Annotated in this window: 55 protein-coding genes, 1 tRNA gene and 1 pseudogene (2 of these 57 running past the window's edge); 30 read left to right on the top strand and 27 right to left on the bottom strand. The window is 60.8% G+C overall.

Features of this window, described 5'->3' with window-relative positions; genetic code table 11:
* From AC13QY_RS27485 to AC13QY_RS27455, 7 genes are all read right to left on the bottom strand, one after another.
* Positions 1–351, bottom strand: partial view of a 2,3-bisphosphoglycerate-dependent phosphoglycerate mutase gene (locus AC13QY_RS27485; protein WP_112341831.1) — the 5' portion only. Its footprint begins 285 nt before the window's first position; 351 of the gene's 636 nt are visible here — the first part of the coding sequence; the start codon lies at positions 349–351; its stop codon lies beyond the left edge, outside the window.
* 121 nt (positions 352–472) lie between these two features.
* The gene (dapB, locus tag AC13QY_RS27480) at positions 473–1,297 is read right to left on the bottom strand and encodes a 4-hydroxy-tetrahydrodipicolinate reductase (protein WP_488494304.1); all 825 of its coding nucleotides are present in this window, start codon (positions 1,295–1,297) and stop codon (positions 473–475) included.
* A 14-nt stretch (positions 1,298–1,311) separates the two neighbouring features.
* Positions 1,312–3,051 carry an ABC transporter ATP-binding protein gene (locus AC13QY_RS27475; RefSeq protein WP_488494337.1) on the bottom strand — a complete coding sequence of 580 codons (1,740 nt, stop codon included), beginning with the start codon at positions 3,049–3,051 and terminating at the stop codon, positions 1,312–1,314.
* Between the two features lie 264 nt (positions 3,052–3,315).
* Complete coding sequence (locus AC13QY_RS27470; RefSeq protein WP_488494303.1) at positions 3,316–4,338, bottom strand: glucokinase; 1,023 nt, start codon at positions 4,336–4,338, stop codon at positions 3,316–3,318.
* A gap of 34 nt (positions 4,339–4,372) precedes the next feature.
* Positions 4,373–4,753 carry a methylglyoxal synthase gene (locus tag AC13QY_RS27465; protein ID WP_113330590.1) on the bottom strand — a complete coding sequence of 127 codons (381 nt, stop codon included), beginning with the start codon at positions 4,751–4,753 and terminating at the stop codon, positions 4,373–4,375.
* A gap of 99 nt (positions 4,754–4,852) precedes the next feature.
* Positions 4,853–5,887, bottom strand: a complete 1,035-nt coding sequence (gene mepA, locus AC13QY_RS27460) for a penicillin-insensitive murein endopeptidase (RefSeq protein WP_488494302.1) — start codon at positions 5,885–5,887, stop codon at positions 4,853–4,855.
* Between the two features lie 143 nt (positions 5,888–6,030).
* Complete coding sequence (locus AC13QY_RS27455; protein ID WP_488494301.1) at positions 6,031–6,600, bottom strand: isochorismatase family protein; 570 nt, start codon at positions 6,598–6,600, stop codon at positions 6,031–6,033.
* A gap of 52 nt (positions 6,601–6,652) precedes the next feature.
* Here AC13QY_RS27455 and AC13QY_RS27450 point away from each other — a divergent pair, with 52 nt between their 5' ends.
* The 7 genes from AC13QY_RS27450 to pncB all read left to right on the top strand — a co-directional run bounded on the left by AC13QY_RS27450 (position 6,653) and on the right by pncB (position 15,752).
* The gene (locus AC13QY_RS27450) at positions 6,653–7,273 is read left to right on the top strand and encodes a TetR/AcrR family transcriptional regulator (protein ID WP_269245684.1); all 621 of its coding nucleotides are present in this window, start codon (positions 6,653–6,655) and stop codon (positions 7,271–7,273) included.
* Between the two features lie 109 nt (positions 7,274–7,382).
* A complete protein-coding gene (locus AC13QY_RS27445; protein WP_488494300.1) occupies positions 7,383–9,221 on the top strand; it encodes an extracellular solute-binding protein in 1,839 nt (612 codons plus the stop codon).
* A 171-nt stretch (positions 9,222–9,392) separates the two neighbouring features.
* Positions 9,393–10,484, top strand: coding sequence for a microcin C ABC transporter permease YejB (locus AC13QY_RS27440; RefSeq protein WP_269245682.1), 1,092 nt, complete (start codon positions 9,393–9,395; stop codon positions 10,482–10,484).
* Positions 10,484–11,638, top strand: coding sequence for an ABC transporter permease (locus AC13QY_RS27435; RefSeq protein WP_113395902.1), 1,155 nt, complete (start codon positions 10,484–10,486; stop codon positions 11,636–11,638). Before AC13QY_RS27440 ends, AC13QY_RS27435 begins: the two co-directional genes overlap by 1 nt.
* Positions 11,635–13,272, top strand: coding sequence for an ABC transporter ATP-binding protein (locus tag AC13QY_RS27430; protein WP_488494299.1), 1,638 nt, complete (start codon positions 11,635–11,637; stop codon positions 13,270–13,272). The genes AC13QY_RS27435 and AC13QY_RS27430 overlap by 4 nt, the downstream gene beginning before the upstream one ends.
* Before the next feature lie 11 nt (positions 13,273–13,283).
* Entirely contained in the window at positions 13,284–14,243 is a 960-nt protein-coding gene (locus AC13QY_RS27425; protein WP_269245680.1) for a 2-hydroxyacid dehydrogenase, read from the top strand.
* Positions 14,244–14,447: 204 nt separating this feature from the next.
* On the top strand, positions 14,448–15,752 hold the full coding sequence (gene pncB / locus AC13QY_RS27420) for a nicotinate phosphoribosyltransferase (RefSeq protein WP_113330599.1): 1,305 nt from the start codon (positions 14,448–14,450) through the stop codon (positions 15,750–15,752).
* A 30-nt stretch (positions 15,753–15,782) separates the two neighbouring features.
* On the opposite strand, the gene AC13QY_RS27415 is transcribed toward pncB, so the two are convergent.
* A complete protein-coding gene (locus tag AC13QY_RS27415) occupies positions 15,783–16,754 on the bottom strand; it encodes a DUF1444 domain-containing protein (RefSeq protein WP_246661904.1) in 972 nt (323 codons plus the stop codon).
* A gap of 166 nt (positions 16,755–16,920) precedes the next feature.
* Here AC13QY_RS27415 and AC13QY_RS27410 point away from each other — a divergent pair, with 166 nt between their 5' ends.
* Positions 16,921–19,107: a mechanosensitive ion channel family protein gene (locus AC13QY_RS27410; protein WP_113330600.1), complete on the top strand. Its 2,187-nt coding sequence runs from the start codon at positions 16,921–16,923 to the stop codon at positions 19,105–19,107.
* Positions 19,108–19,205: 98 nt separating this feature from the next.
* On the opposite strand, the gene AC13QY_RS27405 is transcribed toward AC13QY_RS27410, so the two are convergent.
* Positions 19,206–20,273 carry a LacI family DNA-binding transcriptional regulator gene (locus AC13QY_RS27405; RefSeq protein WP_269245678.1) on the bottom strand — a complete coding sequence of 356 codons (1,068 nt, stop codon included), beginning with the start codon at positions 20,271–20,273 and terminating at the stop codon, positions 19,206–19,208.
* Between the two features lie 153 nt (positions 20,274–20,426).
* On the opposite strand from AC13QY_RS27405, the gene AC13QY_RS27400 reads away from it, so the two are divergent.
* The gene (locus AC13QY_RS27400; RefSeq protein ID WP_269245677.1) at positions 20,427–20,714 is read left to right on the top strand and encodes a hypothetical protein; all 288 of its coding nucleotides are present in this window, start codon (positions 20,427–20,429) and stop codon (positions 20,712–20,714) included.
* Between the two features lie 31 nt (positions 20,715–20,745).
* Here the strand turns inward: AC13QY_RS27400 and AC13QY_RS27395 are convergent, their stop codons facing one another.
* The 4 genes from AC13QY_RS27395 to AC13QY_RS27380 form a co-directional block, all read right to left on the bottom strand.
* Positions 20,746–21,474, bottom strand: a complete 729-nt coding sequence (locus AC13QY_RS27395; protein WP_269245676.1) for an SDR family NAD(P)-dependent oxidoreductase — start codon at positions 21,472–21,474, stop codon at positions 20,746–20,748.
* A complete protein-coding gene (locus tag AC13QY_RS27390) occupies positions 21,471–22,592 on the bottom strand; it encodes an alkene reductase (protein WP_269245675.1) in 1,122 nt (373 codons plus the stop codon). The genes AC13QY_RS27395 and AC13QY_RS27390 overlap by 4 nt, the downstream gene beginning before the upstream one ends.
* 135 nt (positions 22,593–22,727) lie before the next feature.
* Positions 22,728–23,534 carry an alpha/beta fold hydrolase gene (locus AC13QY_RS27385; RefSeq protein ID WP_488494298.1) on the bottom strand — a complete coding sequence of 269 codons (807 nt, stop codon included), beginning with the start codon at positions 23,532–23,534 and terminating at the stop codon, positions 22,728–22,730.
* A gap of 84 nt (positions 23,535–23,618) precedes the next feature.
* Complete coding sequence (locus AC13QY_RS27380) at positions 23,619–24,500, bottom strand: LysR family transcriptional regulator (RefSeq protein ID WP_145633859.1); 882 nt, start codon at positions 24,498–24,500, stop codon at positions 23,619–23,621.
* A 98-nt stretch (positions 24,501–24,598) separates the two neighbouring features.
* Between AC13QY_RS27380 and AC13QY_RS27375 the strand changes: the two genes are divergently transcribed.
* The 4 genes from AC13QY_RS27375 (at position 24,599) to AC13QY_RS27360 (ending at position 27,408) form a co-directional block, all read left to right on the top strand.
* Complete coding sequence (locus AC13QY_RS27375) at positions 24,599–25,348, top strand: sulfite exporter TauE/SafE family protein (protein ID WP_488494297.1); 750 nt, start codon at positions 24,599–24,601, stop codon at positions 25,346–25,348.
* A gap of 79 nt (positions 25,349–25,427) precedes the next feature.
* The gene (locus AC13QY_RS27370) at positions 25,428–26,012 is read left to right on the top strand and encodes an isochorismatase family protein (protein WP_488494296.1); all 585 of its coding nucleotides are present in this window, start codon (positions 25,428–25,430) and stop codon (positions 26,010–26,012) included.
* 68 nt (positions 26,013–26,080) lie between these two features.
* The gene (locus AC13QY_RS27365) at positions 26,081–26,530 is read left to right on the top strand and encodes an RrF2 family transcriptional regulator (RefSeq protein ID WP_113330608.1); all 450 of its coding nucleotides are present in this window, start codon (positions 26,081–26,083) and stop codon (positions 26,528–26,530) included.
* Complete coding sequence (locus AC13QY_RS27360) at positions 26,527–27,408, top strand: NAD(P)/FAD-dependent oxidoreductase (RefSeq protein WP_488494336.1); 882 nt, start codon at positions 26,527–26,529, stop codon at positions 27,406–27,408. Before AC13QY_RS27365 ends, AC13QY_RS27360 begins: the two co-directional genes overlap by 4 nt.
* 48 nt (positions 27,409–27,456) lie before the next feature.
* Here the strand turns inward: AC13QY_RS27360 and AC13QY_RS27355 are convergent, their stop codons facing one another.
* Positions 27,457–27,909, bottom strand: a complete 453-nt coding sequence (locus AC13QY_RS27355) for a winged helix-turn-helix transcriptional regulator (protein WP_145323320.1) — start codon at positions 27,907–27,909, stop codon at positions 27,457–27,459.
* A 109-nt stretch (positions 27,910–28,018) separates the two neighbouring features.
* On the opposite strand from AC13QY_RS27355, the gene AC13QY_RS27350 reads away from it, so the two are divergent.
* A complete protein-coding gene (locus AC13QY_RS27350; RefSeq protein ID WP_488494295.1) occupies positions 28,019–29,317 on the top strand; it encodes an MFS transporter in 1,299 nt (432 codons plus the stop codon).
* Positions 29,318–29,328: 11 nt separating this feature from the next.
* On the opposite strand, the gene AC13QY_RS27345 is transcribed toward AC13QY_RS27350, so the two are convergent.
* Positions 29,329–30,231, bottom strand: a complete 903-nt coding sequence (locus AC13QY_RS27345; protein ID WP_488494294.1) for a LysR family transcriptional regulator — start codon at positions 30,229–30,231, stop codon at positions 29,329–29,331.
* Positions 30,232–30,353: 122 nt separating this feature from the next.
* On the opposite strand from AC13QY_RS27345, the gene attM reads away from it, so the two are divergent.
* A complete protein-coding gene (gene attM / locus AC13QY_RS27340; RefSeq protein ID WP_488494293.1) occupies positions 30,354–31,145 on the top strand; it encodes an AttM family quorum-quenching N-acyl homoserine lactonase in 792 nt (263 codons plus the stop codon).
* A 16-nt stretch (positions 31,146–31,161) separates the two neighbouring features.
* Here attM and AC13QY_RS27335 read toward each other — a convergent pair whose 3' ends face one another.
* On the bottom strand, positions 31,162–32,103 hold the full coding sequence (locus AC13QY_RS27335) for an SDR family oxidoreductase (protein WP_488494292.1): 942 nt from the start codon (positions 32,101–32,103) through the stop codon (positions 31,162–31,164).
* Between the two features lie 256 nt (positions 32,104–32,359).
* On the bottom strand, positions 32,360–33,193 hold the full coding sequence (locus AC13QY_RS27330) for a helix-turn-helix transcriptional regulator (protein ID WP_113391007.1): 834 nt from the start codon (positions 33,191–33,193) through the stop codon (positions 32,360–32,362).
* Positions 33,194–33,286: 93 nt separating this feature from the next.
* Here AC13QY_RS27330 and AC13QY_RS27325 point away from each other — a divergent pair, with 93 nt between their 5' ends.
* Positions 33,287–34,183, top strand: coding sequence for an SDR family oxidoreductase (locus AC13QY_RS27325; RefSeq protein ID WP_269245665.1), 897 nt, complete (start codon positions 33,287–33,289; stop codon positions 34,181–34,183).
* A gap of 123 nt (positions 34,184–34,306) precedes the next feature.
* Here AC13QY_RS27325 and AC13QY_RS27320 read toward each other — a convergent pair whose 3' ends face one another.
* Complete coding sequence (locus tag AC13QY_RS27320) at positions 34,307–34,894, bottom strand: TetR/AcrR family transcriptional regulator (protein ID WP_488494291.1); 588 nt, start codon at positions 34,892–34,894, stop codon at positions 34,307–34,309.
* A gap of 258 nt (positions 34,895–35,152) precedes the next feature.
* Here AC13QY_RS27320 and AC13QY_RS27315 point away from each other — a divergent pair, with 258 nt between their 5' ends.
* Together AC13QY_RS27315 and AC13QY_RS27310 are read left to right on the top strand one after the other, a co-directional pair.
* Positions 35,153–36,697, top strand: coding sequence for an FAD-dependent monooxygenase (locus tag AC13QY_RS27315; protein ID WP_488494290.1), 1,545 nt, complete (start codon positions 35,153–35,155; stop codon positions 36,695–36,697).
* A gap of 54 nt (positions 36,698–36,751) precedes the next feature.
* Positions 36,752–37,984 (top strand): hypothetical protein, encoded by a 1,233-nt coding sequence (locus AC13QY_RS27310; protein WP_488494289.1) that lies wholly within the window; start codon positions 36,752–36,754, stop codon positions 37,982–37,984.
* 328 nt (positions 37,985–38,312) lie between these two features.
* Here AC13QY_RS27310 and AC13QY_RS27305 read toward each other — a convergent pair whose 3' ends face one another.
* Positions 38,313–38,930: an FMN-dependent NADH-azoreductase gene (locus AC13QY_RS27305; protein WP_113330617.1), complete on the bottom strand. Its 618-nt coding sequence runs from the start codon at positions 38,928–38,930 to the stop codon at positions 38,313–38,315.
* 118 nt (positions 38,931–39,048) lie between these two features.
* Here AC13QY_RS27305 and AC13QY_RS27300 point away from each other — a divergent pair, with 118 nt between their 5' ends.
* Together AC13QY_RS27300 and AC13QY_RS27295 are read left to right on the top strand one after the other, a co-directional pair.
* Positions 39,049–39,948 (top strand): LysR family transcriptional regulator, encoded by a 900-nt coding sequence (locus tag AC13QY_RS27300; RefSeq protein ID WP_488494288.1) that lies wholly within the window; start codon positions 39,049–39,051, stop codon positions 39,946–39,948.
* A gap of 317 nt (positions 39,949–40,265) precedes the next feature.
* Positions 40,266–40,412: pseudogene (locus AC13QY_RS27295) on the top strand (IS5/IS1182 family transposase); the annotation flags it as partial.
* A gap of 314 nt (positions 40,413–40,726) precedes the next feature.
* Here AC13QY_RS27295 and AC13QY_RS27290 read toward each other — a convergent pair.
* Positions 40,727–41,467, bottom strand: coding sequence for an SDR family oxidoreductase (locus AC13QY_RS27290; RefSeq protein ID WP_113330620.1), 741 nt, complete (start codon positions 41,465–41,467; stop codon positions 40,727–40,729).
* Between the two features lie 81 nt (positions 41,468–41,548).
* Here AC13QY_RS27290 and AC13QY_RS27285 point away from each other — a divergent pair, with 81 nt between their 5' ends.
* The gene (locus tag AC13QY_RS27285; RefSeq protein WP_113330621.1) at positions 41,549–42,208 is read left to right on the top strand and encodes a TetR/AcrR family transcriptional regulator; all 660 of its coding nucleotides are present in this window, start codon (positions 41,549–41,551) and stop codon (positions 42,206–42,208) included.
* A 30-nt stretch (positions 42,209–42,238) separates the two neighbouring features.
* On the opposite strand, the gene AC13QY_RS27280 is transcribed toward AC13QY_RS27285, so the two are convergent.
* A tRNA-Ser gene (locus AC13QY_RS27280) sits at positions 42,239–42,328 on the bottom strand.
* Positions 42,329–42,561: 233 nt separating this feature from the next.
* Between AC13QY_RS27280 and AC13QY_RS27275 the strand changes: the two genes are divergently transcribed.
* The 9 genes from AC13QY_RS27275 to deoA all read left to right on the top strand — a co-directional run bounded on the left by AC13QY_RS27275 (position 42,562) and on the right by deoA (position 51,211).
* Positions 42,562–42,879 carry a hypothetical protein gene (locus AC13QY_RS27275; RefSeq protein WP_069610959.1) on the top strand — a complete coding sequence of 106 codons (318 nt, stop codon included), beginning with the start codon at positions 42,562–42,564 and terminating at the stop codon, positions 42,877–42,879.
* A 370-nt stretch (positions 42,880–43,249) separates the two neighbouring features.
* Complete coding sequence (locus AC13QY_RS27270; RefSeq protein ID WP_092714625.1) at positions 43,250–44,245, top strand: BMP family lipoprotein; 996 nt, start codon at positions 43,250–43,252, stop codon at positions 44,243–44,245.
* A gap of 80 nt (positions 44,246–44,325) precedes the next feature.
* The gene (locus tag AC13QY_RS27265) at positions 44,326–45,837 is read left to right on the top strand and encodes an ABC transporter ATP-binding protein (RefSeq protein ID WP_113391014.1); all 1,512 of its coding nucleotides are present in this window, start codon (positions 44,326–44,328) and stop codon (positions 45,835–45,837) included.
* 7 nt (positions 45,838–45,844) lie between these two features.
* Positions 45,845–46,948, top strand: a complete 1,104-nt coding sequence (locus AC13QY_RS27260; RefSeq protein WP_113330623.1) for an ABC transporter permease — start codon at positions 45,845–45,847, stop codon at positions 46,946–46,948.
* A 10-nt stretch (positions 46,949–46,958) separates the two neighbouring features.
* Positions 46,959–47,930, top strand: coding sequence for an ABC transporter permease (locus tag AC13QY_RS27255; protein WP_113330647.1), 972 nt, complete (start codon positions 46,959–46,961; stop codon positions 47,928–47,930).
* Positions 47,931–47,934: 4 nt separating this feature from the next.
* Complete coding sequence (locus AC13QY_RS27250; protein ID WP_069610963.1) at positions 47,935–48,327, top strand: cytidine deaminase; 393 nt, start codon at positions 47,935–47,937, stop codon at positions 48,325–48,327.
* Complete coding sequence (locus AC13QY_RS27245) at positions 48,324–49,130, top strand: purine-nucleoside phosphorylase (RefSeq protein ID WP_488494287.1); 807 nt, start codon at positions 48,324–48,326, stop codon at positions 49,128–49,130. The genes AC13QY_RS27250 and AC13QY_RS27245 overlap by 4 nt, the downstream gene beginning before the upstream one ends.
* Positions 49,127–49,900 carry a deoxyribose-phosphate aldolase gene (gene deoC, locus AC13QY_RS27240; RefSeq protein WP_488494286.1) on the top strand — a complete coding sequence of 258 codons (774 nt, stop codon included), beginning with the start codon at positions 49,127–49,129 and terminating at the stop codon, positions 49,898–49,900. Before AC13QY_RS27245 ends, deoC begins: the two co-directional genes overlap by 4 nt.
* A 3-nt stretch (positions 49,901–49,903) precedes the next feature.
* A complete protein-coding gene (deoA, locus tag AC13QY_RS27235; protein WP_269245659.1) occupies positions 49,904–51,211 on the top strand; it encodes a thymidine phosphorylase in 1,308 nt (435 codons plus the stop codon).
* Positions 51,212–51,258: 47 nt separating this feature from the next.
* Here the strand turns inward: deoA and AC13QY_RS27230 are convergent, their stop codons facing one another.
* The 6 genes from AC13QY_RS27230 to AC13QY_RS27205 form a co-directional block, all read right to left on the bottom strand.
* Positions 51,259–51,783, bottom strand: a complete 525-nt coding sequence (locus AC13QY_RS27230) for a TIGR02281 family clan AA aspartic protease (RefSeq protein WP_113351456.1) — start codon at positions 51,781–51,783, stop codon at positions 51,259–51,261.
* Positions 51,784–51,909: 126 nt separating this feature from the next.
* Positions 51,910–52,539 carry a uracil phosphoribosyltransferase gene (gene upp, locus AC13QY_RS27225; RefSeq protein ID WP_015338410.1) on the bottom strand — a complete coding sequence of 210 codons (630 nt, stop codon included), beginning with the start codon at positions 52,537–52,539 and terminating at the stop codon, positions 51,910–51,912.
* A 102-nt stretch (positions 52,540–52,641) separates the two neighbouring features.
* Complete coding sequence (locus AC13QY_RS27220) at positions 52,642–52,947, bottom strand: HigA family addiction module antitoxin (RefSeq protein ID WP_113330628.1); 306 nt, start codon at positions 52,945–52,947, stop codon at positions 52,642–52,644.
* 9 nt (positions 52,948–52,956) lie between these two features.
* The gene (locus tag AC13QY_RS27215) at positions 52,957–53,253 is read right to left on the bottom strand and encodes a type II toxin-antitoxin system RelE/ParE family toxin (protein ID WP_113330629.1); all 297 of its coding nucleotides are present in this window, start codon (positions 53,251–53,253) and stop codon (positions 52,957–52,959) included.
* A 62-nt stretch (positions 53,254–53,315) separates the two neighbouring features.
* Entirely contained in the window at positions 53,316–54,287 is a 972-nt protein-coding gene (locus AC13QY_RS27210) for an adenosine deaminase (protein WP_183812503.1), read from the bottom strand.
* On the bottom strand, positions 54,284–55,007 hold the 3' portion of the coding sequence (locus AC13QY_RS27205) for a phosphopentomutase (RefSeq protein ID WP_113391021.1). Its footprint extends 497 nt past the window's final position; 724 of the gene's 1,221 nt are visible here — the last part of the coding sequence; its start codon lies beyond the right edge, outside the window — the gene reads right to left on this strand; the stop codon is at positions 54,284–54,286. Before AC13QY_RS27205 ends, AC13QY_RS27210 begins: the two co-directional genes overlap by 4 nt.

The following is a 55,007-nucleotide window of genomic DNA, read 5'->3' as shown; positions in this document are numbered from 1 at the left end:
GGAGCGGCGCCAGATGTGGACCTGCTCTTCGCCCCACTTGGCGCGGGCGTCATCCTTGTTGAGGCCGGAGAGATCGCCGTAGTCGCGCTCGTTCAGCGCCTGATCCTTGATCGTTTCAAGGCCGGGCTGGCCGATTTCATCGAGGATGATCTTCAACGTGTGCTGAGCGCGCGTCAGCGCCGAGGTGAAGGCGATATCGTACTTGATACCGTAATCGGCCAGAGCCTTGCCACCGGTCTTGGCCTCTTCGATGCCGAGCGCCGTCAGATCAGGATCCTTCCAGCCGGTAAAGAGATTCTTCAAATTCCAGTCGCTCTGCCCGTGGCGAACGAGAACGAGAGTGCCGCTCATAAATTTCTCCTTAATGAAGCAATTCCAGGAAAAGTGTGTAGCGGTTTTCCGTCCGGAATTGCGAGACAACAAAAGGCTGGAGCGGATCGGCAGTTCCAGGCCGATCCGCTCCAGGATCGGATCAACGTGTAGAAAGCCCGAGAACATCGAGCATGGAATAGAAGCCGGGTTTCTTGTCGCGCGCCCAGAGCGCCGCCTGCAGCGCGCCGCGGGCAAACAACGACCGGTCGCCGGCATTGTGCGACAGCGTCAGCCGCTCGCTTTCGCTGGCGAAGATCACCGAATGATCGCCGACCACGCCGCCGCCGCGCAGGGTCGCAAAGCCGATCGTGCCTGCCGGGCGCGGGCCGGTATGGCCGTCGCGCACGCGCACGGAATTGTCATTAAGATCTATGCCGCGGCCCTTCGCCGCCGCCTGGCCGAGCAGGAGTGCCGTGCCCGACGGCGCATCGACCTTGTGCCGATGATGCATCTCCAGCACCTCGATGTCCCAGTCGTTCGAAGGCAATGCCCGCGCCGCCTGTTCGACGAGCACGCTCAAAAGATTGATGCCAAGGCCCATATTGCCCGATTTGACGACACGGGCATGGCGTGCGGCAGCCTTGAACTTCGCCTCGTCCTCGTCCGAACATCCGGTCGTGCCGATGATATGGACGATGCGCGCCTGGGCGGCGAGACCGGCGAAGGTGACGCTGGTTGCCGGCGTCGTAAAATCGATGACGCCTTCGGCATGCAGGAAAGCGGCAAGCGGATCGTCGGTGACGGGAACGCCGATCGGCCCCAGTCCGGCGATCTCGCCGGCATCCTTGCCGATGAAGGCGGAGCCGGGGCGGGCGACGGCTGCATGCAGGGTTACGCCGTCGGTGGCGTGAATGATGCGGACGAGAGCCTGTCCCATGCGGCCCGCCGCGCCCACCACCACCAGCTTCATCGCATCGTCGCTCATGTCGTCTCTATCGTCTATTTGCGGGAATTGCTTGAAATCGCCGGTAGCTGCAGGTTGTTGAGCCGAGCGTAGAGGCCATTGTCCGATGTCGCAAGCGTCTCGTGGTTGCCTTCTTCGACAACGCGGCCGTTCTGCATGACGACGATCTTTTCGGCGCGGACAACCGTCGACAGGCGGTGCGCGATGACGACGACCGTGCGTCCGCTCATCGCTTCTTCCAGCGCCTTCTGCACGGCCGCTTCGGATTCCGTGTCGAGCGCCGAGGTCGCCTCGTCCAGAAGCAGGATTGGCGCGTTGCGCACCAGCGCGCGGGCGATCGACAGGCGCTGGCGCTGGCCGCCGGACAGCGTCACGCCGTTTTCGCCGACCGGTGTATCGTAGCCCATCGGCTGCGCCTCGATGAAATCATGGGCATAGGCAAGGCGCGCCGCATCCTCGATCTCGGCATCCGTCGCGTTCGGACGGCCGTAGCGGATATTGTCGCGGATCGTGCCTTCAAAGAGATAGGGCTGCTGCGAAACATAGGCGAGCTGTTCCCGCAGCGACTGTTTCGTCACATGCGCGATGTCCTGCCCGTCGATGAAGATGCTGCCAGCCTTGGGATCGTAGAAGCGTGGGATGAGATTGATGACAGTGGACTTGCCGGCGCCCGAAGGGCCGACGAGTGCGGTCGTCTGGCCACCCTCGGCCGTGAAGTTGACGCCGCACAGGACGGCCTCGTCGCCATAGGCGAAATGGACGTCCCGGAATTCGATGCGGGCGTCGGTTACGACGAGCGGTTTGGCATCGGGAAGATCCCGCTGGCGCGGCTCCATGTCGAGCAGCTCGTAGATCATCCGCGCGTTGACGACGGCGCGCTCCAGCTGCACCTGCAGCTTGGCGAGGCGGCGGGCCGGATCGTAGGCGAGCAGCAGCGAAGTGGCGAAGGAGAAGAACACGCCCGGCGAAACATTGTCGTAGATCGACCGGTAGGCGGCATAGGCAAAGAGGCTGGCGATCGCAAAACCGGCGACGGTTTCGATCAGCGGACCGTTGCGCTCCGAAAGGCGGGCGATGCGGTTCTGCCGGTGCTCGGCAGCGGTGATCAGCTTGTTGATCTTGCGTTCGAGCTCCTCCTCCATCGTGAAGGCTTTGACGATGGAGACGCCCTGAATTGTTTCCTGCATCGCGCCCAGCACGTGGCTGTTGAGCACGACCGCATCGCGCGTGGCGGCGCGTAGGCGCTTGGAAATATAACGCAGCGTGAGGAAAAGCGGCGGCGCGATGACGACGAATGCGATGCTGAGCACCGGGTCCTGGAAGACCATGACGCAGAGCAGCGAGATGAATGTCAGAAGGTCGCGCGCCGTCGACGTGATCGTCAGGTTCATGACATCGCGGATGCCCGAGACATTCTGGCTGATGCGGGCGGCGAGCTGCGCGGAGCGCGCTTCGTTGAAGAAGCCGACCGATAGCGTCATCAGGTGCGAATAGAGCCGGCGCTGATAACGTGCGATAATGTTGTTGCCAATCTTCGACAGGATGACCGATTGAAAATATCCAGCAAAACCGCGCACCACGAAAACGAGGAAGATGCTGAAGCAGATTTTCCAGGCATCGACGATATCGCGGGCGATAAAGGCGCTGTCGATGACCGATTTGACGATGTAGCCGATATAAGCAGTCGAAAGCGCGACAAGGATCAGGCAGGTAATCGCGATGGCGTAGCCGCGAATATGATCGCGGCCGTTCTCGGCGATAATACGCTTCAGCATGCCGGTGATGGCTTCGCTGTCGACGCTTTTGCTTTTCGGGTCAGGCAATTTCAATAATCGGCTTCCTGTCTTGAACCAAGCGAGCCGCGTCTGGCACGTGCTTGCGCGGCTCTATTAAAGAGTTAGCACGGCTTTGGCTAGACATGCCTTGCCGCGCTGGTTAAGGCCGATCGCGGAGCCGAGCCCATTATAGAGGAAGGTGGCCCCTGTAAAAAGACATGGCGCATCGGTGTTTCGGCGCGCCATGAGCTGTTTGACAAGCGGTCAACGCCGCCAGCGACGGCCTTCTGTCGCAAGACCGAAGTTTGTCGGCTTGCGGGCATAGGTCGCAAGGCCGGAAAGCGCTGCCAGCGGATTGACGACAACATGGGTCGGGATCGTCTTCATCAGTTCCGTGTGCGGCGCCTTGTCCTCGAAGGCGGCGCGGAATTCCGGCTTCTGCAGCGCCGGCAGGATCTTCTGCGGAATGCCGCCGGAAAGATAGACGCCGCCGCGCGCCATGAAGATCATGGCGATATCGCCGGCGACACGGCCGAGATAGGTGACGAACAGCGTCAGCGTCTCCTCGGCCTGCCTGTTGGTGCCGGCAAGCGCGTGGTTGGTGATGTCAGCCGGCTCCTTCAGGCTCGGTTCGATGCCGTCAGCTGCGCAGATCGCATGATAAATATTCTGGAGGCCGCGGCCGCAGATCACCTGTTCGGCGGAGATGCGGCCTTCGATGGGTTCCAGATGCGGCCAGATCTGCAGGTCGCGTTCCGTGCGCGGCCCGAGATCGATATGGCCGCCTTCGCCTGGCACCGGCACCCACTGATGCTGGGTATGGACAAGACCGCCGACGCCAAGACCGGTGCCCGGCCCGAGTACGGCACGCGATGCAACCGCGTTACCGGATGCTTTGCCGATAGTCTGGCGATGCTCGTCGGAAATCTCGGCGATCGCGAGCGCCTGCGCCTCGAAGTCGTTGATGACGAGCACGTCCTCGATGCCGAGATTGGCGATCATCGTCTTCGGACGGATCACCCAATCGCAATTGGTCAACGGAATCTCGTCACCCTGCACGGGACCTGCCATGGCAAGAATTGCCGAGCGGGGCCGAACCTTGCTGTTTTCGAGGGCGAGCTTGATCGCATCGTCGATCGTGGCGAAATTCGCCGTCTGCACGACCGGAAAATGCTCCTGTTCGGAGTCCGCATCGACGAGGATGGAGAAACGCGCATTGGTGCCGCCGATATCGCCGATCAGGATTGGGAAAGGCAAGGGGGCATCGCTGTGATTGAGCTCGGGCATGGCCAGGTCCGTGGTCTGCCGCCGGCAAGGCGGATTAATGGTTCAGGGTTTTGATCAGCCGCTCGGCAGTGGATTCGTTGAGCGCCATCGGAATGTCGTAGAGAACGGCAAGCCGCGTCAATGCCTTCACGTCGACGTCGTGCGGCATGGGGGTGAGGGGATCGATGAAGAAGACGAGCATATCGATCTCGCCGGTGGCGATGAGCGCGCCGATCTGCTGGTCGCCACCGAGCGGGCCGCTTTTCAGCCGGGTGACCTTGAGGTCCGGGCAGGCATCCAGCACGCGGCCGCCTGTCGTGCCCGTGGCGACGATGTTCCAATCGGCAAGGGCGGCTTCGTTACGCCGCGCAAATTCTGCCATCGCATCTTTTTTCTGATCATGCGCGATCAATGCGATGCATTTGCTGCCGGCCATGAAATCCTTGCTCCGCTCGATGTTTTCAATCGATTTACCCGCCTTCTATACCAAGGGGGCGCGTTTTGAAAGACGCCTCCGGCAAGGACGGTGCAGGACCTATTGCTGCGGAATCTGACCGGGCAGCATATCGCCCGAAACCGGCATTGTGTCCGTCTCCACTGAAACGTCGGCAGCTTTCGCGCCGGAGGCGGCGGGGCGTGCGGAAGCAATCGAAGGTGCCGCCAATACGGCCTGGCAGGCCTTGGGCAGATCGGCAACCATGACTTCGCGCGGCTTTTGGGGCGGCTTGTCGCTGGGCTTCGGCTTGGCCCAAGGCTCAGGCCCGAACCACCAGGCGAGCGACTTGTCGCAGCCATCGCCGGAGGCGACCGGCGCCTGCCCTGTGCAGCCGACGGAGCCTGCGGGGCAGCGGAGACGGATATGGAAATGCGAGTCGTGCCCGTATTCCGGGCGCAGCTTGCCGAGGTTGGTGCGATCACCTGTCCATGTCTCGCACATCTTCTTCTTGATCGCCGGGTTGACGAAGATGCGCTCGACCTCCGGATAGCTCGCCGCGCGCATCAAGAGGCGGGCATGCGCCGGGGTCCAGACCTTGTCGTTGATCGTCAGGAACTTGTCCTTGGCGAGCATCGTGGTGAAAGGCAGGGCTTCGCGCTCTTCCGCCGTCATCTTCCGTCGCGGCATCGGCGTCAGCCAGACGTCGGCGTCGAGGCCGATCTGATGCGAGGCATGGCCGTTGATCATTGGGCCGCCGCGCGGCTGCGAGATATCGCCGACGAGCAGACCCGGCCAGCCGTCATTCCTGGCTGCATCGCGCGATAGGCGCTCGAGCAGGCCGATCGTCTCCGGTCGTCCCCAACGACGATTGCGCGACAGGCGCATCGCCTGCCATGTCGGGCCGTCCGCGGGCAGGGCGACCGCGCCCGCGAGGCAGCCCTTGGCATAGAAGCCGATCGATTGCGGCGGTCCCTGCGTCGGCAGCGTCACGGCGCCGAAAACAGCCTTGGCGCTGCCGGGGGAAGGGGTGGCCTGCTGCGCCAGCGCATCGCCGGCGACAAGGCCCATCCCGATCGAGGTGGCGAGAGAGAATTTGCCGATCGTTCGAAAGGCGCGAGCCAGAAGTGAAGCCATGCATATCCTTGAAAGGCGGTCGGCATTAGCCGAAGTGATTTGCCGTGAGACTATCCTGAAACAGGATGGAAGTGAATCCGCGCCAATCACGGATGGCCACCGGTCGGCCGCCTTTGCTTGCATAGACCTTTGCTTCGGATGGATCAGTTCGCCAGGATTTCCGCCGTCTTGCGGATACGCGACAGCCGCGGCAAGACCTTCGTGCAGGCGAAATCCTGCATGTCCTGCGAGAAGGTCGTCACCGCATCTTCGGCAACAATGACGGCGTAGTTTGCCGCGAAGGCATCGCGCACGGTTGCTTCGACACCGAAATTGGTGGCGACTCCGGTCAGGATCAGCGTCCTGACGCCGCGACGGCGAAGCTGCAGGTCCAGTTCCGTGCCGTAAAAGGCGCTCCACTGGCGCTTGACGATGGCGACATTGGGCGTCAGCGCTGCCATCTCGGCCGGAGCCTCGAGCGCGGCCGGCGGTAAACCTCCTGGGGGAAGCGCAAAGCTTTCGTCTGTCGGCTGATTGACAGCATCGGCATAGTCTGCGGAAAATCCAACCGTCACGAAAACGGTGGTTCCGCCATCGGCCTTCAGTTTGTTTGCGATGGCGACCGTATTGGTGACGATCTGCTGGGCGGAGTAGGGCGCGAGCGGGCGGCTGAGGACGAGGCCTTGCAGGTCGATAGAAACGAGAGCGGTAGTTTTGGGGTCGTAAAGTGACATCGGGCGGTAGCTCCATAAAATATGAGGATATCCTCACAATGGAAATATGAGGATGGCCTCACAAAAATCAAGTGAAGAATTGAAGACGCGCACGCCGAAGCGGCAGCGCGGCCATGATCGTGTCGTCATACTGCTGGAGGCGGCCGCAAAGGTTTTCGCGCGCAAGGGCTATGAGGCGGCAACGATGACGGAGATTGCGGCCGAGGCAAATTCCTCTATCGGCTCGCTCTATCAGTTCTTCCCGACCAAGCCCCTGCTTGCCGAAGCACTGCATATCGAACGCCTGGAGCGATTGAAGGCCGGGCTTCGAGGTATAGCCGAGCGGAGCACCGGCCTTTCCGCTGCCGATAGCGGCGAGGCGATCTTCCATGCGCTCGGTGCTTTCATGGAGGAATATCCGGAGTTTTCGGTACTGGCCAGTCGCCGTGATATTCCCAGGGAGCGCAAGGCGCGCTCACGGGCAGAGCTGAAGGAGCTGATCGCCGGCATCCTGCAGCAGGCGCAGCCGCCGATATCGGACGATATCGCGCTGATGTCGGGTATCGTGCTCGAACTGCTTCGCATCGTCGTCGCCGTCGCCGCCGAGCCCGATGCTGCCGAGGATCGCCGCGTCGCCGGCGAATTGCGGCTGATGTTGCGCAAACGTCTTGAAGAAGCTGCGGCAAAGGGTTGATTCCCGGAGACAGTCTTCGGCCTCTTTACAAAGAGGTGCGTTATTGAGTCCTGTTTTTTGCCCTCATTTGCCTTATGCTGATTCTCCAGAAATCATCGGGAGATCATGAATGGCGTTGTCGCGGTTGAAAGCAGGCTTGGTCGTTTCTCTTTTTTGCCTGCTGGCAATGCCTCTAGCCACGAAAGCCGAAGAGCCGCAATTCCGCATCGGCACAGCCATTCTCGGCGACTTGAAATATCAGCCCGGCTTCAAGCATTTCGATTATGTCAATCCGGATGCGCCGAAAGGCGGGGAGCTTAAACTTTCGGACGAGGGCACGTTCGACACGCTCAATCCGGTGCTGTTTAAGGGCAACCCCGTTAGCGGATTGTCAATGGTTTTCGATACGCTGATGAAGTCGTCCAATGACGAGGTTGCCATCTCCTATGGCTTGCTTGCCGAGGGTGTCTCCTATCCCGATGACATATCGAGCGCGACCTTCCGCTTGCGCGCCGAGGCGAAATGGGCCGACGGCACACCAGTAACTCCCGATGATGTGGTTTTCAGTTTCGATCGCACCAAGGAGCTCAATCCTCTCGCGACCAGTATCTATTCCCACGTGACGCGAGCCGAAAAGACGGGTGACAGGGACGTCACCTTCTACTTCAATGAAAAGAACAATCGCGAACTTCCTTTTATTGCCGGCCAGCTGCTGATCGTGCCGAAACATTGGTGGGAGAGCGCCGGCGCCGATGGAAAGCCGCGCGATATCTCCCGCACAACACTCGAGCCAGTCATGGGATCCGGACCGTATAAGATCGTCTCCGTGCAGCCAGGATCGTCAATCCGATATGAACTGCGAGATGACTATTGGGGCAAGAACCTGCCAGTCAATATCGGCCAGAATAACTTCGGGACGGTTTCCTACACCTACTACGCCGATAAGGATGTGGAATTCGAAGCCTTTCGCGGCGGGAATACGGATTTCTGGCGGGACCAGTCGGCAAGCCACTGGGTGACCGCGTACGACTTTCCCGCCGCCAAGGACGGCCGCATCAAGCGCGATGAACTGCCCAACTCGCTGCGTTCGGTCGGCATCATGCAGGCGATGGTGCTCAATCTCCGGCGCGATCAGTTCAAGGATCAGCGTGTACGTGAGGCGCTGAACTACGCCTATGACTTCGAGGAGATGAACAGGGCGCTTGCCTTTGGCCAGCTGAGCCGCGTCAACTCTTTCTTTTTCGGCACCGAGCTTGCCTCTTCAGGGCTGCCCACGGGCGAGGAATTGAATATCCTCAACAGCGTCAAGGATAAGGTGCCGCCTGAAGTCTTCACCACCCCCTACACCAATCCGGTAGGCGGCGACGCGCAGAAGGCGCGCGACAATCTGCGCAAGGCGATCGCGCTTTTCAAGGAGGCCGGTTATGTGTTGAAGGGCAATCGCATGGTCAACGAAAAGACCGGCCAGCCCTTCACGATGGAAATCCTGCTCGGCAGTCCTTCGCTGGAAAGATCAAACCTGCCCTACGTTCAGAACCTGCGCCGCATTGGCATCGATGCGACCCTCAGAACGGTCGATTCATCGCAATACATCAATCGCATTCGCAGCTTCGACTATGATGCGACCTGGAACGTGTGGGGCACGGCGCTGCCGCCCGGCAGCGAACAGATCGATTACTGGGGTTCGGCATCGGCAAACCGCCAAGGCTCTCGCAACTACGCCGGCATTTCCGATCCGGGTGTCGATATATTGATCGGTAAGCTTGTCTCTGCCGCGACCCTCGAAGAAAAGACTGCTGCCGCCAAGGCGCTTGATCGCGTACTCCTCGCCCACCACTACGTTGTCCCGTTGTTTTATGGGACGACGAACAAGATCGCCTATTGGGACAAATTCGAGCATCTGCCCGAGCTGCCCTATTACTCGATCGGCTTTCCCGATGTCTGGTGGTCGAAAAGCGCCGGAAAGTGAGCCTCTCTTGCAATGAGGGGCTCGCTGGCTCCAAATGCTCGAGGCTGATTCGGATGGTTTCAAGCTGAAATTATTGCGCCGGTCTCGATCCGGCGGAAGGGACTATGATTTGATCGACGGACGGATTGAGACGAGGCGGAACATACCCCTCTTCGAGGGAGCGGCGGGCTAATGGGCGCTTATATCCTGCGACGTCTCCTGCTGATGATCCCGACCATTGTCGGGATCATGGCGATTTCCTTCACCATCGTGCAGTTTGCGCCAGGCGGTCCAGTCGAGCAGGTCATCGCGCAGTTGACCGGGCAGGGCGACAATGCCAACGGTCGCCTTTCCGGCGGCACCGACACGCTGGCCCAGCAATCCCTAGATGACAGCAGCTCGAAATATCGTGGCGCGCAGGGGCTCGATCCGGAGCTGATCGCCAAGCTCGACAAGCAGTTTGGCTTCGACAAGCCGCCGCTCGAGCGCTTCGGCCAGATGATGTGGAACTATATCCGCTTCGATTTCGGCGAGAGCTTTTTCCGCAATACCACCGTTATCGACCTCATCGCCCAGAAGCTGCCGGTGTCGATCTCGCTCGGCATCTGGATCCTGATCTTCTCCTATGCCATTTCCATTCCGCTCGGCATCCGCAAGGCGGTGCAGGACGGATCGACCTTCGATGTCTGGACGTCGGGCATCATCATCGTCGGCTATGCCGTCCCGAGCTTCCTGTTCGGCATCATGCTGATCGTGCTCTTTGCCGGCGGCTCCTTCTTCGACTGGTTTCCGCTGCGCGGCCTCGTCTCGGATAATTTCGCCGATCTCAGCTGGTGGCAGAAGATCCTCGATTATCTCTGGCATCTGGTGCTGCCGCTGATTTCGCTGTCGCTCGCCGCCTTCGCCACCACGACGCTGCTCACGAAGAATTCCTTCATCGAAGAGATCAAGAAGCAATATGTCATCACCGCCCGCGCCAAGGGTCTTTCCGAACGGCGCGTGCTCTATGGCCATGTCTTCCGCAATGCCATGCTCATTGTCATTGCCGGCTTTCCCGGCGCCTTCATCTCCGCCTTCTTCACCGGTTCGCTGCTGATCGAGAATATCTTCTCGCTCGATGGCCTGGGGCGCCTGAGCTATCTCTCTGTCGTCCAGCGCGACTATCCCGTTGTGTTTGCCACGCTTTTCATCTTCTCGCTGCTCGGCCTCGTCGTCAGCCTCGTCTCCGACCTCATCTACACTTGGATCGATCCGCGCATCGACTTCGAACGGAGGGACGTGTGATGGATGCAGCCAATCAGCAGACGCTATCGACCACGGTGAAGCCGCCGCGCAAGGGACTGTTCTCGCCGACCAATGTGCGCCGCTGGGAGAACTTCAAGGCAAACCGCCGCGGCTACTGGTCGCTCTGGATCTTCCTGGTCCTGTTCGTCGTCAGCCTCGGCGCGGAGTTCATCGTCAACGACCGGCCGATCCTCGTCTCCTATAAGGGCGAGATCCTGGCGCCGGTCTTCGTCGATTATCCGGAAGAGAAGTTCGGCGGCTTCCTGGCGCAGACGGATTATCGCGCCCCGGATATCCAGGATGAGATCAATGCCCATGGCTGGATGATCTGGCCGCCGATCCATTATTCCTATCAGACCGCCAATTCCAACCTTCCCACAGGAATGTCGGCGCCGACGCCGCCTTTCTGGGCGATGAGCAAGGAGACACGCTGCTCGGGCTATCCTGGCGGTATCGCCGATCCGAATTGCAACTGGAGCAATTTTAATTGGCTCGGCACCGACGATCAGGCGCGAGACGTGCTCGCACGCCTGATCTACGGCTTCCGCATCTCTGTACTGTTCGGCCTGGCGCTCACCATCTGCTCGGCAGTCGTCGGCGTCTGCGCCGGTGCGATTCAGGGCTATTTCGGTGGCTGGACCGATCTTCTGATGCAGCGTTTCATCGAAATCTGGTCGTCCATGCCGGTGCTCTATATCCTGCTGATCATCGCCTCGGTGCTGCCGCCGGGCTTCTTCATCCTGCTCGGCATATTGCTGCTGTTTTCCTGGGTCGGTCTCGTCGGCGTGGTGCGCGCTGAATTCCTGCGGGCGCGTAATTTCGAATATGTGCGCGCCGCCCGCGCGCTCGGCGTCAACAACCGCACCATCATGTATCGACACCTGCTGCCGAATGCGATGGTCGCGACGCTGACCTTCGTTCCCTTCATCCTGTCGGGTTCGATCACCACCCTGACCTCGCTGGATTTCCTGGGCTTCGGCATGCCGCCCGGCTCGCCGTCGCTGGGTGAAATGATCGCCCAGGGCAAATCCAATCTGCAGGCTCCCTGGCTGGGGCTCTCGGCCTTCTTCACCATGTCGATCATGCTGTCGCTGCTGATTTTCATCGGCGAGGCCGTGCGCGACGCCTTCGATCCGAGGAAGACGTTCCGATGAGCGAAAATTCCACTCCGCTGCTGTCAGTCCGCAATCTCTCCGTCGCCTTTCATCAGGGCGGGCAGACCTCGATCGCCGTCGATGGCGTCTCCTTCGATATCCGCATGGGCGAGGTCGTGGCGCTGGTCGGCGAATCCGGCTCCGGCAAGTCGGTTTCGGCCAATTCGATCCTGAAGCTCTTGCCCTATCCGGCCGCAAGCCACCCTTCCGGCGAGATCCTGTTCAAGGGCAAGGACCTCTTGAAGGCATCGGACAACGAGCTGCGCGCCGTGCGCGGCAACGATATCACGATGATCTTCCAGGAGCCGATGACCTCGCTCAATCCGCTCCACACCATCGAGCGGCAGATCAGCGAAATCCTGGCGTTGCATCAGGGCATGGTGGGTGAGGTCGCTCGCAACCGCACGCTGGAACTTTTGAATCAGGTCGGCATCCGCGAGCCGGAAAAGCGGCTCAAGGCCTATCCGCATGAACTGTCCGGCGGCCAGCGCCAGCGCGTGATGATCGCCATGGCGCTTGCCAACCGCCCCGAACTCCTGATCGCCGACGAGCCGACGACGGCGCTCGACGTGACCGTGCAGGCACAGATCCTCGAACTCCTGCGCGAGCTCAAGGGTGCGCATGGCATGTCGATGCTGTTCATCACCCACGATCTCGGCATCGTCCGCAAATTCGCCGACCGCGTCTGCGTGATGACCAAGGGCAAGATCGTGGAGACCGGCACGGTGGAGGATGTCTTCACGCGGCCGCAGCATGATTATACCCGCCATCTGCTGGCGGCAGAGCCGCGTGGTGAACCGCCGGCGAGCGATACGAACAAGCCCGTGGTCATGGAAGGCAGCGACATTCGCGTCTGGTTCCCGATCAAGGCCGGCTTCATGCGTAAGGTCGTCGACCATGTGAAGGCGGTCGATGGCATCGATCTGAAGCTGCGCGCTGGCCAGACGCTCGGCGTCGTCGGCGAATCCGGCTCAGGCAAGACCACGCTCGGCCTCGCGCTCGCCCGGCTTATTTCCTCCAAGGGCCGTATCGCCTTCGTCGGCAAGGATATAGCCGGCTATTCGTTTCGCGAAATGCGGCCGCTGCGCAATCAGCTGCAGGTGGTCTTCCAGGATCCTTATGGATCGCTCAGCCCGCGCATGTCGGTCGGCGAGATCATTGCCGAGGGGCTCAAGGTACATGAGCGGTCGCTTTCGGCCGATGAGCGCGACAAGCGCGTCTGCTGGGCGCTGGAGGAGGTCGGCCTCGACCCCTCCACGCGCTGGCGCTTCCCGCATGAATTCTCCGGCGGCCAGCGTCAGCGCATCGCCATCGCCCGGGCCATGGTCTTGAAGCCGCGCTTCGTCATGCTCGACGAGCCCACCTCGGCGCTCGACATGAGCGTGCAGGCGCAGGTGGTCGATTTGCTGCGTGACCTGCAGCAGAAGCACGATCTAGCCTATCTCTTCATCAGCCACGACCTGAAGGTGGTGAAGGCGCTCGCCAACGAGCTGATCGTCATGCGCTTCGGCAAGGTCGTAGAGCAGGGCGCATCCGCCGATATTTTCCGGGCGCCGAAAGAGGATTACACCAGGGCGCTTCTCGCTGCCGCCTTTAACATCGAGGCGGTGCCAACCTCCGCCATCCAGCAATAGAGACCACCATCATGCCGGCCAAAAGCCCCGTTCTCGTCGACCTCAAATTCAACCCCGAGACCGTCGCCAGGGCACTCGAAACTGCTTTTGCCGATCGCGGCAGCATCAATCTCGCTGACCCCGCCAGCAAGGGGCTGGATCTGAGGCATGTCGACTACGCGCTGCTGTGGAAGCCGGGTGCCGATCTTTTCGAGCGCGCGCCCAATCTCAAGGTCATCTTCTCGGGCGGCGCCGGCGTCGATTCCATGATGTCGATTGCTGGCCTGCCCGATATTCCGATGGTCCGTTTCGTGGATCGCAGTCTCACGACGCGGATGAGCGAATGGGTGGTGATGCAGTGCCTGATGCATCTGCGCGACGTGCAGGGGCATTTCAGGAATCAGCGACAGCACGTCTGGGCGCCGCAGCATGGTCCGGAAGCTGCCGACGTCACCGTCGGCGTCATGGGCCTCGGTGTTCTCGGCTGCGATGCAGCCGCGAAATTGAAAGTTATGGGCTTCAACGTCATCGGCTGGTCCCGCAGCAAGAAAGAGATCGACGGTATGGAAACCTTCGATGCCGCCGGGCTGGATGCGTTTCTGGCACGTACCGACATTCTCGTCGGCCTGCTGCCGCTGACGGCAGAGACGACGGGAATTTACAACGCTTCGCTCTTTTCCAAGCTGCATCGCAACGGCCCGCTCGGCAAGCCGATCTTCATCAATGCCGGCCGCGGCAAGAGCCAGGTTGCGGCCGATATCGCTTCGGCTGTTCGCACCGGCGTCCTCGGCGGCGCCTCGCTCGATGTCTTCGCCGTCGAGCCTCTGGCTGCGGACGATCCGCTTTGGGACCTGGAAAATGTCATCATTACGCCGCATGATTCCGCCGTGTCTGACGAAAAGGCACTGATGCGCTACGTCGAGGAGCAGATCGCCTGCTTCGAACGCGGCGAACCGCTGCAGCATCTGGTAGATCGCGGTCGGGGTTACTAAGTCTATCTTCGGATGGCGGTGGTCGGGGCCTTATGCCTCGGCTGGCGCCGGCAAAATGCGACCCATTTGCCCTGGTATCAATTTTCTTTCAGCGACTGGACTTTCGCTCAACATTTTTTGATAACAGGGCGCTACAACCGCATGCCGGCACGCCGCTGGCGAAAAGCATGACGTCCGCAGGGCAGGAGACGGGGCAGGAACGACATGACCAAGACGGATATCGCCACCCGCGTCTATAACCATACTTGGAAGCTTGATCCGATCATCCGCAGCCTGATCGACACGGATTTCTACAAGCTCCTCATGCTGCAGATGATCTGGAAGCTCTATCCGGATGTCGATGCCACCTTCTCGCTTATCAATCGCACCAAGAGCGTCCGCCTCGCAGAAGTGATCGACGAAAAGGAATTGCGTGAGCAGCTCGACCATGCCCGCACGCTCCGCCTCTCCAAGAAGGAGATGATCTGGCTGGCGGGTAACAGTTTCTACGGCCGCGCCCAGATCTTCGAACCGGAATTCCTCGCCTGGCTGTCGAATTTCCAGCTGCCGGAATACGAGCTATCGAAGCGCGACGGCCAGTATATTCTCGATTTCCACGGCTCGTGGAAGGAGACGACGATGTGGGAGATCCCCGCGCTCGCCATCATCAACGAGCTTCGTTCGCGTACGGCGTTGAAGGCGCTTGGCCCCTTCACGCTCGATGTGCTGTATGCCCGCGCCAAGGCCAAGATGTGGGAGAAGGTGGAGCGGCTGCGCGAGCTGCCGGGCCTGCGCATTTCCGATTTCGGCACCCGCCGGCGCCATAGCTTCCTCTGGCAGCGTTGGTGCGTGGAGGCGCTGAAGGAAGGAGTGGGCAACGCCTTCACCGGCACGAGCAACGTGCTGCTCGCCATGGATTCCGATCTCGAAGCCGTCGGCACCAATGCGCATGAGCTGCCGATGGTCGCCGCAGCACTTGCGAAAAATGACGAAGAGCTCGGCAAGGCGCCCTACAAGGTGCTGCGTGACTGGAACCGCCTCTATGGCGGCAATCTGCTCGTCGTGCTGCCCGATGCCTTCGGCACGGCTTCCTTCCTGCGCAACGCACCGGAATGGGTGGCCGACTGGACCGGCTTCCGCCCCGACAGCGCCCCGCCGATCGAAGGCGGCGAGAAGATCATCGAATGGTGGAAGAAGATGGGCCGCGATCCCCGCCAGAAGCTGCTGATCTTCTCCGATGGCCTCGATGTCGATGCCATCATCGACACCTACAAGCATTTCGACGGTCGAGTCCGCATGAGTTTTGGTTGGGGCACCAACCTTACCAACGATTTCGCCGGCTGCGCGCCCACCGAACTCAAGGGCCTCAATCCTATTTCGATCGTCTGCAAGGTCATCGAGGCAAATGGCCGACCGGCCGTGAAGCTCTCGGACAATCCTCAGAAGGCGACGGGCGAGCCTGCGGAAGTCGAGCGTTATCTGAAGTTCTTCGGTGCAGAGGATCGCGTCGATCAGGAAGTGCTGGTTTAAGGCGTTTTCCGTCCGCAATGCGTAAAAGGTCTAGTGGCGGATCGCCGCTTCCATCCGGGCGACACGGCGAAATAGCGTCCAGCGGCCATTTTCCCAGCGATATTGATCCGGCGAAATAACGTAGGGCACGTCGCTGAGATCGGCGCTGATCAGCTCCAGAAGCTGCAGGCCCTCGATATCGTTCTCATGCGTGAAGAACACCTTGTCGCGCGACAGGAAGGCGGCGATCGGCGCGGCGCCGCCGGATTGCTCCTGCACCTGCGCCCAGAAATTCGGCAGGAACGCAATGCTGGACTCGAACTGGCCGTCCACCTCGACATATTGGAACCGGCTGCGTTTGGCGATCTGAACGCCGGTCTTGGCAAGGAATTTCTGCAGGTTGGCCTGTGCCGTTTCGGCGAGTTCTCGGACATCGATGCCCCAGTCGTCGAGTGCTTCGGCCATCACGTAGTTGACCGTCGTCTCGCCGTTGACGACGAAGAGCTTGATCAGGTTTTCGGCCTCGTCGAGGTAGACGAATTGCGGCGGATTGGGCTCGTCCTTGGCGGCCTGCATCATCTGCTGCCGCGCAACCTCGACGAAATCGCGCGCTTTCAGGACCGGCAGGACCTTGGCGAGCTCGCCGCTGTCGACCATGGCTTCCGTCATGTTGAGATAGTTGAGGAGCGCCTGCGCGCGTGCCGGCCCGCGCTTTTCGCGCAGCGCCAGCAGCGCATTGCTCAGGAATTTCGTCATCGTATCGCCGTTGCGGCTGTGCAGCGTCAGACTGCCGGCGGCAGCATCGTAATCGACGCGGATCAGATCTCCGAAGAACGGCAGGCGTTCCTGCAGATAGGCGGCAAAGGCTGCTTCATCCTGCAAAGCTTCGTCGGGAATGTTGAGATCGAGGGTTTTGGCAACGGCCGCGCTCTCTGGCTCCTGCATCGGATAGGGTTGGCCGGGGCGCATTTCCGCGCGCTTGCCTCTGCCGAAGAGCCTTTTCAGGAAATTGAACACGCGCATCCCCGAGTACCGAACGGTATTGCTGTAGAACCTAGCGCGGCAGCCGTTGCGGGGCAATGGCGGTATGATGGGGGTGGGGGCCGTAAGTGCCTGCTTGCCCGTACAAAAAACGCGTATAGTCTGCAGGAGCGGGCCGAATGGTCAGATTGCGGGAAGGGCAGCGCAGATGAGAAATGTCGGGGGCGGCAGGTGGACGATCGGAGGCCTGTTTTTTTGTCTTTTTGCATTGGCTGCACCTGTGACTGCGTTCGCGCAGAATGCCGCTGCCCCACAGCCGGCCGCCCCGCCGCCCGACAAGGTTCGCGAGCTGATCCAGCTGATGAACGAGCCGGATGTCAGGCAATGGCTTACTGCGCAGCTCAATAGTCAACCGACACCCGCCAGCGATAAACCCGCAACCATCAGCGATCCGACGCCGACCGACGGCAATCAGATGTCGGTTCTATCAGGCATGCTCGGCCATACGCGGCATCACCTTGAGCTGGTCTCCGGCGCTGCGATGACGTTGCCCTACGAGGTCATGACCGCATCGGAAAAGCTGGAAGGCGAAGGCAAGTCGGTCGGCCTCGTACGCATCATCATTCAGATTGTCCTGCTCTTCTTCCTGGGGTTGGCGGCCGAACTCGCCGTTGCACGCTTCATCAACACCAGGCATATGCAGCGCACCGAGAGGGCTGCCGGTACCGAGACGGAACTGCAGGCAGCGCGCTTCCAGTTTCTGGGCGGTGTCGTGCCCGCCATCATCCATGGCCTGGTGACGCTCGTTCCGCTTCTTGCCTTCGATTGGCCGCCAGCCATTGAAAATTTTGCTATCGCTTGCGTCATTGCGATGGTGTCGATCAGGCTGGCGATCTCCATCGGCAAGCTTGTCATGGAATTGATAGCGATGCGTCGCGCCAACGACGTTCTGGATGAGGACGGCGGTGCCGCCCGCATCGCCGAACGGCGGCGCGTCGCATCCTATTGGTATCGACGCTGCACGCTGTTTGCTATCTATTTTGCCTGCGGCTGGGCGATCATACAGGCCGTCACGTCGCTGGACTTTTCTGTCGGGGCGCGCGACCTCATCGGCTACACCCTCGGCATCGGTCTGTTTCTGATCGCCACGGCTGCCGTGTGGTCCAGGCCGCTTCCACCGGAAAAGCGGGGGGCGAAGACGGTTTCCTGGCTCCTGACGATTTTCTTCGCGGCGCTATGGTGTCTCTGGGTGGCCGGTTTTGATGGCCTTTTGTGGCTCGGCATCTATGCGATATTGCTGCCGCGCGTCCTCTCGGTATCGACGAAGGCGATCGAAGCCCTGCATGATGCCGCCGACGGCATCTTCGGTACCGGCAAGATCGCGGCCGTGTTGCTCGACCGCGGCTTGCGGGCGCTGATCATTACCTTTGCGGCTTTATGGCTCGGCCACATGCTGGGGGTCGAGGCGCATGCGATGATGAGTGGCAGCGAATCGAATGTCGGCCGCATCGCTCGCGGCATTCTCGGCGGCATCATCATCCTCCTGGTTGCCGATCTCGTCTGGCAGCTGGCAAAAACCTATATCGACGGCAAAGTCATGCAATCCCTGCCGGCCGCCGGCGAATCGGATGAGATGAGAGCGAGCCGCGCCCGGCTGCAGACGCTGCTTCCGATCTTCCGCAACATTCTTGCCGTCGTCATCGGCATCATTGCGGTCATGATGGTGCTGTCGGGCCTCGGCGTTCAGATCGGGCCGCTGATCGCCGGCGCCGGCGTTGTCGGCGTCGCGGTCGGCTTCGGCGCACAGACCATCGTCAAGGATGTCATCAGCGGCATCTTCTACCTCTGGGACGATGCCTTCCGTATCGGCGAATATATCGAAAGCGGCCATTACAAGGGCGTGGTGGAATCCTTCAGCCTGCGTTCGGTCAAGCTGCGCCACCAGCGCGGCCCGCTGGCGACGATCCCCTTCGGTTCGCTCGGTGCGGTCAACAACATGAACCGCGACTGGGCAATCGATAAGATCATCGTCAAGGTGACCTACGATACGGATCTCGTGAAACTGAAGCGCATTATCAAGGATATCGGCCAGCGCCTGCTCGACGACGAGGAGCTGAAACCGAGCATCATCCAGACGCTGAAGATGAAGGGTGTCGAGCAGTTCGGCGATTTCGCGATCGAGATCAGGCTGGCCATCACCGCCAAGCCCGACGAGCTCTCCGTCATCCGCCGCAGCGCGCTGGCCTTGATCAAGCAGTCCTTCGACGAGAACGGCATCCAGTTCGCCTTCCCCACCGTGCAGGTGGCAAGCGACAAGGACGCCGCTGCCGCCGCTGCCCGGCAGCTCATCGAGATGCGGGCTGCAAACGTGGATGGCGCGCAGCAGGCGAGCTAGAGCAATTCCAGCAAAAGTGCAAAGCGGTTTTGCGTCCGGAATTGCGTTAAACCAAAGAGATAGAGCGGTTCGGAGATTCCGTGAAAAGCTGAACCGCTCTAGATTCGGTCGGGTCTCGGCGCTGCCGTGCTGCCGCGCACGATCAGCGTGACGCCGATCATCTCTCGCTCGGCCGGTACGGCATCGTGAAGAACGGCCTGCACCGCGCGTTCCGCGATCTCGGCAAAGGGCTGGGCCATCGTCGTCAGGCCCGGCTCCACCATGCCGCCTTCCGGCACGCCATCGAAGCCGATGACGGAGACGTCCTGCGGCACTGAAAGGCCCCGTGCCCGCAGCCAATTGATCGCCAGAAGCGCGATATTGTCGGACATGGCAAGGATCGCCGTCGGCGGTTCCTTCGCAGAAAACAGGTACTCAAGCCCGGCTTCGACGCTTGGCTTGTCGTTGAGCGTCTCAAAGATCGGCACGTTTTCGCGCCCAATTCCGAAGGCTTCGAGTGCCTGCCAATAGCCGAGTGCGCGATCGCGCGAGGTGGAATACATCGCCCGCCCGATCCCGCCGATGCTGACCGGCCCGACATGATCGTCCGAAAGCTCGGTCGCGAGCACGCCGAAACGCCTGTGGCCGAGTTCCGCCAGATGCCGGGCCGCAACGGCCGCACCACCAAGATTGTCGACGCTGATCGAGGGGATCGACGCATCTTCGTCATTCAGGGCGAGAGCAACGAAAGGCAATTGCCGCTCGCGCGTCAACTGAACCAGCTTTTCGCCGCCTTCCACGCAGAGCAGAATGAAGCCATCGACCAACGCGCTCTTGATGTTCCAGTCGAGCTTGTGCCGATCCTTGGCCGAGACCAGGGCGAGACCTGTGCCGCTGGCATCGCAGACCTGGGACACAGCGGCCAGGAGCGCCCTGGCCCAGGGATCGTTGAAGAAATAGGAAAGCGGCTCGACGACGGCGACGCCGATGGCATTGACCTTTCCGGCCCGCAGCAGCCGGCCCGTCAGGCTCGGCCCGGCATAGCCAAGCCGCTTGGCCGTCTCGAGCACATGCTCGCGTACCTCTTCGCGCACCACTTCGGGCCGACTGAAAACATTGGAGGCGGTTCCCTGCGATACGCCTGCCGCCTTGGCGACATCCGCCAGCCTTATGGTGCCTTTGGCCAATGAAATCCTCCATATGTTTCCGGTGGATACTAGCAATGAAGTTGTATCGGTTCAATTCTTCTTGACAGTCGGGTTTTGAGGCGTACGATTGAACCGATTCAATAAAACAATGCGCAACTGGATTGAATCGATTCAAAAAAGAAAGGTGAACCAATGCTGACCAATTATATCTTCAAGGATCTCTATGATGAACGATGGGGTGATCCCTGCAATCCGAATGCCGTCGATCCGCCTTCAGAACATAAGGGCAGGGCAGACAAACAGAGTGTGATGGGGCGGATGGCGCAGTTTTTCCGCGGCCGGAAGCGACCATCGGCGTGGTCCTTCACGATTCCGAGCGAGACATCGGCCGCGGAGGGCGAAGCAGAGATCCAGCATCGCACCGGGTTAGAAGACCCGAAATTCCTGGCCATCGCCAAAGCCCTGTCGCGGAATTGCTAGAGCAATGCCATGAGTTGCTCCGACGGCGGCCTCAGAAGTTTTCCTTGTAAGGACGCAGATCGAGTTCCTGTGTCCAGGCAGAAGGATGCTGCCGGTGAATATGCCAGTAGCTCTCGGCAATGGCATCGATGTTCAGCAGCCCGTCGGCATCCACATCAGGCCGGCGCGAACGTAGCCGCTCGCCGTCTATGCCGCCATCGATGATGGTATGAGCGACATGCAGGCCGAGCGGTCCGAATTCCCGCGCCATGCTTTGGCTGATCATTCGAAGACCGGCTTTGGCAGCGGCGAACTGGGCGAAACCCGCCTTGCCGCGCAGGCTTGCGGAGGCGCCGGTGAAGATCACCGTTCCACGGCCAAGCGGCGCCAGATGCCGCGCCGCCTCGCGTCCTACCAGGAATCCGCCGAAGCAGCAGACACGCCAGAATTCCTCGAATTGCGCGGCGGTGACGGCGCGAAACGCAATCTGGCGATTGATGCCGGCGTTGAAGACGACGAAGTCAGGCGCGGCAATATCGTCTCGAGCGGTAAAGGCATGATCGAACAGCCGGATGACCGCAGCTTCATCCGTGGCGTCCGTTTCGATCGCCTCGGCACTGCCGCCGGACGCCTGGATGCCAGCCGCCACCTGATCGATCTTTGCCGCCGTCCGGCCGGCAATGACGACATGATAGCCCTTGTCCGCGAGAAGCCGGCAGAGCGCCGCCCCCAGCCCCTGTTCGGCTCCTACTCCGACGATGATAGCGCTCGGCGTGCTCATTCGGCGGCCTCCCTGGCATCCAGCGTCGGATAATCGGTGTAACCCTCGGCGCCGCCGCCGTAGAAGGTCTGGCGATGATAGGTATTGAGCGGGGCACCGAGACGAATGCGCTCCGGCAGGTCGGGATTGGCGATGAAGAGACGACCGAAGGCGATGGCATCGGCATGGCCGGCGGCAAGTGCTGCCTCGGCAGTGTTCGGCCGGAAATTGCCCGCGGCGATCAGCGTGCCGGACCAGGCAGGCCGGAAGAGTTCCGCAGCCGAGGGCACATTCTTGTGGTCGACTTCGGCTTGGCCGGCACCACTGGCGCGCGGCTCGATCAGATGCAGATAGGCGAGGTTGAGGCGGTCCAGTTCGCGAATGACATGGCCGTAGAGGCGCAATGGATCGTCCTCGCCGCTGTCATTGGCGATGCCGAAGGGCGAAAGGCGCACACCGACGCGATCCGAACCCCAAACTTCGGAAACCGCCTCGACCACCTCAAGCAGCAGCCGCGTACGATTCTCGATCGAGCCGCCATATTGGTCAGTGCGCTGGTTGGTGCGGGCCTGCAGGAACTGTTCGATCAGATAGCCATTGGCGCCATGAATCTCGACGCCGTCAAAGCCCGCCTGCTTGGCATTGGCGGCAGCCTGGGCGTAGACGTCGATCAAAAGCGGCATCAGGTCGATATCGATCGCCTGCGGCGTCTCGAAGGGAACGCGCTCGAAGGAAGCGGTAAACGCATCACCCTTGGCGGCAATGGCTGAAGGAGCGATCGGCACCGCTCCGCCCGGCTGGTGTGAGGAATGGGAGATGCGGCCGACATGCCAGAGCTGCAGGAAGATCTTGCCGCCCTTGCAATGAACCGCATCCGTCACGGCCCTCCAGCCGGCGATTTGTTCGGCCGTGTGGATGCCCGGCGTTGCTGGCATGCCCTGACCGGCACTGGAAATCTGCGACCCTTCGGAAATGATGAGCCCGCCCTCGCTGGCGCGCTGGGCGTAATATTCGGCATTCAATGCCGAAGGCACATTGCCCGGCTGGCTCGCCCGCATGCGGGTCAGCGGCGCCATGACGACGCGATGCGCAAATTCATACGGGCCAATGGAAAGAGGCGAAAACAAAGTGGCTGTCATAAAATTCTCCTGCCTGGAGCCAAATTGCTCCCCGGGGCGGAAGGGCCTGTCAGCGGCGATTCGGTCTCGGGAGTTCGAATAAGATGATGATCATCATTTATCCGAACGATCGGACCTGCGCAACTGAATCTGCCGTCAGACTGAAATCGTTGCAAGAAAGCCGAGCAGGGCGGCGTTGAACTGAGCCGGATGCTGCAAGGGGGCAAAATGGCTGACGCCGGGCAGAAGGATCAGCTTCGCGCCTGGAATGTGCCGCACGAGATAATCGGCATGTTCGCGCTTGATGAACTCGTCATGCTCGCTTTGCACGATGGCGACGGGCACGTCGATCTCGGCGAGATCGGCAATGGTATAGTTCGGCTCGGTCCGCTGCATCAGGCCAACCGCTTCGACGAAAGCATCGAACTCGCTGGGTGTGGCTGAGAGAGCGGCATAATCCTTCATATGGCGGGTGAAGCAGCGCTCTATGATAGGCGTCGCCACGAATTCCTTGGTACCGCTCGGGTCCATGTTGCAGGCAAAGAAGAAGACACCGGAAACGCGTTCCGGATGGGTTTTTCCAAGCAACATGCCGATACAGGCGCCGTCGCTCCATCCGGCGATCGCGGCCTTGTCGATCTTCAGCCTGTCCATGACGGCGAGAACGTCTGTGGCCATGAGCTCGTAGGTATAAGGCCGCTCGTCGCGTGTGCTGCGGCCATGGCCGCGGCTGTCGATGACGATAAGCTGATGGCCTGCGTCGATGAGCGCGGGCACTTGGTAGCCCCAATTGCCGCTGTTTCCGAGCCCGCCATGCAGAAGGATCACCGGTGAGCCGCTGCCGTAGGACGCATACCAGATACGCGCGCCATCATGATCGACATGGCCTTCCACCTCGGTATGCGGCAAGGGAGCGGCCCCTTCGGCTTCGAAGCGGTGAAGCTCGTCGTCGTGAAATTCCATACCGACCTCCCATTGCGCCGTCTCTCCCCGACAGCCACGTGGCGAGACTAGTCGATCCCAACGCGTCTTTTCAACAGGCTACGGTCATATCGTTGCCAGATGCTCGAAAAGATCGCGGGCCGGCGACGGAAGCTCTTCGAGGGAGCGTGCGCAGAGTGAAAGCCGGCGCGTTGCCCATGGGTCGGTGAGGCGGAGGGCTGCAATTTTCGCGGATCGGCTGCAGCGACGCGCCGCCGTTTCGGGCACGATGCCGAGGCCGATGCCCTGGCCGGCCATGTGGCAGATGGCTTCAAATGTCCGCATCCGCACCCGCATTTTCAACCGGCTGCCGAGTCGGGCCGCCTGCGCGTCGATGTGATCCTGCAGCGCTCCGCCGGCAAGTCCGACGAAATGCTCATGCAGGATCTCCGTGAAAGCGATCTGCTTTGCCGCTGCCAGCGCATGATCGCTAGATATCACCACCACCAGGCGGTCGATCGCGAAGGGTCGCAATGTCAGGCCGGAGGTATCGGCCGCGTCCGACAGGATACCGATCTCGGCCAGCCCGGCCGAAACGGCCCGGGCGATCTCGATGCTCTGGCGCTCCTTGAGATCGATGTCCGTTCGCGGGTTTCTGGCCATCCATTCGGCAAGGCGCGGCGGCAGGTATTCGACAATCGCCGCGGTGTTGGCGAGAAGCCGGACGGTTGCGCGCAGGCCGCTTGCGTGCTCGCCAAGCTCGCCGCGCATTTGCGTGAGCTGCCGCTGGATCAACCGGGCATGATGGGCCAATGCCTCACCGGCGGGCGTCGGACTCACGCCGCGTCGCCCGCGCTCCAGAAGCCGTACGCCGCCATTTGCCTCCATGTCACGCAGCCGCTCGCTGGCGGCCGGCAACGAAAGCCCGATATCGGCGGCTCCATGCGTGATGCTGCCGGCATCGACGACGGCGAGGAAAAGGCGAAGGTCGGTCAGATCGAAGCGCATGACGTGCAGATTACCGCATGTCCAGTCTTCGGAATAGCCGAAGGCTGGCTTCGCATCATCCGCATTGTGCCAGTCTTTGTCTCTGCTACTGAAAGGGCATGATGGATCATTCGATATGGCTTCTCGCGGCGATCTTCGCGACCTTCTTCATCGCCGGCATGGTCAAGGGCGTCACCGGCATGGGGCTGCCGACCGTGGCAATGGGCGTGCTGGGCACACTGATCTCGCCGCTAACGGCAGCGAGCCTCCTGATCGTGCCCTCCTTCGTCACCAATGTCTGGCAGCTTCTGGCCGGCCCGAGCTTTGGTGCGCTTGCGCGTCGTTTCTCTCTGCTGGTCAGCGCCATCATCGTCGGGACCTTCGCCGGCTCATATCTGCTCGCCGCTGGCGATACGCATATGACCTCGGCAGCACTGGGAGCGGCCCTCCTTCTTTATGCTGGTTACGCCTTGCTTGCCCGCCAGCTTCGCGTGCCGCAGACACTGGAACCGCTGCTATCGCCGGTCATCGGTATGGTCACAGGCCTCTTGACGGGCGCGACCGGCGTTTTCGTCGTGCCGGCCGTGCCCTACCTGCAGGCGCTCGGGCTGGAGAAGGAAGATCTGGTCCAGGCGCTCGGCCTCTCCTTCACTGTCTCCACCGTGGCATTGGCTGCCGCGCTCGCCTGGCACGGCGCATTCCATGTCGACAATCTCGCTCTCTCTGCCCTAGCGATCGCCCCGGCGCTTGCCGGCATGTGGGCCGGCCAGGTCATCCGCAATCGCGTCAGCCCGGCGGCCTTCCGCCGCTGGTTTCTGGTCTGCCTTCTGGTGCTTGGCGCCGAGATGATCGTCAAAGCCGCTTTTTGAGGCGGTCTCACATTGCTGGGTTGCCCTGCAGGTACCCATATGCTTCCGAGTTTGTTTGAAGGTGAGGCCTGACCGATCGATGGAAAGAGAGCAGCAAGAGATTTCCGATGACCGTCCGCCGGCCGATGTCCTGCTTGTTGTCGACGTGCAGAATGCTTTCGTGGAGGGGCCGAGTGCGGTTCCCGGCCATGCCACCTTGAGAGCGATGGTCGAACTCCTGCTGGATAAGGCGCGGTCGGCATGGGCGCCGGTGATTTTCCTGCAGAACGATGGTCCGCCCGGTGCACTGGATGAGCCGTTTCAACCGGGGTGGAAACTCCATTTTCCGCCGCTATCTGGCGAGGTGGTTATCAGGAAAACGGAGGATGATGGCTTCGACGGCACCGATCTTGACGCTATTCTGACCGCTTTCGGCGCGAAGCATCTGGTGATCTGCGGCGTGCTCTCGGACATGTGCATCGCCGCAACGGCGCGGGCGGCGCTTGAGCGCGGCTATGGCGTGCTGCTGCCGCATGATGCGCACGCCACTTATGATGTTCCCGCCGGGTCTGGCTCGCAGGGCGTGCCTGCAGCCATGGCGGCAAGGGCAGCCGAATGGTCGCTCGGCGACGAGATTAGGATTTGCGCTTCGGCACGCGAGGTTCGTTTCAAACAGCGGGCTTAGCCGCAGCCCTGCTTCATCACAACAGGCCACCCTTGAATGTCGGATCGAATCGTAATAATTGAAGTTACATGAAACGCGATAGCCGACTTTCTTCCGTTCTCCATGCCTTGCTCCACATGGCCGAGCAGGATGGACCATTGACCTCCGAAGCCCTGGCGCAATGCATGCACACCAATCCTGTCGTCGTGCGTCGTACCATGGGGCTATTGCGCGAGGTGGGCATTGTCCATTCCGCCAAGGGGCACACTGGCGGCTGGACGATTGCGGCCGATCTCAAAAGCGTCACGCTGCGCCAGTTGCATGAGGCACTCGGCGAACCGGCCGTCTTTGCCATCGGCAATCGCAACGAAACGCCGGAATGTCTGGTCGAGCAATCGGTCAATTCCGTCCTCGATGATGCTTTTGCCGAAGCCGAGGCCTTGCTCCTCCAGCGCTTTGAAAACGTCACACTTGCCGATCTCGCCGCCGAATTTGCGCGGCGTCACACGCAATGGCGCTCAGAAAGGGCTTTGTCATGACCTATGACGTCATCGTCATTGGGGGCAGTTACGCGGGAATGGCGGCCGCCCTCCAGCTTCTTCGTGCCCGCCGCAAGGTGCTTGTCATCGATGCAGGCAAGCGCCGCAATCGTTTTGCCCGGGAATCCCACGGCTTTCTCGGCCAGGATGGCGTCGACCCCGCCGAGATCGCCCGCAAGGCGCGCGAGCAGCTTTTCACCTATCCGACGCTGACCTGGATCGAAGGGACTGCCGAGAAGGCCGAGGGAGAGAAAGATGGCTTCGTCGTCACCACGCTAGACGGCGCGCGCCATGATGGCCGGCGCCTGCTTTTCGCAACCGGCGTCTCCGATGCCTTGCCCGAGATCGAGGGACTTGGCGAGCGTTGGGGCAAAAGCGTCTTCCATTGCCCCTATTGCCATGGCTACGAGCTCGATCAAGGCCGCATCGGTTGCATCGCCACCGGCTCGATGTCGCTACATCAGGCGCAGTTGCTGCCGGAATGGGGAGACGTGACGTTCTTCCTCAACGGCAGCTTTGTCCCCGATGAGGTGCAGCGCGCCGATCTCGCCGCTCGTGGCGTGACGATCGAGGAAACGCCGGTCGCAAGGCTGGACGGAGAGGCCGACGTGCGGCTCAGCGATGGACGCCTGCTGCCGTTTGCCGGGCTCTTCACTGCGTCGCGTGTGTCGCCTTCAAGCACGATTGCGGAGCGGCTTGGCTGCTCGTTGGAGGAAACGCCTTTCGGGATCCAGATCCAGACAGACGCCATGAAGGAAACGACCGTGCCGGGCGCCTTTGCCTGCGGCGATGCCGCTCGCATCCCGCATTCGGTGTCGCTTGCCGTCGGCGACGGCGCCTGGGCAGGTGCGCAATTACACCGGTCGCTGGTGTTTTAAGCTTCGGTTCGAAGGACTATTCGTCTGCCGGACACCGGCGTTCTTGTCCTATTCCGCTTCCGGCACCTTCAAGATAATTGTTTCGTCCGGGCCGATGGATCTGCCGTCCTGCGCCCGGATGTCCAGCTGCACCGGCTGACCCGTCGCCCGGTCCACCAGCAGTGAATGCTCTTCCGCCGGCGCGAAGAGATGGCGTTCGCCGAACTTCCGCAATGCCACCATGACCGGGAAGAGATCCTTTCCCATCGCCGTCAGCCGATATTCCATGCGCGAGCCGCCTTCGCTTGTCGGCACAAGCTCGAGGATGCCGCTCGCGACAAGCGTGCGCAGGCGCTCCGTGAGAATATTCTTGGCAATCCCCAGGCTCTTTTGAAATTCGCCGAAGCGCGTCAGCCCATCGAAGGCATCGCGCACGATCAGGAGCGACCACCAGTCGCCGATCACGTCGAGCGAACGCGCGCTCGGGCAATAGTCACCCTTCAGGCTTTTCCGCGCGACCATCGGCTCAGCCTTTCCGGTCTTTTGTTCGCAAGAATGGTTGCATGATTAAACCAATAATGTTACTCGATCGTTGGTTTCATTATTAAACCGAAGAATCGGGAGTTTTGCAATGACGATCGATCAGGACGCGCCGCCGGCCGGCGGCGCGAAGGACGTTCTGCGCCCTCACTCATCACGAAAGGGTTGGTTCAAGGGCGCCGAATACTCCGGAGAGGCCAATTCGCCTTTGACGCGAGCGACGATTTTCCTGTTTGCCGTCGCGAGCGGCCTCGCTGTCGCCAATGCCTATTTTGCCCATCCGCTTCTCGATGTCATGGCTGATGATCTGAAGCTGTCGCGCACGGCTGCCGGCCTCATCGTCGGCGCAACACAGCTCGGCTATGGGCTCGGCCTGATCCTGCTGGTGCCGCTCGGCGACCTTGTCGACCGGCGCAAGCTCATCATCGTGCAATCGCTGCTGAGCGTGGCGGCCCTCATCAGCGTCGGCTTCTCGTCCAGTGCGGCGATGCTGCTCGCCTCCATGGCCGCCGTCGGCTTTCTGGCAGTCGTGACACAGGCGCTGGTCGCCTATGCGGCGAGCCTCGCGCACCCTACCGAGCGCGGCCATATCGTCGGCATGGTCACAAGCGGCATCGTCCTCGGCATCCTGTTGGCGCGCAGCGTTGCCGGCACGCTGACCGATTTCTCCGGCTGGCGGACCGTCTACATCGTCTCCGCCGTGCTAACATTGGTAATCACGCTTCTCCTCTGGCGCGTGCTGCCGAGGCAAGAGAAGCCGAGGCGCGGACTTTCCTATGTCGGCCTCATCCGCTCGTTGGGCACTCTGCTGATTGAAGAACCGGTCCTGCGCATCCGCGCCGTGATCGCCATGCTGATCTTCGCCAATATCACCACGCTGCTGGCCCCTCTGGTGCTGCCGCTGACCGCGCCGCCTTACTCGCTGTCTCACACCGAGGTCGGCCTGTTCGGCCTGGCCGGAGCGGCGGGCGCGCTCGGCGCCGTCAGGGCGGGCCGCTGGGCTGACCGTGGCCATGGGCAGCGAGCGACAGGAATCGCGCTCGCCCTGATGCTCGTTGCCTGGCTACCGATCTCCATGCTGGACCGCTCGATCCTCTGGCTGATCTTCGGCGTGCTCGTCATCGATTTCGGCCTGCAGGCGGTGCACGTCACCAATCAGGGCATGATCTACCGCGTCAGGCCGGACGCGCAGAACAGGTTGACGGCCGCCTATATGGTCTTCTACTCCATCGGCAGCGCAGTGGGATCATCGACAGCGACGATCATCTATGCCCATGCCGGCTGGCCGGGCGTCTGCCTCTCCGGCATTGCGATTAGTCTCACAACGCTGCTTTTCTGGGCGCTGACATTGCGGGCAACGCCCAAGGTGGCGACCCAGAGCGTCGGCTAGCTTTCCAGCGTTTAGGCTTGCTTGATCAGAATCCTCGGCAACTGCTCTTCCAATAACGAGAGCATCGCACGAATCCGCGGCGGAATCGGTCTTATCGCCGGATAGAGCGCATTGAGATCGAAGCCCGGCACGGTAAAGCCGGGCAGCAGACAGATCAGTCTGCCATCGGCAAGATCCTTGGTGCAGACCGGCTCCTGCAGCACGCCGATGCCGGCGCCATCGAGCAGCAGGCGGTGCAGCGGCCGCCAATGGCTGGTGCTCAAGGTGATATCGACGGCGGCAAGTTCGGACTGTCCGTCCGGGTCGATCAACGGAATCCGGCCGCTGTTGAACAGGCCGGAGACCCGTAGGAAAGGGTGGTCGGCAAGTTCGTCGGGTATCGTGGGCGTCCCATGCTCATCGAGATAGGCGGGCGATGCCACCAGCACGCGGCCGACATGGCCGAGCTTGCGGGCAATGAAGCTGCCCTCGCCGAGATCGCCGAGGCGCAGCGAGATGTCGACGCCTTCCGTCACGGGATCGACAATCCTGTCGTTGAGGACCAGATCGATTTTCAGCAGCGGATGACGCTTGCGCAGATCAAGCAGGATCGGCGGAAGGATGATCTCGCCGACACCATGCGGTGCTGCGATCCTGAGCGTGCCGCGCAGTGACTGATCGCCATCCACGACTGTCAGCGCATCGTTGGCACTTTCGAGCACCTGCTTGCTGCGCTCATAAAAGGCGGCGCCGACATCCGTGACGGAAAGCTTGCGGGTGTTTCTAAGCAGCAGCCGCGCGCCGAGATATTGCTCCAGCCGATCAATCCGCTCGCTGACGGCAGGCTGCCCCATGCCGAGGTCGCGGGCGGCGGCCGACATGCTGCCTCTTTCCACCACCCTGACATAGACGCGCATCGCCACCAATAGATCCATGTGCGCCAATATATCGGATCAGCCGATAAATGTAAGTGGATGGTGCCGCCTAGTGGCAGAGCCTTCGATCACCGAAAACGATGCGTGTTTCCGCACGCAATCGCAAATCACAGGTCAGGCTTATGAGCGACATCAGGCTTTATATATTTCAATCGGGCACGCAGCGCTGCAAGGCCCACGACATCAGGATGAATCAGGGTGGCGGCGCCGATTACGAAATCCCGGTTCCCTGGTTTCTGCTGACGCATCCGAAGGGCAATGTCATCATCGATGGTGGGCTGGCGGCGGAAGGTCTGGCCGATCCGCGTGGCTATTGGGGCGATGCGGTCGACAGCTATCAGCCCTTCATGACCGAGGAACAGGGATGCGTCGCGCAGCTGGCGAAGCTCGACATATCCGGTGAAGGTATCCGCTTCGTCGTGCTTTCTCATCTGCATTCCGACCATAGCGGCGCGATCGGCCGCTTCCCCAACGCGACCCACATCGTCCAGCGCCGCGAATATGAATATGCCTTCGCGCCGGACTGGTTCGCTGCCGGCGCCTATGTTCGTCGTGATTTCGATCGCCCCGGCTTGAAATGGCACTTCCTAGGGGGCGCCGCCACCGATGGCTATGATCTCTATGGCGACGGTGTGCTGCGGATGATCTTCACGCCAGGCCATAGCGTCGGCCACCAATCCTTCCTGCTACGGCTCCCGAAGACGGGCGCAATATTACTGACCGTGGATGCCGCCTACACGCTCGATCACTGGAACGAAAAGGCTCTTCCTGGCTTCATGGCTTCCGCCGTCGACACGGTGCGATCCGTCGGCAAGCTTCGCACGCTTGCTGAACAGACCGATGCGATGGTGGTGACGGGGCATGATCCCGAAGCATGGCCTCGGTTCAAGCATGCCCCGGCCTATTACGATTGAAGGCGTATCCAGTCGATCAGCCCTGGCCGCCTGATGGCGCTTGTTTCGTATCGAAGAACTGTGCCCGATGTTGGCGAACCCATTCCTCAATGCCTGTCGGCTTGAAATCCTCAAGGCCGGCTTGCGGCTTGAACGGCGCGGCCAGCATCGCATCCGCCTCTTCCCGATGCGATGCGAAGAAGCGGAATTTCGAGGCGACACGGCGTCCCGTTCCCGGTCCCATCGCAGCATCGACATCTCGCTCGAACTCGTCGAGCGGCTGTTGGCGATAGGCGATGAGGCGACCGAGTCCAGCACCGATCCGCGAGACGAGTTCGTTTCCATCAACGCTTTCCGGCCCGGCAATGCGATGATCGCCGGAGGTGATGCCACGTTCCAGAAGGGTAATGGCGGCCCGGGCGCAATCATCGACCGAGGTCCAGGCGATACGCTGGGCTTCGGCAATCGGCGGCGCGAAGATCCCTTTGCCAACAATGTCTTTGCGCGCTGATGGCTTCAGGAGATTATCGAGATACATGGTCGGGCGGACGATTGCGAAGGGCAGGCCTGACGCGCGGACCACATCTTCGAGCATTGCGTTGGCAACAAAGCTTGGCTCCTGGCAAGGTGCCGGGCGGCTGGCGCTGGCGAGCTTGAGGACAAGGGATTTCAGGCCTTGGTCGAGAGAAGCGGATGTCGCATTATCCGCCTGGATGCGCATGTCGCCTTGTGATCCGATCGGAATCTGCAGCACGGCGTGGGTGATGCCGGTGCTGGCGGCGCGAAGCGAAGCCGCATCGCGAAGATCCCCCTCGACAAGCTCGACGCCGAGCGCCGAGAGTGCGGAGGCGCGTCTTCGGTCTCGCACAAGTGCGCGGACCTTGAAGCCGCGCCGAAGTGCTGCGTGAACGGCTGCGCTGCCTTGGACGCCGGCGGCGAGATAGACAAGGATGGGCTGGGACTGATCGATAGTGGACATGGTACGGCTCCTTCGAACATGGTCTGCTGAGGGAGCATCGTCTAATGGCTACCGTGCAGACCCGAAACGCGCACGAGGCGCAGGGACTGTCGGGGTATCCGCGCAAGCGCGGAACAGAGCTTCTCCATGAAGGGAGAAGGGCCTGGGCCTACCGAGACCAAGCCAGCCATTTTCGACGACGGGAATTTAGGACGCCTTCCTCGCCGCCGTCAATCGAAAGATGAGCGAGTGACGGTTGGTTGCGCCAAGCATATCCTTATGGTCGGGGCAGCAGCGATCTGATCCGCTCGGCATCGTCAGGCGTTGCCGGATTGTAGACGATCATGCTGAGATCCGTCCGGCCGTCGACCGAAAAGGCCGAATACTCGAATGCCAGTGGGCCGAGGATGGGATGGCGTATATGTTTGACGGCTTCGGTATGGGTGCCAGGAACGTCGTTTTCGCGCCACATGGCCCTGAATTCCGGGCTGATGCGGCAAAGTTCCGCCACGAAAGGCTCGATTTCACTCGATGCGCCTGCGCGCGCCGCATCGACACGGAATGCGCCCAGCGCGAAACGGGCGACGCTTTCCCAATCATATTGCACGGCGCGCGCACGCGGATCGAGAAAGATATAGCGCAAAATGTTGCGTTCTTCCGGTGGCAGCGATCCGTAATCGATCAGCATCACGGGTGCTGCCCGGTTCCAGGCGATGACGTCCCAGGTGGCGGTCCGGATAATGGCGGGGCTCGGCTCCAGCGCATCGAGCACGCGCTGCAGCCGCGGCGTAACGCCATCATTTTTGCGGTAACGCGCTTCTGGCGGACGCCCAAGGCCAAGCAGGAACAGGTGCTCGCGCTCCACTTCCGTCAGCATCAGCGCGCGGGCTATCCGGTCCAGCACGTCGGCGGAAGGCGCGCCGCCGCGGCCCTGTTCCAGCCATGTGTACCAGGTCGGGCTGATATTGGCGCGCTGCGCCACTTCCTCGCGCCGAAGTCCGGGCGTGCGCCGCCGTTCGCCGGCAAATCCCAGGGCGGATGGGTCGAGTTTTGCGCGGCGGTCCCTCAGATAGGTCCCGAGCACGTTTTCGGTTTCGATGAGATCGGTCATCCTGTTAGTGTCTTTACTATGATAAGGTCACTACTTTACCAGAATAAACGATAGGCACAGATTTGTCTCCGACGAAATAAGGAGACAATGCATATGCGTATATTCGTTACCGGTGCGACCGGAAATGTCGGATCGCATGTCGTCAGGGAATTGATCGGTGCGGGCCATCAGGTGCTCGGCCTTTCGCGTTCGAAGGAAAAGGCGGTCGCGCTCGCTGCTGCCGGCGCCGAAGTTCTTCACGGCACGATCGAGGATGCGGAAATCCTGAAAAGCGGCGCCTCGCAATCCGACGGCGTTATCCACCTCGCCTTCAACCATGACTTCACGAGATTCGTCCAGAATTGCGAGGATGACCGCCGGGTCATCGCAACGCTGGCCTCGGCACTTGCCGGTTCCGCCCGCCCGCTGGTCATTACGTCGGGCACGCCGATCGCCAACACGGTGCCGGGCGAGCCGGCCAGAGAGGATAACCCGATTGCCGGTTCCGACATGCATCCGCGGGCAGCCTCCGAAGAAGCGGGAATCCTGGCAAGCGAGATCGGGGTCAATGTCTCGGTCGTCCGGCTGCCCCAGGTGCATGATCCGGTCAGCCAGGGCCTTATTACGCCCTTGATCCAGATATTCCGGGAAAAGGGTGTCTGCGCCTATGTGGGAGACGGGCTCAGCCGCTGGCCGGCGGCGCATTTTTCCGATGTCGGCCGTCTTTACCGCCTCGTCGTCGAGCGCGCCGAACCGAATGCCAAATATCACGCGGCCGCCGAGGAAGGCGTGCCCATGCGCGATATCGTCGAGACGATCGGGCGGCGCCTGAACCTCCCGGTCAAATCCATCGCCAGGGAAGAGGCGCAGGATTATTTCGGCTGGCTCGCCATGTTCGCCGGCCGCGACATGCCGGCCTCCAGCGCCAAGACCCGGCAGAAGCTGGGTTGGGAACCCAGCGGCCCGACGCTGCTTCAGGATCTTGCAGAGCTGCAGGTCTCCGCCGCGTGATGCCGGCGCCATCGGCCACGATCCGCGGGATGGTCGATGGTCCGACGGACCATGTATTCGAAGACCCGGCCGACCCTTCGGCCGGGTTTCGTCTTTCAGGCTGCGATCCAGAAAGCTTCAAAGTCAGACATACGGCGTCCCGGCAAGAGCGGCGTCGACACCGGCAAAGCCGCGCTCCATGACGCCAAGCAGAGCGGCTTGAGGATCTCCTTTTTCCCGAAAGACGCGCAGCGCCTCGCCATAGGCGGTCACCAGCGTCGCCATCAGCATTGCGCCTGCAAGATGTGCATCCGCATCGGAGCGCGGCCGGCCCGCCGCGTCGGAGAGCATTCCCGAGAGATCGTCAGCAAGCGTCACCTGCAGCCCGCGTGCATATGCCGTCAGCGTCGGGCTCTCCGCCACCATGCGCCAGAACTGGATGGGTCGTTCCGTGATCCTAAACAGGGGATGCTGCGTCCCCACCAAGTCCCGCATCAGCGCCTGAAAGGCGCGGACCGGCGGCGCTCGGCCGCGATGGGCGATCGCCTTGCGCACCAGTTCCCGCACCTCATCCTCGCGATCGAAGACCAGATCCTCCTTGCGGTGGAAGTAGTTGAACACCGTCTTCCTAGCGACATCAGCTTCGTCGGCGATATCGGCGACGGAAACTTTGTCGAAGCCATGTTCGACAAACAGGCGTGTCGCGACGTTGGAGATCGCTTGACGCGTCATCTCCTTCTTACGATCCCGGAGTTTGATTTGGTTTGACATGACGATATTTATACCATAAGTAAATTTATACCAAGTGTAAAAATTGCATTGCAATCACGAAATCGGTGAAATTGGCACAGGTTTTATGACTGTTCCCGTGACTGGAAACGTCGCCACCCGAATGGGGTGGACGTTTTTCAGCGACTCGCGCCGGCTGAGATGGGCCGAAGCCGGAATGTCTGACGCCCTTGCGGCGCTGTTCGCCTGAGGAGTTCTGCCTTGATTTATGATGTTCTGATTGCCGGCGGCGGACCCGTCGGCTTGTTTCTCGCCTGCGAGCTGCGTCTCGCCGGTCTCTTCGTATTGGTGCTGGAGCAGGCCGAGGACCCGCATTCGCCCTTGAAGCGCCTTCCCTTCGGCATGCGTGGCCTTTCCTCGCCCACCATCGAAGCCTTCTATCGTCGCGGCCTGCTGGACGATGTTGCTGCGCCCAAACCTGCCAAAGACGGCTCGGGCGATCGCGCTTCATCGGCCGCACACTGGATGCACCAGTCGCGCCGCCCAGGCGGCCATTTTGCCGGCATCCAGTTCTTTTACGACAATATCGACACGTCCAAGTGGCTCTATCGTCTGCCAAGCCCGGCCGGCACCAGCTTGATGGTCGAGATGGAAAGCTTCGTAGCTGTCCTTGCGGCGCGTGCGGAGGCCATGGGCGTCGAGATCAGGCGCGGCTTCGGTGTCGAGAGCTTCGAGCAGTCGGATGAAGCTGTTGTCGTTCGCGCCGGAGACGAGACCTTTCGCGGGCGCTGGCTCGTTGGCTGTGACGGCGGCCGCAGCACTGTCCGCAAGGCCGGCGGCTTCGAGTTCGTCGGCACCGATCCCGAATTCACCGGCTATTCCGCCGAAATTGAGATGGTGGACTCGGACAAGCTTCGTCCCGGCCGCCATTACACCGCGACAGGCATGTACACCTATGCGCCTCCCGGGACGATCACGATGGTCGACTTCGATGGCGGCGCTTTCCACCGGACCCAGCCGATCACGCTCGACCATGTGCAGGCAGTGCTGCGGCGCATCTCCGTCACCGACGTCACTCTAACAGCGCTCAAGCTTGCCACCACATGGACGGACCGCGCCTATCAGGCGACCAGCTATCGCAGAGGGCGCATTTTGCTTGCCGGCGACGCCGCGCACATCCATTCCCCCTTGGGCGGCCAAGGGCTCAACCTTGGACTTGGCGATGCGATGAACCTGGCATGGAAGCTTGCCGCCACCATCCATGGTGACGCGCCTGACGGATTGCTTGATACCTATTCCAGCGAACGGCATCCTATTGGTGCGCAGGTGCTTGATTGGTCACGCGCGCAAGTCGCACTCATGCGGCCAAGCCCGAGCTCGCGTGCCCTCGAAGCCATTATCCGCGATCTGATCGAGACGCGCGACGGCGCCACCTATTTCGCCGAGCGCGTCTGGGGCGTTTCTCTCCGCTATGAACTTGGCGGGAGCCATCCGCTCATCGGCCGCAGCGCTCCCGATTTTGAGCTCGCCGATGGGACAAAGCTCGGCAATCTCCTCGGGACGGGCAAGGGTCTGCTTCTGGATTTCGATGCCCGTGCTTCCCTTGAAGCGCTTGCAAGCCGCTGGAGCGACCGGATTACCTATGTCGCCAGCGACGCCAGGGATCGGCTTGGCTTGAGCGCCTTGCTCGTCCGTCCGGACGGTGTCGTCGCTTGGGTCTGCGAGGCAGAGCCTGACATGGATGCTGCTGCCGAGGCGGCGTTGCGATGGTTCGGCGAAGCGGAGCGGACCGGCGGCAATGTTTAAAGGGGCAATTGATTTTACCGTTGGCTTTTTGCCGGGACTAGGCATGATGGGCCGATGCACATGCTATCGCCCCAAAACCGTTCTGAGTTTTTGGCTGTTCCGCAGCTAATCCGCTTTGATTATGCCCGTGGCCGTGACGGGTTTGAACCAACTCTTCTTATTAAGGCCAATACAATCCTATTGAAATACATCGTGCTTGGCGCGCGGATGCAGCTTGCCTTCACTATGTGCGACGGTCGCCTACTATGCGCGTTGAGGGTGTATGACGACGGCGACACCGGCGGTATTCTCTGGTCGGTGGTGGAGCGTGAAGAAGAGTTGAACGGCATTCGCGGGTTGGCGCGTGGCGAGCCTTTGGTGGCGTTCTTATTTAACGAACTTGCCGTGAACGTTGCATGGAACGACTTACCCACGCTTGGCATATTAGACCTCTTACCTATATGGGTAGACAGTGTCGCGCTCGGCCCGGTTGATCACTCGGCCATCGAGATTGTGGCATTCTCCCTACTTGATCGTCTTCATCATCATAGTGAAGATGATGATGCATGGTTGGTGTTGGAGGTCGGCGGAAGACTTGATTGGAAAGTCGTCCATAATCACTTCATCACAGCAGGCGCGTCGTCCAGTCTAATTGATTTATTCGATGCCGACGAAGGCAAACAGCAAGAGCAGTTGGGCATTTGGCTGACTGACAGTCTTCAACCTTCGGGAGTTCATCACAGCCCACAAATTCCAAAAGGTAGCGGAACGCGTGAACTAACCGATATGCTGTTGAGCCACGAATTCGGTGCCATATTAATTGAATCTAAGACGCTTTCGGTTTTGGCGCGCCAAAAATTGCCGGACAGGGCGAAGCTAAAGCGTGACGTCTCTGCCCATATTGACAAAGCGTTCGCTCAATTGCGCGGGGCCATACGGGCGCTTAAATCTAGCGTTCCAGTGACAAACTTGAAGGGCAGTACGCTGTCAATTGAACGGGAGCAGCCTGCGCATGCCATTGTCCTAATTCCTGATTTGGAACTTGTAGACGACCGTGCAGCCTACGGTATCGGGTTCATGCGAGATTTCATGGGCGCGACTGGCGGGTTCCCTCATCTGCTCGATATTTCGGAGTTGCTCCGTGTAGTGCAAGCAGCTGAAATGATAGCGGCGCGAGGGACGACAACTACACCGATGATGGCGTTCGACTATTACCTTATGGAGCGTTCTCAAAAGGCGATGGATGCTGGTACGTTGTGCATCGAAATGTTATTGCGGTTTGCCAACGATGAAATAACAGCGAACTGACAGGCGAGCCAGCGAGAATTTAGACATAATGTAAGCTTCGCCATTGCCATACCAATGAAAGACATGCGGAGAGTGGATGAAAATGGCGGATCGCGAATGATGAAACGGAGAACTACGTCTACGCTATAGTGCTCCAAAAGTAAGGCACGGGCGGTCAGCTATTGCAAGGCAAGACCGCCAAACCGGACGAGCGTGACCACGTTCTGCTTCTCGGCATGAACAGTGATCCGAAGGCAAGATGCGACGACGGGCAGCAGCGATCTTGCGGTACGCCTGAACTCGGTGGAAGCAAGCGGACTCCGCCGAGGGGCCGCATACTCCCGATCAATCAGGCCGCCGCAGCGCTATTGAGCTTCGGAATGACGGCGTCGATGAACGTGTCCATCGTTGCTTCACCCATATCCACGGCCTTGGCGCCTTCGCCATGGATAATCCTCACGTCGGTGATGCCGAGGACGTTGAGAATGGCCTTGAGGTATCGCGGGGCAAAATTGAGGTGGTGGATGGGCGAGGCCTCGCCATAGATGCCGCCGGACGCCAGCACTACGGTGGCTTTCTTGCCGATCAGCAGTCCCTTGCCGTCGAAGCCAAGCGTTACGCCCTTGCGCACGATGTGATCGATCCAGGCTTTGAGGCTGGCCGGGATATTGTAGTTGTAGACCGGCGTGGCGATGACAAGCTCGTCAGCTGCCAGCAATTCGGCAACCAACGCGTCCGAGAGACGCAGTTGCTCGGCCATGTCCGCGGTATGGGCATGCGGTGGCGTGAAATAGGCCGATAACCACGGCATGGTCACGTGCGGCAGCGCATCCACGGCCAGGTCGCGCCGCACGACTGCGCCATCCGGGTGCACCGTAAGCCAATTGGCGACAAGGCGTTTGGTCAGCTGACGGGAAATCGAAGCCTCGCCGCGCGCGCTGGTTTCGACAACAAGAAGGTTGGGCATGGCGTCCTCAAGGTTTGGGCTGAACAGCCGTGAACGATACGGAGGATAAATAGGGCTTTCCATCCAGCGGCGGGAGCGATAATAAATCGATCATCTCTATCGGCCAACGTGATGGATCATGATCGGCAGTCTCAGCCTCGACCAGTTGCGTATCCTGGTGACCATTGCTGATGCCGGCAGCTTTTCGGCGGCCGGGCGGCAATTGCGTCGCGCGCAATCGGCAATCAGCCAGTCGGTGGCGACATTGGAAGCCGCCCAGGGCGTCCAGCTCTTTGACCGCAGCTCCCATCGCCCCCGCCTGACTGAAACGGGCCGGGTTCTGGTCGATCAGGCCCGGCTGGTGCTTTCGAGCGCGGCACGCTTCGAAGCCGTCGCGACCGGGGCGCGAGGCGGAGTCGAGCCCGAGCTTGCCCTGGCCATAGATCCGCTGGTGCCCACCACCCCGCTCATCGAAAGCCTGCGCGCGCTGCACCAGGCCTATCCGCATCTTCCCGTCAGCTTCTCGACCGAGGGCCTGGGCGGGGCGCTGCGTCGTTTGCGCAGCGGCGACGTCGCACTGGCCTTCTGTCTGCTGCTGCCGGTGGTGCCCGAGTACGTCGTGGCTTCGCCGCTGCTGCGCGTGGCGCTGACGCCCGTGGTCAGCGCCGAACACCCATTGGCAGCGCTTGGCCGTCCGGCAACCCGCGACGACCTGGAGCGCCATATCCAGCTCGTCCTGTCCGATCCGGTCGATCGAGAAGCGAACAATTACGGCCTGGCCAGCGCCACGCGTTGGCGCTTTGTCGACCTCGGCCGCAGACTGGATTTCCTGCTGGCCGGCTTCGGCTGGTGCCGGATGCCGGAGCATCTGATTGCCGATCATCTCGCAGCCGGCGATCTGGTTCGGCTCGAGCTGGCCGAAGATGCCCGCGACCCGGCAGACGCCCTGACCATCTACGCCGCCCGCATGGCGGACCATGAACCTGGCCCGGCCGGCCGATGGCTCCTTGACGATCTGCAGGTCCGGCTGTCGCTCTGATCCGGCCAAACACTTGTCGTCAGTATTGCCTAATCCCTGAGAAATACCGGAAGAACCGCGATGAACACGGTCAAAGTCGGCTCTTCGGTATTAGTCGCACTGTCGCCAACGTCCGAAATGAGGTCGGTTGCAGTCATTGCCAATCTCCAAGATATATCGGACCGTAGCATGGAATCGCCATTGTCAGCACTGCCCGTAGCGATGCGGTGATCGACAGCGAAATCGCGCCATAGAGGGCAATCAGCGCCTAGTTGTGAACTCATAAAGATTGCCAGAACTATCCCGAGGTGATTCAACTCTCTGAGAAGGAGCTTTGGATGGGACGATATGATCTTAGCGAGATAGAGTGGCGGGTCATCGAACCGCTGCTGCCGAACCGGTATGGACCATACACAACCGTCCACAACCGCTATAACCGATGGGCGAAAGCCGGTGTTCGACTGCGCATCTTCGAAGCACTGGCAGCGACCTCGCCGCATCGCAACCCCGCTTCGACAAACTCGCCAGAAACTTCCTGGCCGCCGTCCTCATCGCATCAACCAGATTGTGGCTCAGAGCTTATGAGCTCCAGAACCTAATGGCGCGCGGAGAGCAATGAATCGGAGAACTCCGTTTACGCTATAGCCCTACAAAATGACACCTCAAATTTGGCCGGAACCTGCTGAAATCACAGAAGGCTTCCGACCGTTTCCTTTCTATTCGTATGTTTCTCGGGATTTGGCCGGACTATAACGCTACCATAGGCGAATTGAACGGGCGGCTCGCCCGATCAAGTTTCTCAAGTCGTCTGTCCGCCGTCTACCGTCAGGATCGCACCGGTGATGTGTCTCGCCGAGGGACTTGCCAGAAAAGTCACTGCGGCGGCGATGTCTTCCGGTGAGCCATAGCGGCCAAGCGGGCTCAGACTGCGCTGAAAGTCGGAAAACTCGCCATTGGCGGGGTTCATGTCTGTGTCGGTCGACCCTGGCTGGACCAGATTGACCGTGACATCGCGTGGTCCGAGTTCCTGGGCGAGGCCGCGCGTGAACGAGTGTAGAGCAGATTTGGTCATAAAGTAGAACGTGCCGGGATGTCCGACGATGCGCTCGGCGCCGGCAGAACCAATAGTGACAATGCGTCCGCCTGCGGTGAGGTGCGGAATGGCGGCCTGCGCTGCGAGCACAGGTCCACGCACGTTGACGTCGAGCATCGCATCGATCATCTCCACGCTGATTTCGGCAGTCGACGCGTAAAGCGCGATGGCGGCATTGTTGACGAGAATGTTGAGGCCACCAAGCGCCTCGGCCGCCTCATTGACAGAGCGCTTGACCGCCGCCGGATCAGCGCTGTCCGCTTGGATGGCAACAGCCTTGCGTCCCTTACCCTCGATCGCCCGAACGACCTCAGCGGCACGATCGGCGGACCTCTCATAGGTGACTGCCACATCCGCGCCCTTTTCCGCGAGGGCGGTTGCGATCGCAGCGCCAATGCCACGTGACCCACCCGTCACGAGCGCGCGCTTTCCCGATAGTTCCATCATTGTCATAACCTTTCTGTAGTGTTCGATATAGAATTGTTAAAGTTATTGCGGTGAAGGGTCAATAAGTTTATGTAGTGATCGATGCAAAATTCTGACTTGAAGTTCGATGTCACCCCTACCACTACGCCTGCGCGTGGGCGGCCGCGCGCGTTCGATCGGGCCGCAGCGCTGGAGCGGGCAACCTGCCTGTTCTGGACCAAGGGTTTCGAAGCGACCTCTATCGCCGATTTGACGCACGCAATGGGTATCGGTGCGCCCAGCCTCTACGCCGCCTTCCAGTCGAAGGAAGCGCTTTATGCCGAGGCGCTGCGCCACTATGTCGAGACCAATGAGGGATACGTTTGGGCCGGGTTTCACTCGGCTACAACCGCGCGCGATGCCGTCCGGTCCTTCCTCATGGATTCAGCCGCGGCGCTGACCGGCTGTGTCGCGGATATCCCCCGCGGTTGCATGGTGACGCTCTCGTCGGTCGGCAGCGAAGGTCACGTGGAGTTGGGCGAGTTGGTCCGTTCCGCGCGCGCCGTCACGCTCGAACGGCTATTGACCCGCCTCGACCAAGCGGTGGCTGAGGGCGAAATCCCAGCCTCAACCGACCTCCATGCACTCGCCCGCTTCGTCCAGACCATTCAGAACGGCATGTCGATCCTGGCTCGCGACGGCGCAAGCCGCACCGAGCTGGAAGCAGTGGCGGATGTCGCCATGGCGGGATGGGACGTCCGGACCGTCCGAGTACGGGAATGATGACGATTGATGTAGCTCTAGTGCGGCTAATGGCGGACAGGGAGGGATTCGAACCCTCGGTACGCTTTCACGTACACACGCGTTCCAGGCGTGCGCCTTAAACCACTCGGCCACCTGTCCTTTGGCGTTTCGCACCCGGTCAGGAAGCAAATCGTCGGAACGGCCGCGATATATACCGATGAATTCCTGGCAATCAACCCGAATCTGACAGATTTTTGACTTGTTGGCGCAAAACTCTGCATCTCCTCCCCATTGCGCTTATTTTGCACGCAACTTATCTAATGAAATAGATGAGGCGGCATAAGACCGGTCGGCCCGCGAAGGCTGAACATAGTGAGTATCGGGAGGAGTTTATGCGTTTCCTGTTGCGTTTTGCCAGCCTTGTCGCGCTGGTGGTGGCTGTGATCGCCGGCACCATCGATTCCATTCAGTCCGTTGCGGCTTCCGCCGTGGTCATGACCCCGATGGGCGATGCGTGGAACGATGTCAGCCCGTCGTCGCTCGCAAGCCTCCGCTCGATGATTGCCTATTATGTTCATCCCCGTTTCTATGACATGGCGATGCAATGGCTGCTGTTTCAGCCGGCCTTCGCCGTCTTCCTGGTGATTTCCCTGTTGCTGTGGATGGTCGCCTACAAGCGCCAGCCTGCAGCCGGCCGCTTCAGCGCGTGAGGGGTTCGGCGCGTGACTTTCGGTCTGTGCCATTCAGGGAATTGAATGGCGTCGGAAGGAATTGGCGGCGGCTCCATCGCAATGCGGCGAGCTGCAGAACTGGCGGTTGCGGAGAGCTGAGCGGCAGCTGTTCTGACCAATAAAATTGCAGTTTTGGCCCGAAATTGTTTAAAAAACGGGTCGTTTGGATGGGTTTTCACCAATTCCCACAAATCTTTACCAACTGAAAAATTTCTCGTGAATTTTTCGTGCAGCCATGCAAGGATGCGCGCCAGCTTGGCCTCGGGGGAGGCCGGCAGTTCCGCAGACTTGCCCGATCAACGGGCTTGCGGGAGGACCCAACAAGATAGAAACAATAGGGCTGCACCACATGAAAAAATCCCTTTTGACCCTTTTCGCCCTGGCTGCCATGTCGGCAACGGCGCTTGCGGCCGATATCAAGCCGGCAATCGTCTACGGAACCGGCGGCAAGTTCGACAAGTCCTTCAACGAAGCTGCCTATAACGGCGCTGAAAAGTTCAAGAAGGAAACCGGCATCGCTTACCGCGACTTCGAGCCGACGGGCGACACCCAGGGCGAACAGGCACTGCGCAACTTCGCCAGCAAGGGTTTCAATCCGGTTATCGCTGTTTCTTTCGCCTGGACCTCCGCGCTGCAGAAGGTTGCTGCCGAATATCCGAAGACCGAATTCGTTCTGATCGACGATAGCCTCGATCTGCCGAACGTCCGCTCGGTCAAGTTCAAGGAAAACGAAGGCTCCTATCTCGCCGGTGTCATGGCCGCCATGGCTTCGAAGACCGGCAAGGTCGGCTTCGTCGGCGGCATGGACATTCCGCTGATCCGTAAGTTCGAATGCGGTTACGAGCTTGGCGCACGCGCCACCAATCCGAAGATCGAAGTCTTCCAGAACATGACCGGCACGACCGGTGCCGCCTGGAACGATCCGGTTCGCGGCGGCGAGCTCACCAAGAACCAGATCGACCAGGGCGCCGATGTTGTTTACGCGGCTGCCGGTGCCACTGGCCTCGGCGTGCTGCAGACGGCCGCCGACAACAAGAAGCTCTCGATCGGCGTTGACTCCAACCAGAACTACCTGCATCCGGGTTCCGTTCTGACCTCCGTCGTCAAGCGCGTCGACCTCGCAGTCTACAATGCCTTTAGCGATGCCAAGAACGGCAAGTTCACGGCCGGCACCCAGGAACTCGGCCTGAAGGAAGACGGCGTCACCGTTGCCATGGACGACAACAACAAGCCGCTCGTCACTCCGGAAATGCAGACTGCGGTCGACAAGGCGCGGACCGATATCGTCGCTGGCACCATCAAGGTCCACGACTATCTGACCGACAACGCCTGCCCGAAAAACTGATATGAAATAAGGGCGTATGACGGAGCAAAAACGTCATACGCCCTTTTCTTATCCGGAAACCGGTTTCTGGAGCCCCTATAGTGAACCAAATCTCCGCCATCGAGCTCGTGGGCATCGACAAGAAGTTCGGTGCTGTCCACGCCAATAAAGATATCAACCTGACCGTCGCCAAGGGCTCGATCCACGGGATCATCGGCGAAAACGGTGCCGGGAAATCGACTCTGATGTCGATCATCTACGGCTTCTATCATGCTGATAGCGGCGAGATCCGCATCAACGGCAACCCGATCGCCATCCGCGACAGCCAGACGGCGATCGCAGCCGGTATCGGTATGGTGCACCAGCATTTCATGCTGGTCGACAATTTTACCGTCCTCGAAAACGTCATGCTGGGCGCCGAAGGCGGCGCACTTCTCGCCAAGGGCGTTGCGGCCGCGCGCGCCGAGCTCAACCGGCTGGAGAAGGATTACGGCCTGGAAGTCGATCCGGACGCCTTGATCGAGGAACTTCCCGTCGGCCAGCAGCAGCGCGTCGAGATCCTGAAGGCGATGTATCGCGGCGCCGAGATCCTCATTCTCGACGAACCTACCGGCGTTCTGACGCCGGCCGAAGCCGACAATCTCTTCCGCATCCTTCGCGTGCTACGCGACCAGGGCAAGACGATCATCCTCATCACCCATAAGCTGCGCGAAATCATGGCGATCACCGATACGGTATCGGTCATGCGCCGCGGCGAAATGGTTGCCACCCGCAAGACGGCAGAAACCACCGTCGAGGAATTGGCCGAGTTGATGGTCGGACGCCGCGTGCTGTTGCGTGTGGAGAAGGGCGCTCCCAATCCGGGCGAAATCCTGCTCTCGGTGCGCAATCTCACCGTTAAGGACGGCCGTGGCGTCACCATGGTCGACAATGTCTCCTTCGATGTCCGCGCCGGCGAGATCGTCGGCATCGCCGGCGTCGCCGGCAACGGCCAGTCCGAACTGCTGGAGGCCATCGCCGGAATCCGCAAGCCGGCTTCGGGCGAAATCCTTCTGCACGGCAAGCCGATCGGCAACGCCGATCCCGCAGCACTCCGTGACCTTGGCCTTGCCCATATTCCCGAAGACCGCCATCACATGGGCCTCGTCCTCAAGTTCGAGGAATATGAGAATTCCATGCTCGGCTATCACCGCGACCGCAAATACGGGCGCGGCGGCATGCTCGATCTCGATGCCATGCGCAAGGATGCGATCGAGAAGATCGAGAAATACGATATCCGCCCGCCAAATGCGCGGCTGAAGACCGCCAATTTCTCCGGCGGCAACCAGCAGAAGATCGTCGTTGCCCGCGAGATCGAGCGCGACCCGAAGGCGCTGCTGATCGGTCAGCCGACGCGCGGCGTCGATATCGGTGCCATCGAATTCATCCATCGCCGCATCATCGAGATGCGCGACGCCGGCAAGGCGATCCTGCTGGTGTCGGTGGAGCTGGATGAGATCCGTGCGCTTTCGGACCGTATCCTCGTCATGTTCGCCGGCCACATCGTCGGTGAAAAGTCGGCTGAGGCCGGTGAACAAACACTCGGCCTGATGATGGCCGGCATTGCCGCGTGAGGCGTATATGAGCACGGCTTCCGTTCCGCTCCCGAACTGGATCACCTACGGCCTGATCCCCCTTCTCAACCTGATTGTTGCCTTCCTGATCTCCGGCCTCGTCGTCTGGTTCATCGGCGAGAGCCCGCTCGATGCGCTCGTGCTGCTGCTGCAAGGTGCTCTCGGCAGCGGCGAAGGCATCGGCTTCACGCTGTATTATGCGACGAGCTTCATCTTCACCGGCCTTTCGGTCGCCGTCGCCATCCATGCCGGCCTGTTCAATATCGGCTCGGAAGGTCAGGCCTATCTCGGCGGTCTCGGCTGTGCCCTTGTGGCGCTGACACTTGACCGCTACGTGCCTTGGTACGTGACCATGCCCTTTGCTGTCATCGGCGCGGCGATTTTCGGTGCGCTTTGGGCCTTCATCCCGGCCTGGCTTCAGGCCAAGCGCGGCAGCCACGTCGTCATCACGACGATCATGTTCAACTTCATCGCTTCGGCGATGATGAACTTCCTGCTGGTGCATGTGCTGATTGTGCCCGGCAAGATGGCTCCCGAGACCCGCACCTTTCTGGAGGGCGGCCAGCTGCCGAAACTTGGCTGGTTAATGGATCTGTTCGGCTCGACCATCGGTGCTGCGCCGCTCAACGTCTCCTTTCTGATCGCGCTCGTCATGTGCTTCCTCGTCTGGGTGCTCATCTGGCGCACCAAGCTCGGCTATGAAATGCGCACGCTCGGCCTCAGCCCCACCGCTGCGGTCTATGCCGGCATTCCCTATGCCCGCACGGTCATCATCGCCATGCTGCTTTCCGGCGGCCTTGCCGGCATGATGGCGCTTAATCCCGTCATGGGCGCTTCCGCGCGTCTGCAGGTGGAGTTCGTGCTCGGTGCAGGCTTCGTTGGCATTGCCGTGTCGCTGATGGGGCGCAATCATCCACTGGGCATCATCGTGGCGGCGATCCTGTTCGGCATTCTCTATCAGGGTGGCGATGCGCTCTCTTTCGACATGCCGAACATCACACGCGACATGATCGTGGTGATCCAGGGTCTCGTCATCCTGTTTGCCGGTGCGCTCGAATATATGTTCCGACCTGCGCTTGTGCGCATCTACCAGACATTCGCCAGGACGTGAGGATCGGACGATGGATTATTATGATCTTCTCATCAGCATATTGGGCTCGACCATCCGCCTGTCGATTCCGTTGATTTTCACAGCGCTGGCAGGCCTGTTTTCCGAGCGTGCCGGCATCTTCGATATCGGGCTTGAAGGCAAGATGCTGGCTTCGGCCTTCGCTGCGGCCTGCGTCGCCTCGATCAGCGGCTCGCCATGGGCCGGTCTTGGCGCCGGTGTTCTCGTCTCCGTCCTCGTCGGTCTGCTGCACGGCTTCGCCTCGATTACCAATCGCGGCAACCAGATCGTTTCGGGCGTCGCGATCAACTTCCTGATGGCCGGCTTGACCATCGTTCTCGGCCAGGCCTGGTTCGGTCAGGGTGGCCGGACGCCGACTTTGCCTGCTACCGCCCGCTTTTCCGGCATCACCCTGCCGGGCGCCGATGCCCTTCGTGACGTTCCGTTCATCGGGCCGCTCTATGCGAATGTCATCTCGGGCAACAATATCCTGACCTATCTCGCCTTCCTCACGGTGCCGATCTCCTGGTGGATCCTCTATCGCACCCGCTTTGGTCTGCGGCTGCGTGCGGTCGGTGAAAATCCGGGCGCGGTCGATACCGCCGGCATCTCGGTCGAATGGCTGCGCTATCGCTCGCTCATCGTTGCCGGCATTCTCTGCGGCTTCTCCGGCACCTATCTTGCCATCGCCCAGTCGGCCGCCTTCATCAACAACATGTCGGCGGGCAAGGGCTATATCGCTCTCGCCGCACTGATCTTCGCAAAATGGAAACCGGTGCCGGTCATGTTTACCTGTCTCCTGTTCGGCTTTCTCGATGCCTTCGCCAATTTCATGCAGGGCAAGGCAGTTCCGGGCATTGGCGAGGTGCCGGTACAGATTTTCCAGGCGCTGCCCTATATCCTCACCTGCATCCTGCTTGCAGGCTTTATCGGCGTCGCCAAGCCTCCGAAGGCCGGTGGCGTGCCCTATACCAAGGAGCGCTAAACCCATGTCACATGATCTGTTCGAGGCCGCGCGTGGCGCGATGGCTTTCGCGCATGCTCCCTATTCGAAATTCCCGGTCGGCGCGGCGATCCGCGCCGAGGACGGCAAGATCTATACTGGCGCCAATATCGAAAACCTCTCCTTCCCTCAGGGCTGGTGCGCCGAACCGACAGCGATCGGCCAGATGATCATGGGCGGCGCCAAGAAGATCGTCGAGATTGCCGTCATCGCCGAGAAACTGCCGCTCTGCCCGCCTTGCGGCGGCTGCCGGCAGAAGATCGCCGAATTTGCCAGCAAGGAGACCCGCATCTATCTTTGCGACGAAACCGGCGTGAGGAAGACCATGACCATGGATGAGATGCTGCCCTTCAGCTTCGAAACGGAGGTGCTCGGATGAGCGCGGCCGTCGATATCCTCACCGAGAAGCTCGGCGAATTGAAGCCGCGCTATGGCATCATCCTGGGCTCCGGCCTCGGCTCTCTCGTGGATGAGGTCAAGGACGCGTTGCGCATCCCCTATGCCGACCTGCCCGGCTTCCCGGTCAGCGCCGTTTCAGGCCATGCCGGCACGCTGGTCGCAGGCAAGCTCGGCGATGTCCCGGTCATCATGCTCTCGGGTCGTGTGCATTATTACGAAAAAGGCGACGCCAATGCCATGCGCGAGCCGATCGAAACCCTGAAGGCGCTTGGCGTCGACACGCTGATCCTGACGAACTCGGCCGGATCGCTGCGGGAAGAGATGCCGCCGGGATCGGTGATGCAGATCACCGATCACATCAACTATTCCGGCATGAACCCGCTGATCGGCGAGGAGAGCGACAGGCGCTTCGTCGGGATGACGAGCGCCTATGATACCGACCTCATCATGCGCATGCGCAAGGCGGCGGAAAAGGCCGAGATCAAGCTTTCGCACGGCGTCTATATGTGGTTTTCCGGCCCGAGCTTCGAAACGCCGGCAGAGATCCGCATGGCGCGCATCCTTGGCGCCGATGCCGTCGGCATGTCGACGGTGCCGGAAGTCATCTTGGCGCGTCTTTTCGGTCTAAGGGTTGCCGCTGCCTCCGTCATCACTAACTATGGTGCTGGCATGACCGGCGGAGAACTCTCGCATGAAGAGACGAAAGACATGGCTCCGGTCGGCGGCGCACGCCTTGCCGCCATCCTGAAAGAAATGATCGCGGATGAAGGAGACCCAGAATGACGGGCCATTCCCTGAGAGAAACGGCAGCCGTTGCGCTTTCCCTTCTCGACCTGACCAATCTGAAGGATGATTGCACGCCGGCGCAGATCGAAGCGCTGTGCGCCCGCGCGCAATCGCCCTATGGCAATACGGCCGCCATCTGCATCTGGCCGCGCTTCGTCGCGCAGGCGCGCGGCATTCTCGGCACCGATCATGCCGTGAAGATCGCGACCGTGGTGAATTTCCCCAGCGGCGATATGGAGGTGGCCGATGTGGCCGCCGAAGCGCGCGAAGCGATTGCCGATGGCGCCGACGAAATCGATCTGGTCATTCCCTATCGCGCCTTCCTGGCCGGCAATGAACAGGCCGTTACCGATATGGTCGCCGCCGTGCGGGCAGAATGCAAAGGCCCGGTGCTTTTGAAGACCATCCTCGAAACCGGCGAAATCAAGGATACCGCGCTGATCCGGCGCGCGTCGGAACTTGCGATCGACGCCGGCTCCGATTTCATCAAGACGTCCACCGGCAAGGTTGCTGTCAACGCGACGCTCGAGGCTGCCGACATCATGCTGCGGGCCATCCGCGCCAGCGGTCGCAAGGTCGGCTTCAAGCCTGCCGGCGGCATCGGTTCCGTTTCCGATGCGGCGCTTTATCTGAGCCTTGCCGAGACCATCATGGCACCAGATTGGGCCATGCCGTCGACCTTCCGCTTCGGTGCATCGAGCCTGCTCGACGATATTCTGAACGTGCTGGCCGGCGGCGAGTCCAAGACGGCATCGTCAGGCTACTGATCCATGATCCCGCAGGAGATCATCCGCCGGAAGCGTAACGGCGCCACCCTCTCGGCCGCCGATATCGATGCGTTTATCGGCGCATTGGGGCGTGGCGAACTGGCGGAAAGCCAGATCGGCGCCTTTGCCATGGCCGTCTGGTTTCGCGGCATGACGCGCGAGGAGACGGTGGCGCTGACGCTGGCCATGGCCCGCTCCGGCGATACACTCTCCTGGGACGGCATCGGCAGGCCGATCGCGGACAAGCACTCGACCGGTGGTGTCGGCGACAACGTCTCACTGATGCTGGCGCCCATTGCGGCCGCCTGCGGCCTCGCCGTGCCGATGATTTCCGGCCGTGGTCTCGGGCATACTGGCGGCACGCTCGACAAGCTGGAATCCATCCCCGGTTACGGGATCACGCCGGATGCGGCCCGTTTCCGCAAGGTCGTCGAAGAAGTCGGCTGCGCCATCATCGGCCAGACCGGCGCGCTGGCTCCCGCTGACGGCAAACTCTATGCGGTGCGCGATGTGACCGCGACCGTCGATTCCGTACCGTTGATTACAGCGTCCATTCTGTCGAAGAAACTGGCGGCCGGGCTGGAAACGCTGGTGCTCGACGTCAAGATCGGCAGCGGCGCCTTCATGACTTCGCTAGAAGAGGCCGAGACGCTGGCGCGCTCTCTGGTGGAGGTGGCGAACGGCGGCGGGGTCAAGACTTCGGCTCTGATCACCGACATGAACCAGCCTTTGGCCGATGCGGCCGGCAACGTGGTCGAGCTTCAGAATTGCCTGGATTTCCTGAAGGGCAACAAGGCGGGCACGCGGCTCGAAACGGTCGTCCTTGCCTTTGCATCCGAAATGCTCGTTCAGGCCGGCATTGCCGCGAACGTTGGCGAAGCGGAGGGCAGGGCGCGCGAGGCTTTGGCATCCGGCAAGGCGGCGGAAATCTTCGGCCGCATGGTGCACGCGCTTGGCGGCCCTGCAGATCTGCTGGAACATCCGGATCGCTATTTGGCGAGTGCGCCGATTCAAAAGCCGGTTCTCGCCGTGGCCGATGGCTGGCTTGGCGCCTGCGATGCGCGCGGGATCGGCATGAGCGTCATCGATCTCGGCGGCGGTCGCCGTCGTCCGCAGGACAGGATCGATCATCGCGTCGGCTTTAGCGACATCCTGCCGCTCGGCACGAAGGTGAGCAAAGGTGACCGCATCGCCACCGTACACGCGGCGGACGAGGCAAGCGCGGAGAAGGCAGTGGCCGATCTTTCGGCCAACTATCGCCTTATGGAGGCGGCGCCGGCTTTGTCGCCCGTCATCCTCGGCAGGATCTGACGGACGCAGCCAGATAGGCGTAAGCGGCGCCCATGAGGTGGATTGTCTTACTGCTTCAGCACCAAATTGCCGTTCTGAACCCCGAAAGAGTTCAGCTTCTTCATGAAGCTCATACCGATCAGCGTCGTACCGAGCGCACTGTCCTTCGCCACCACGGCATCGACATTGCGAACGCGGATCGTCCCGATTTCCAGACGATCGAGTTTGATGTAGGCGACTTTGGAAGCGCCATTCGCGGTCTGGGCCGTGTAGCGATAGTCGAGATCGACGCCGCTGAAGCCGAGGCTGCGCGCCGTGCTCTCGTTCATTGCCACATAGGTCGCGCCGGTATCGATCATCCCGTGCACGGCGCGGCCGTTGATGGTGAAATCGCCTTCATAGTGACCGCCCGCATTGGCGCGCAGCTGAACGCTGCCATAGGAAACGGGAGCTTCCGCCTTCGGTGGAGCAAGCGAAACCGCTTCGACCGGTGCGGGTTTCGCGGCATGTTCGCTATAGCTGCTTACCAGCATCGGCACCTGGGTCGCCGCAACGGCGATGACACCGGCAAAGGCAAGAACACGAACGAGCATCGGCAAGGCCCCTCCTGTGGGCCATGCCATCTATAGGCCAAATGTGCTGAAAGGACGCTAATGCAATCAATAAAAAGCCCGACAGTTGAATAACTGCCGGGCTTCCTAAAAAGTATTAGAGCGGATTTACTTCGTGCCGTACATACGGTCGCCGGCATCGCCGAGACCGGGCACGATATAGCCCTTCTCGTTGAGATGGCTGTCGATGGCGGCGGTGAAGACCGGCACATCCGGATGTGCCTTGCGGAAATTGGCGATGCCTTCGGGAGCCGCCAGCAGGCACAGGAAGCGGATATTGTGGGCACCGCGCTCCTTCAGCTTCTCGATCGCGGCAATCGAGGAGTTGCCTGTTGCCAGCATCGGATCGACGACGATGATCAAGCGCTCTGAGATATCCTCGGGCGCCTTGAAGTAATATTCGACCGGCTGCAGCGTTTCGTGATCGCGGTAGACGCCGATGTGCGAGACGCGGGCTGAAGGCACCAGGTCGAGCATGCCCTCGAGCAGGCCGTTTCCGGCGCGCAGGATCGAGGCGAAGACCAGCTTCTTGCCCTCGAGGATCGGCGCATCCATCGGCTGCAGCGGCGTCTCGATGGTCTCGATGGTCAGTTCGAGGTCGCGCGTCACTTCGTAACAGAGCAGCGTCGAAATCTCGCGCAGCAGCCGGCGGAAGCTTCCCGTCGACGTGTCCTTCTTGCGCATGATTGTGAGCTTGTGCTGCACAAGCGGGTGATCGATGACAGTGACGCCGTCCATGGTTTCAGCCTTCCAGTAATTCCGTGATATGAGATGGTTCTTCCACGGAAATCGCCTCTGGTGCAAGAAAATAGGGAAAAACTCCCGATATCATCCCCAAACTCATGCCGCAGACAACGGACGGGCCCGCTCGATTCGTTCGCGCTCGTGCGGAGAGTGCATGACATCCCACAGGTCATTGCGCCGTTGCACGTTCAGCCAGAATTCCGGGCTATTGCCGAACACACGAGCAAGGATAAGCGCCGTTGCAGCCGTCACGCCGCGGCGATTATTGCATAGTTCATTCACATGCTTGCGCTGGACGCCCATGGCTTCGGCCAACGCACTTTGCGTCAGACCCATGGGCTCCATGAATTCTTCGACCAATATTTCGCCGACACTTGCCGGCTTACGTTTTGTCATCAACATCGCGATTGCCTACCGATAGCTATGGTCGTCCAGATAGATGTCCGCCGCTTCGCCACGACTACCATCCCATCGGAAGACAAGCCGCCATTTTTTGTTGACACGGACGGAGCAAAAACCCTCGAGATTGCCGCGTAATTTCTCGAAATGATTGCTGGAAGGGATCCTTAGATCTTGGTCCGTCACCGCATCATCGATCATCTGGAGCTTACGAAACAGCCGGCTATCCAGATCAGCCGGTATTTTCTTCGAGTGTACATCTTCGACAAAAAAATCACGCAGCCACTCATCTCGAAAGCTTACGATCATCCTTGGTTCCAGTATGAGTTAATGTACCGCCCTATGGTGCATATTTCAATCCTGAGCGTTGGTTACTTTAATCTCGCGAGCAATGCCGCCCGCGTCGCCTCGTCTACGAACGCCGCCTCGATCGCCGTGCGGGTCATGGCATCGATCTCGTCGTCGCTAAAGCCGAAGGCTGACGACGCCAGTTCGTATTCGCGCTTCAGCGAGGTGTGGAAGAAGGGCGGGTCGTCGGAGCTGATCGTCACCTTCACGCCGGCGTCGCGCAGCCTGCGCAGTGGGTGCGATTGGAAGTCCGGGAAGACGTTGAGCGCGATGTTGGAGCCGGGGCAGACTTCCAGCACGGTGCCAAGATCGCCAAGGCGCTTGACGAGATCCATATCCTCAATGGCGCGCACGCCATGGCCGATACGCTGCGGGCGCACCAGATCCACCGCGTCGGCGACGCTGAATGCGCCGCAGACCTCGCCGGCATGGATGGTTATGCCAAGTCCCGCCTCGCGGGCGATGTCGAAGGCGCGGGCGTAATCGGCGACGCGGCCCATGCGCTCCTCGCCGGCCATGTTGAAGCCTGTTATCAGCGGATTGTCGCTCTTGGCGGCATATTCCGCCGCCTTCACGACGCGCTCAGGCCCAAAGTGGCGTTCGCCGGTTACGATCAGCCGAGCCTCGATGCCGGTCTTTGCCTTGGCGGCACGGATGCCGGCGGAAACGCCTGCCATATAGGCGTCGGCGCCGAGGCCGATGCGATCGCCATGATCGGGCGAAACGATGAGCTCGCTATAGATCGTGCCAATGCCGGCCAGCTCTTCCAGATAGGTCTCCGTCAGCAGCGCATAGTCTTCCTCGGTGCGATAGACTTCTGAAACCTTGTCGTAGCAGAGGAGGAATTCGGCAAAATCCTTCCAAAGGTAAACACCGTCCTTGAGGAAGGCGCTGGTGTCTACCCCGTATTTCTCTGCTTGTGCGAGCGTCAATGCCGGTGGAGCTGCGCCTTCCAGATGGCAATGCAGTTCCACTTTCTTCAAATGCGATGTCAAAGGAAGCTCCTCCCGTGCGGCCCTGCCGCAATTCCCAGATGTTTCGCAACCGTTTCGCCGATATCGGCATAGGTCTGACGGACGCCGATGGAACGGGATCGAATACCTGGCCCGTAAGCCATGACGGGCACGCGCTCGCGTGTGTGATCCGTGCCGCGCCAGGTCGGATCGCATCCATGATCGGCGGTCAGGATGACGAGATCGCCCGCCTTCAGCTTCTTGTGCACTTCAGGCAGCCGCGCGTCGAATGCCTCGAGTGCTGCGGCATAACCCGGCACGTCGCGGCGGTGACCATAGACCATGTCGAAATCGACGAAATTGGTGAAGACCAGATCGCCATCCTCAGCTTCATCCATGGCCTTCAATGTCGCATCCATCAGCGCCATGTTGCCATTGGCCTTGATGACCCTGGAAATGCCCTGATGGGCGAAGATATCGCCGATCTTGCCGACGGCATGCACCGTGCGCTCTGCCTTGACGAGACGATCGAGCAGCGTCGGCTCAGGCGGCAGCACAGAGAAATCGCGGCGGTTTCCGGTCCGCTCGAAGGTCGCTGCTGTCTCGCCGACGAAGGGGCGGGCAATGACGCGGCCGATATTGTGAGAATCGAGCAGGGTGCGCACGATCTTGCAGAGGCCGATCAGCCGATCGAGCCCGAAATGCTGTTCGTGTGCTGCAATCTGGAAGACGGAGTCCGACGAGGTGTAGCAGATCGGCTTG

The organism is Martinezella sp. CNPSo 3795 (assembly GCF_057784475.1).
Note: the sequence above shows the minus strand (reverse complement) of the source record. Positions and strands in the feature narration are given on the sequence as shown.

Bases quoted from the DNA above. Each gene is read 5' to 3' on its own strand.
- dapB (WP_488494304.1), bottom strand. From the start codon at position 1,297: ATGAGCGACGATGCGATGAAGCTGGTGGTGGTGGGCGCGGCGGGCCGC.
- AC13QY_RS27475 (WP_488494337.1), bottom strand. From the start codon at position 3,051: ATGCTGAAGCGTATTATCGCCGAGAACGGCCGCGATCATATTCGCGGC.
- AC13QY_RS27470 (WP_488494303.1), bottom strand. From the start codon at position 4,338: ATGCCCGAGCTCAATCACAGCGATGCCCCCTTGCCTTTCCCAATCCTG.
- AC13QY_RS27465 (WP_113330590.1), bottom strand. From the start codon at position 4,753: ATGGCCGGCAGCAAATGCATCGCATTGATCGCGCATGATCAGAAAAAA.
- mepA (WP_488494302.1), bottom strand. From the start codon at position 5,887: ATGGCTTCACTTCTGGCTCGCGCCTTTCGAACGATCGGCAAATTCTCT.
- AC13QY_RS27455 (WP_488494301.1), bottom strand. From the start codon at position 6,600: ATGTCACTTTACGACCCCAAAACTACCGCTCTCGTTTCTATCGACCTG.
- AC13QY_RS27450 (WP_269245684.1), top strand. From the start codon at position 6,653: ATGGCCTCACAAAAATCAAGTGAAGAATTGAAGACGCGCACGCCGAAG.
- AC13QY_RS27445 (WP_488494300.1), top strand. From the start codon at position 7,383: ATGGCGTTGTCGCGGTTGAAAGCAGGCTTGGTCGTTTCTCTTTTTTGC.
- AC13QY_RS27440 (WP_269245682.1), top strand. From the start codon at position 9,393: ATGGGCGCTTATATCCTGCGACGTCTCCTGCTGATGATCCCGACCATT.
- AC13QY_RS27435 (WP_113395902.1), top strand. From the start codon at position 10,484: ATGGATGCAGCCAATCAGCAGACGCTATCGACCACGGTGAAGCCGCCG.
- AC13QY_RS27430 (WP_488494299.1), top strand. From the start codon at position 11,635: ATGAGCGAAAATTCCACTCCGCTGCTGTCAGTCCGCAATCTCTCCGTC.
- AC13QY_RS27425 (WP_269245680.1), top strand. From the start codon at position 13,284: ATGCCGGCCAAAAGCCCCGTTCTCGTCGACCTCAAATTCAACCCCGAG.
- pncB (WP_113330599.1), top strand. From the start codon at position 14,448: ATGACCAAGACGGATATCGCCACCCGCGTCTATAACCATACTTGGAAG.
- AC13QY_RS27415 (WP_246661904.1), bottom strand. From the start codon at position 16,754: ATGCGCGTGTTCAATTTCCTGAAAAGGCTCTTCGGCAGAGGCAAGCGC.
- AC13QY_RS27410 (WP_113330600.1), top strand. From the start codon at position 16,921: ATGAGAAATGTCGGGGGCGGCAGGTGGACGATCGGAGGCCTGTTTTTT.
- AC13QY_RS27400 (WP_269245677.1), top strand. From the start codon at position 20,427: ATGCTGACCAATTATATCTTCAAGGATCTCTATGATGAACGATGGGGT.
- AC13QY_RS27395 (WP_269245676.1), bottom strand. From the start codon at position 21,474: ATGAGCACGCCGAGCGCTATCATCGTCGGAGTAGGAGCCGAACAGGGG.
- AC13QY_RS27390 (WP_269245675.1), bottom strand. From the start codon at position 22,592: ATGACAGCCACTTTGTTTTCGCCTCTTTCCATTGGCCCGTATGAATTT.
- AC13QY_RS27385 (WP_488494298.1), bottom strand. From the start codon at position 23,534: ATGGAATTTCACGACGACGAGCTTCACCGCTTCGAAGCCGAAGGGGCC.
- AC13QY_RS27380 (WP_145633859.1), bottom strand. From the start codon at position 24,500: ATGCGCTTCGATCTGACCGACCTTCGCCTTTTCCTCGCCGTCGTCGAT.
- AC13QY_RS27375 (WP_488494297.1), top strand. From the start codon at position 24,599: ATGATGGATCATTCGATATGGCTTCTCGCGGCGATCTTCGCGACCTTC.
- AC13QY_RS27370 (WP_488494296.1), top strand. From the start codon at position 25,428: ATGGAAAGAGAGCAGCAAGAGATTTCCGATGACCGTCCGCCGGCCGAT.
- AC13QY_RS27365 (WP_113330608.1), top strand. From the start codon at position 26,081: ATGAAACGCGATAGCCGACTTTCTTCCGTTCTCCATGCCTTGCTCCAC.
- AC13QY_RS27360 (WP_488494336.1), top strand. From the start codon at position 26,527: ATGACCTATGACGTCATCGTCATTGGGGGCAGTTACGCGGGAATGGCG.
- AC13QY_RS27355 (WP_145323320.1), bottom strand. From the start codon at position 27,909: ATGGTCGCGCGGAAAAGCCTGAAGGGTGACTATTGCCCGAGCGCGCGT.
- AC13QY_RS27350 (WP_488494295.1), top strand. From the start codon at position 28,019: ATGACGATCGATCAGGACGCGCCGCCGGCCGGCGGCGCGAAGGACGTT.
- AC13QY_RS27345 (WP_488494294.1), bottom strand. From the start codon at position 30,231: ATGGATCTATTGGTGGCGATGCGCGTCTATGTCAGGGTGGTGGAAAGA.
- attM (WP_488494293.1), top strand. From the start codon at position 30,354: ATGAGCGACATCAGGCTTTATATATTTCAATCGGGCACGCAGCGCTGC.
- AC13QY_RS27335 (WP_488494292.1), bottom strand. From the start codon at position 32,103: ATGTCCACTATCGATCAGTCCCAGCCCATCCTTGTCTATCTCGCCGCC.
- AC13QY_RS27330 (WP_113391007.1), bottom strand. From the start codon at position 33,193: ATGACCGATCTCATCGAAACCGAAAACGTGCTCGGGACCTATCTGAGG.
- AC13QY_RS27325 (WP_269245665.1), top strand. From the start codon at position 33,287: ATGCGTATATTCGTTACCGGTGCGACCGGAAATGTCGGATCGCATGTC.
- AC13QY_RS27320 (WP_488494291.1), bottom strand. From the start codon at position 34,894: ATGACGCGTCAAGCGATCTCCAACGTCGCGACACGCCTGTTTGTCGAA.
- AC13QY_RS27310 (WP_488494289.1), top strand. From the start codon at position 36,752: ATGCACATGCTATCGCCCCAAAACCGTTCTGAGTTTTTGGCTGTTCCG.
- AC13QY_RS27305 (WP_113330617.1), bottom strand. From the start codon at position 38,930: ATGCCCAACCTTCTTGTTGTCGAAACCAGCGCGCGCGGCGAGGCTTCG.
- AC13QY_RS27300 (WP_488494288.1), top strand. From the start codon at position 39,049: ATGATCGGCAGTCTCAGCCTCGACCAGTTGCGTATCCTGGTGACCATT.
- AC13QY_RS27290 (WP_113330620.1), bottom strand. From the start codon at position 41,467: ATGATGGAACTATCGGGAAAGCGCGCGCTCGTGACGGGTGGGTCACGT.
- AC13QY_RS27285 (WP_113330621.1), top strand. From the start codon at position 41,549: ATGCAAAATTCTGACTTGAAGTTCGATGTCACCCCTACCACTACGCCT.
- AC13QY_RS27275 (WP_069610959.1), top strand. From the start codon at position 42,562: ATGCGTTTCCTGTTGCGTTTTGCCAGCCTTGTCGCGCTGGTGGTGGCT.
- AC13QY_RS27270 (WP_092714625.1), top strand. From the start codon at position 43,250: ATGAAAAAATCCCTTTTGACCCTTTTCGCCCTGGCTGCCATGTCGGCA.
- AC13QY_RS27260 (WP_113330623.1), top strand. From the start codon at position 45,845: ATGAGCACGGCTTCCGTTCCGCTCCCGAACTGGATCACCTACGGCCTG.
- AC13QY_RS27255 (WP_113330647.1), top strand. From the start codon at position 46,959: ATGGATTATTATGATCTTCTCATCAGCATATTGGGCTCGACCATCCGC.
- AC13QY_RS27250 (WP_069610963.1), top strand. From the start codon at position 47,935: ATGTCACATGATCTGTTCGAGGCCGCGCGTGGCGCGATGGCTTTCGCG.
- AC13QY_RS27245 (WP_488494287.1), top strand. From the start codon at position 48,324: ATGAGCGCGGCCGTCGATATCCTCACCGAGAAGCTCGGCGAATTGAAG.
- deoC (WP_488494286.1), top strand. From the start codon at position 49,127: ATGACGGGCCATTCCCTGAGAGAAACGGCAGCCGTTGCGCTTTCCCTT.
- deoA (WP_269245659.1), top strand. From the start codon at position 49,904: ATGATCCCGCAGGAGATCATCCGCCGGAAGCGTAACGGCGCCACCCTC.
- AC13QY_RS27230 (WP_113351456.1), bottom strand. From the start codon at position 51,783: ATGCTCGTTCGTGTTCTTGCCTTTGCCGGTGTCATCGCCGTTGCGGCG.
- upp (WP_015338410.1), bottom strand. From the start codon at position 52,539: ATGGACGGCGTCACTGTCATCGATCACCCGCTTGTGCAGCACAAGCTC.
- AC13QY_RS27220 (WP_113330628.1), bottom strand. From the start codon at position 52,947: ATGTTGATGACAAAACGTAAGCCGGCAAGTGTCGGCGAAATATTGGTC.
- AC13QY_RS27215 (WP_113330629.1), bottom strand. From the start codon at position 53,253: ATGATCGTAAGCTTTCGAGATGAGTGGCTGCGTGATTTTTTTGTCGAA.